General features: G+C 63.8%; 54 protein-coding genes, 3 pseudogenes and 2 other annotated features (1 of these 59 cut by a window edge). Of the genes and pseudogenes, 24 read left to right on the plus strand and 33 right to left on the minus strand.

Annotation, left to right across the window (positions count from 1 at the left end; all coding sequences use genetic code 11):
- From BLW83_RS13940 to BLW83_RS13970, 6 genes are all read left to right on the plus strand, one after another.
- A partial coding sequence (locus BLW83_RS13940) for an integrase core domain-containing protein (protein ID WP_143042858.1) occupies nt 1-316 on the plus strand: 316 nt, incomplete at its 5' end.
- Between the two features lie 388 nt (nt 317-704).
- On the plus strand, nt 705-1,295 hold the full coding sequence (locus BLW83_RS13950) for a hypothetical protein (protein ID WP_090848860.1): 591 nt from the start codon (nt 705-707) through the stop codon (nt 1,293-1,295).
- A 3-nt stretch (nt 1,296-1,298) separates the two neighbouring features.
- Nucleotides 1,299-4,703: a UvrD-helicase domain-containing protein gene (locus tag BLW83_RS13955; RefSeq protein WP_090848861.1), complete on the plus strand. Its 3,405-nt coding sequence runs from the start codon at nt 1,299-1,301 to the stop codon at nt 4,701-4,703.
- Between the two features lie 69 nt (nt 4,704-4,772).
- A complete protein-coding gene (locus BLW83_RS13960; protein ID WP_090848862.1) occupies nt 4,773-5,906 on the plus strand; it encodes an anti-phage 6A-MBL system MBL-fold protein in 1,134 nt (377 codons plus the stop codon).
- A gap of 2 nt (nt 5,907-5,908) precedes the next feature.
- Nucleotides 5,909-8,182: an anti-phage 6A-MBL system cap2_3 protein gene (locus BLW83_RS13965; protein ID WP_090848863.1), complete on the plus strand. Its 2,274-nt coding sequence runs from the start codon at nt 5,909-5,911 to the stop codon at nt 8,180-8,182.
- Nucleotides 8,179-9,339 carry a patatin-like phospholipase family protein gene (locus tag BLW83_RS13970; protein WP_090848864.1) on the plus strand — a complete coding sequence of 387 codons (1,161 nt, stop codon included), beginning with the start codon at nt 8,179-8,181 and terminating at the stop codon, nt 9,337-9,339. Before BLW83_RS13965 ends, BLW83_RS13970 begins: the two co-directional genes overlap by 4 nt.
- A gap of 262 nt (nt 9,340-9,601) precedes the next feature.
- Here BLW83_RS13970 and BLW83_RS16120 read toward each other — a convergent pair whose 3' ends face one another.
- Entirely contained in the window at nt 9,602-9,772 is a 171-nt protein-coding gene (locus BLW83_RS16120; RefSeq protein WP_483874355.1) for a hypothetical protein, read from the minus strand.
- Between the two features lie 100 nt (nt 9,773-9,872).
- On the opposite strand from BLW83_RS16120, the gene BLW83_RS13975 reads away from it, so the two are divergent.
- Nucleotides 9,873-10,642 (plus strand): IS5-like element ISPak1 family transposase gene (locus BLW83_RS13975; protein ID WP_240200102.1). Its coding sequence is split into 2 segments (ribosomal slippage): nt 9,873-10,209 and nt 10,209-10,642, totalling 771 coding nucleotides; the frame shifts between segments, so codons are not numbered across the junction.
- 60 nt (nt 10,643-10,702) lie between these two features.
- Here the strand turns inward: BLW83_RS13975 and BLW83_RS13980 are convergent.
- Nucleotides 10,703-10,960: pseudogene (locus BLW83_RS13980) on the minus strand (ATP-binding protein); the annotation flags it as partial.
- 467 nt (nt 10,961-11,427) lie between these two features.
- On the opposite strand from BLW83_RS13980, the gene BLW83_RS13985 reads away from it, so the two are divergent.
- From BLW83_RS13985 to BLW83_RS13995, 3 genes are all read left to right on the plus strand, one after another.
- Nucleotides 11,428-12,423, plus strand: coding sequence for an alpha/beta hydrolase (locus tag BLW83_RS13985; RefSeq protein ID WP_177172581.1), 996 nt, complete (start codon nt 11,428-11,430; stop codon nt 12,421-12,423).
- A gap of 98 nt (nt 12,424-12,521) precedes the next feature.
- Nucleotides 12,522-14,297, plus strand: coding sequence for a PHA/PHB synthase family protein (locus BLW83_RS13990; RefSeq protein ID WP_090848922.1), 1,776 nt, complete (start codon nt 12,522-12,524; stop codon nt 14,295-14,297).
- Between the two features lie 79 nt (nt 14,298-14,376).
- On the plus strand, nt 14,377-14,736 hold the full coding sequence (locus BLW83_RS13995; protein WP_090848866.1) for a hypothetical protein: 360 nt from the start codon (nt 14,377-14,379) through the stop codon (nt 14,734-14,736).
- Nucleotides 14,737-14,837: 101 nt separating this feature from the next.
- Here BLW83_RS13995 and BLW83_RS14000 read toward each other — a convergent pair whose 3' ends face one another.
- The 3 genes from BLW83_RS14000 to BLW83_RS14010 all read right to left on the minus strand — a co-directional run bounded on the left by BLW83_RS14000 (nt 14,838) and on the right by BLW83_RS14010 (nt 16,161).
- Nucleotides 14,838-15,326 carry a cytochrome b gene (locus tag BLW83_RS14000; RefSeq protein ID WP_090848867.1) on the minus strand — a complete coding sequence of 163 codons (489 nt, stop codon included), beginning with the start codon at nt 15,324-15,326 and terminating at the stop codon, nt 14,838-14,840.
- A gap of 122 nt (nt 15,327-15,448) precedes the next feature.
- A complete protein-coding gene (locus tag BLW83_RS14005) occupies nt 15,449-15,835 on the minus strand; it encodes a hypothetical protein (protein WP_090848868.1) in 387 nt (128 codons plus the stop codon).
- 50 nt (nt 15,836-15,885) lie between these two features.
- The gene (locus BLW83_RS14010; RefSeq protein ID WP_143042859.1) at nt 15,886-16,161 is read right to left on the minus strand and encodes a hypothetical protein; all 276 of its coding nucleotides are present in this window, start codon (nt 16,159-16,161) and stop codon (nt 15,886-15,888) included.
- A gap of 301 nt (nt 16,162-16,462) precedes the next feature.
- Here BLW83_RS14010 and BLW83_RS14015 point away from each other — a divergent pair, with 301 nt between their 5' ends.
- The 5 genes from BLW83_RS14015 (at nt 16,463) to BLW83_RS14035 (ending at nt 23,020) form a co-directional block, all read left to right on the plus strand.
- On the plus strand, nt 16,463-17,116 hold the full coding sequence (locus tag BLW83_RS14015; RefSeq protein ID WP_090848870.1) for a TetR/AcrR family transcriptional regulator: 654 nt from the start codon (nt 16,463-16,465) through the stop codon (nt 17,114-17,116).
- Complete coding sequence (locus tag BLW83_RS14020; protein WP_090848871.1) at nt 17,113-18,141, plus strand: HlyD family secretion protein; 1,029 nt, start codon at nt 17,113-17,115, stop codon at nt 18,139-18,141. Before BLW83_RS14015 ends, BLW83_RS14020 begins: the two co-directional genes overlap by 4 nt.
- Entirely contained in the window at nt 18,138-20,867 is a 2,730-nt protein-coding gene (rbbA, locus tag BLW83_RS14025; protein ID WP_090848872.1) for a ribosome-associated ATPase/putative transporter RbbA, read from the plus strand. The genes BLW83_RS14020 and rbbA overlap by 4 nt, the downstream gene beginning before the upstream one ends.
- 1 nt (nt 20,868) lies before the next feature.
- Nucleotides 20,869-21,993, plus strand: coding sequence for an ABC transporter permease (locus BLW83_RS14030; protein WP_090848873.1), 1,125 nt, complete (start codon nt 20,869-20,871; stop codon nt 21,991-21,993).
- A 61-nt stretch (nt 21,994-22,054) separates the two neighbouring features.
- Entirely contained in the window at nt 22,055-23,020 is a 966-nt protein-coding gene (locus BLW83_RS14035) for a LysR family transcriptional regulator (RefSeq protein WP_090848874.1), read from the plus strand.
- On the opposite strand, the gene BLW83_RS14040 is transcribed toward BLW83_RS14035, so the two are convergent.
- From BLW83_RS14040 to trbB, 11 genes are read right to left on the minus strand one after another with little or no spacing between them, the layout of a single operon-like run.
- Complete coding sequence (locus BLW83_RS14040; protein ID WP_090848875.1) at nt 22,935-23,195, minus strand: DUF2274 domain-containing protein; 261 nt, start codon at nt 23,193-23,195, stop codon at nt 22,935-22,937. The genes BLW83_RS14035 and BLW83_RS14040 overlap by 86 nt on opposite strands.
- A 2-nt stretch (nt 23,196-23,197) precedes the next feature.
- Nucleotides 23,198-24,325 carry a TraB/TrbI/VirB10 family type IV secretion system protein gene (locus BLW83_RS14045; protein ID WP_090848876.1) on the minus strand — a complete coding sequence of 376 codons (1,128 nt, stop codon included), beginning with the start codon at nt 24,323-24,325 and terminating at the stop codon, nt 23,198-23,200.
- Nucleotides 24,322-25,299: a P-type conjugative transfer protein TrbG gene (gene trbG / locus BLW83_RS14050; RefSeq protein WP_177172583.1), complete on the minus strand. Its 978-nt coding sequence runs from the start codon at nt 25,297-25,299 to the stop codon at nt 24,322-24,324. Before trbG ends, BLW83_RS14045 begins: the two co-directional genes overlap by 4 nt.
- Before the next feature lie 47 nt (nt 25,300-25,346).
- Nucleotides 25,347-26,036: a conjugal transfer protein TrbF gene (gene trbF, locus BLW83_RS14055; RefSeq protein ID WP_090848878.1), complete on the minus strand. Its 690-nt coding sequence runs from the start codon at nt 26,034-26,036 to the stop codon at nt 25,347-25,349.
- Nucleotides 26,033-27,391 (minus strand): P-type conjugative transfer protein TrbL, encoded by a 1,359-nt coding sequence (gene trbL, locus BLW83_RS14060; protein ID WP_090848879.1) that lies wholly within the window; start codon nt 27,389-27,391, stop codon nt 26,033-26,035. The genes trbF and trbL overlap by 4 nt, the downstream gene beginning before the upstream one ends.
- A gap of 3 nt (nt 27,392-27,394) precedes the next feature.
- Nucleotides 27,395-27,682, minus strand: coding sequence for a putative entry exclusion protein TrbK-alt (gene trbK-alt / locus BLW83_RS14065; RefSeq protein ID WP_090848880.1), 288 nt, complete (start codon nt 27,680-27,682; stop codon nt 27,395-27,397).
- Nucleotides 27,683-27,700: 18 nt separating this feature from the next.
- Nucleotides 27,701-28,483, minus strand: a complete 783-nt coding sequence (gene trbJ / locus BLW83_RS14070) for a P-type conjugative transfer protein TrbJ (RefSeq protein ID WP_090848881.1) — start codon at nt 28,481-28,483, stop codon at nt 27,701-27,703.
- On the minus strand, nt 28,480-30,987 hold the full coding sequence (trbE, locus tag BLW83_RS14075) for a conjugal transfer protein TrbE (RefSeq protein ID WP_090848882.1): 2,508 nt from the start codon (nt 30,985-30,987) through the stop codon (nt 28,480-28,482). The genes trbJ and trbE overlap by 4 nt, the downstream gene beginning before the upstream one ends.
- 10 nt (nt 30,988-30,997) lie before the next feature.
- Entirely contained in the window at nt 30,998-31,279 is a 282-nt protein-coding gene (locus BLW83_RS14080; RefSeq protein WP_058097062.1) for a VirB3 family type IV secretion system protein, read from the minus strand.
- A complete protein-coding gene (locus BLW83_RS14085; RefSeq protein WP_090848883.1) occupies nt 31,279-31,608 on the minus strand; it encodes a TrbC/VirB2 family type IV secretion system protein in 330 nt (109 codons plus the stop codon). Before BLW83_RS14085 ends, BLW83_RS14080 begins: the two co-directional genes overlap by 1 nt.
- Nucleotides 31,605-32,555, minus strand: a complete 951-nt coding sequence (gene trbB / locus BLW83_RS14090; protein WP_425433972.1) for a P-type conjugative transfer ATPase TrbB — start codon at nt 32,553-32,555, stop codon at nt 31,605-31,607. Before trbB ends, BLW83_RS14085 begins: the two co-directional genes overlap by 4 nt.
- Before the next feature lie 607 nt (nt 32,556-33,162).
- Nucleotides 33,163-33,218: a sequence feature (sul1 is cis-regulatory element that is thought to sense ions involved in sulfur or methionine metabolism; They are found in Alphaproteobacteria), on the plus strand.
- A gap of 72 nt (nt 33,219-33,290) precedes the next feature.
- On the opposite strand from trbB, the pseudogene BLW83_RS14095 reads away from it, so the two are divergent.
- A pseudogene (locus BLW83_RS14095) lies at nt 33,291-34,490 on the plus strand (SulP family inorganic anion transporter); the annotation flags it as partial.
- Nucleotides 34,491-34,529: 39 nt separating this feature from the next.
- Here BLW83_RS14095 and BLW83_RS14100 read toward each other — a convergent pair.
- A protein-coding gene (locus BLW83_RS14100) for an IS3 family transposase (RefSeq protein WP_090848924.1) occupies nt 34,530-35,764 on the minus strand; the annotation gives its coding sequence in 2 pieces (ribosomal slippage) (nt 34,530-35,470 and nt 35,470-35,764; 1,236 coding nt in all).
- Nucleotides 35,361-35,477 (minus strand) — a sequence feature (AL1L pseudoknot). (Overlaps the previous gene by 117 nt.)
- Before the next feature lie 52 nt (nt 35,765-35,816).
- Here BLW83_RS14100 and BLW83_RS14105 point away from each other — a divergent pair.
- Both BLW83_RS14105 and BLW83_RS14110 read left to right on the plus strand, forming a co-directional pair.
- Nucleotides 35,817-36,110, plus strand: a pseudogene (locus tag BLW83_RS14105) (STAS domain-containing protein); the annotation flags it as partial.
- Nucleotides 36,111-36,121: 11 nt separating this feature from the next.
- Nucleotides 36,122-36,985: a universal stress protein gene (locus BLW83_RS14110; protein WP_090848885.1), complete on the plus strand. Its 864-nt coding sequence runs from the start codon at nt 36,122-36,124 to the stop codon at nt 36,983-36,985.
- Between the two features lie 283 nt (nt 36,986-37,268).
- On the opposite strand, the gene BLW83_RS14115 is transcribed toward BLW83_RS14110, so the two are convergent.
- From BLW83_RS14115 to BLW83_RS14170, 12 genes are all read right to left on the minus strand, one after another.
- Nucleotides 37,269-37,712 carry a ribbon-helix-helix domain-containing protein gene (locus tag BLW83_RS14115; RefSeq protein WP_090848886.1) on the minus strand — a complete coding sequence of 148 codons (444 nt, stop codon included), beginning with the start codon at nt 37,710-37,712 and terminating at the stop codon, nt 37,269-37,271.
- Nucleotides 37,713-37,716: 4 nt separating this feature from the next.
- Nucleotides 37,717-39,702, minus strand: a complete 1,986-nt coding sequence (locus BLW83_RS14120; RefSeq protein WP_090848887.1) for a conjugal transfer protein TraG — start codon at nt 39,700-39,702, stop codon at nt 37,717-37,719.
- A gap of 25 nt (nt 39,703-39,727) precedes the next feature.
- On the minus strand, nt 39,728-41,482 hold the full coding sequence (locus BLW83_RS14125; protein WP_090848888.1) for a relaxase/mobilization nuclease domain-containing protein: 1,755 nt from the start codon (nt 41,480-41,482) through the stop codon (nt 39,728-39,730).
- A gap of 243 nt (nt 41,483-41,725) precedes the next feature.
- Nucleotides 41,726-42,490, minus strand: a complete 765-nt coding sequence (locus tag BLW83_RS14130) for a lytic transglycosylase domain-containing protein (RefSeq protein ID WP_090848889.1) — start codon at nt 42,488-42,490, stop codon at nt 41,726-41,728.
- Nucleotides 42,491-42,492: 2 nt separating this feature from the next.
- Nucleotides 42,493-42,828, minus strand: a complete 336-nt coding sequence (locus tag BLW83_RS14135; RefSeq protein ID WP_090848890.1) for a DUF736 domain-containing protein — start codon at nt 42,826-42,828, stop codon at nt 42,493-42,495.
- Nucleotides 42,829-42,896: 68 nt separating this feature from the next.
- Nucleotides 42,897-43,442, minus strand: coding sequence for a S26 family signal peptidase (locus BLW83_RS14140; RefSeq protein ID WP_012092632.1), 546 nt, complete (start codon nt 43,440-43,442; stop codon nt 42,897-42,899).
- Complete coding sequence (locus BLW83_RS14145; protein WP_012092631.1) at nt 43,439-43,924, minus strand: DUF2840 domain-containing protein; 486 nt, start codon at nt 43,922-43,924, stop codon at nt 43,439-43,441. Before BLW83_RS14145 ends, BLW83_RS14140 begins: the two co-directional genes overlap by 4 nt.
- Nucleotides 43,921-44,175 (minus strand): hypothetical protein, encoded by a 255-nt coding sequence (locus BLW83_RS14150; RefSeq protein WP_058099080.1) that lies wholly within the window; start codon nt 44,173-44,175, stop codon nt 43,921-43,923. Before BLW83_RS14150 ends, BLW83_RS14145 begins: the two co-directional genes overlap by 4 nt.
- On the minus strand, nt 44,172-44,915 hold the full coding sequence (locus BLW83_RS14155; protein ID WP_090848891.1) for a DNA-methyltransferase: 744 nt from the start codon (nt 44,913-44,915) through the stop codon (nt 44,172-44,174). The genes BLW83_RS14150 and BLW83_RS14155 overlap by 4 nt, the downstream gene beginning before the upstream one ends.
- Nucleotides 44,912-45,565, minus strand: a complete 654-nt coding sequence (gene parA, locus BLW83_RS14160) for a ParA family partition ATPase (RefSeq protein ID WP_090848892.1) — start codon at nt 45,563-45,565, stop codon at nt 44,912-44,914. Before parA ends, BLW83_RS14155 begins: the two co-directional genes overlap by 4 nt.
- Entirely contained in the window at nt 45,562-46,737 is a 1,176-nt protein-coding gene (locus BLW83_RS14165; RefSeq protein ID WP_090848893.1) for a replication initiator protein A, read from the minus strand. Before BLW83_RS14165 ends, parA begins: the two co-directional genes overlap by 4 nt.
- An 18-nt stretch (nt 46,738-46,755) precedes the next feature.
- Nucleotides 46,756-47,037, minus strand: coding sequence for a helix-turn-helix transcriptional regulator (locus BLW83_RS14170; protein ID WP_012092626.1), 282 nt, complete (start codon nt 47,035-47,037; stop codon nt 46,756-46,758).
- A gap of 781 nt (nt 47,038-47,818) precedes the next feature.
- On the opposite strand from BLW83_RS14170, the gene BLW83_RS14175 reads away from it, so the two are divergent.
- The gene (locus tag BLW83_RS14175; protein WP_090848894.1) at nt 47,819-48,223 is read left to right on the plus strand and encodes a DUF2177 family protein; all 405 of its coding nucleotides are present in this window, start codon (nt 47,819-47,821) and stop codon (nt 48,221-48,223) included.
- Nucleotides 48,224-48,227: 4 nt separating this feature from the next.
- Here BLW83_RS14175 and BLW83_RS14180 read toward each other — a convergent pair whose 3' ends face one another.
- The 3 genes from BLW83_RS14180 to BLW83_RS14190 are packed head-to-tail and all read right to left on the minus strand — an operon-like array spanning nt 48,228 to nt 50,256.
- A complete protein-coding gene (locus tag BLW83_RS14180; protein ID WP_245728903.1) occupies nt 48,228-49,049 on the minus strand; it encodes an SDR family NAD(P)-dependent oxidoreductase in 822 nt (273 codons plus the stop codon).
- Nucleotides 48,965-49,597 carry a ChrR family anti-sigma-E factor gene (locus BLW83_RS14185; RefSeq protein ID WP_090848896.1) on the minus strand — a complete coding sequence of 211 codons (633 nt, stop codon included), beginning with the start codon at nt 49,595-49,597 and terminating at the stop codon, nt 48,965-48,967. Before BLW83_RS14185 ends, BLW83_RS14180 begins: the two co-directional genes overlap by 85 nt.
- Nucleotides 49,594-50,256: a sigma-70 family RNA polymerase sigma factor gene (locus BLW83_RS14190; protein WP_245728904.1), complete on the minus strand. Its 663-nt coding sequence runs from the start codon at nt 50,254-50,256 to the stop codon at nt 49,594-49,596. Before BLW83_RS14190 ends, BLW83_RS14185 begins: the two co-directional genes overlap by 4 nt.
- Nucleotides 50,257-50,369: 113 nt before the next feature.
- Between BLW83_RS14190 and BLW83_RS14195 the strand changes: the two genes are divergently transcribed.
- Genes BLW83_RS14195 through BLW83_RS14215 form a run of 5 tightly spaced genes read left to right on the plus strand, consistent with a single transcriptional unit; the run spans nt 50,370 to nt 55,738 of the window.
- Nucleotides 50,370-51,653: an NAD(P)/FAD-dependent oxidoreductase gene (locus BLW83_RS14195; protein WP_090848897.1), complete on the plus strand. Its 1,284-nt coding sequence runs from the start codon at nt 50,370-50,372 to the stop codon at nt 51,651-51,653.
- Entirely contained in the window at nt 51,566-52,429 is an 864-nt protein-coding gene (locus BLW83_RS14200; protein WP_245728905.1) for a DUF1365 domain-containing protein, read from the plus strand. Before BLW83_RS14195 ends, BLW83_RS14200 begins: the two co-directional genes overlap by 88 nt.
- The gene (locus BLW83_RS14205) at nt 52,426-53,592 is read left to right on the plus strand and encodes an SAM-dependent methyltransferase (RefSeq protein ID WP_090848899.1); all 1,167 of its coding nucleotides are present in this window, start codon (nt 52,426-52,428) and stop codon (nt 53,590-53,592) included. Before BLW83_RS14200 ends, BLW83_RS14205 begins: the two co-directional genes overlap by 4 nt.
- Nucleotides 53,593-55,026 carry a cryptochrome/photolyase family protein gene (locus BLW83_RS14210; protein ID WP_090848900.1) on the plus strand — a complete coding sequence of 478 codons (1,434 nt, stop codon included), beginning with the start codon at nt 53,593-53,595 and terminating at the stop codon, nt 55,024-55,026. It abuts the gene before it with no gap.
- A 1-nt stretch (nt 55,027) separates the two neighbouring features.
- Nucleotides 55,028-55,738 carry a tryptophan-rich sensory protein gene (locus tag BLW83_RS14215; protein WP_090848901.1) on the plus strand — a complete coding sequence of 237 codons (711 nt, stop codon included), beginning with the start codon at nt 55,028-55,030 and terminating at the stop codon, nt 55,736-55,738.
- 74 nt (nt 55,739-55,812) lie between these two features.
- Here BLW83_RS14215 and BLW83_RS14220 read toward each other — a convergent pair whose 3' ends face one another.
- Nucleotides 55,813-56,062, minus strand: the 3' portion of a protein-coding gene (locus BLW83_RS14220) for a fasciclin domain-containing protein (RefSeq protein ID WP_090848902.1). Its footprint extends 236 nt past the window's final position; 250 of the gene's 486 nt are visible here — the last part of the coding sequence; its start codon lies beyond the right edge, outside the window; its stop codon occupies nt 55,813-55,815.

Below are 56,062 nucleotides of genomic sequence, written 5' to 3' on the forward strand. Positions count from 1 at the left end.
CATTGAATGGCGCGGCAAACCGCTGGCGATCCGGGTCGATAACGGCCCGGAATACGTCAGTGCCACGCTGACAATCTGGGCCGAGAAGCAGGGCATCGCCCTGACCTACATCCAGCCCGGAAAGCCGCAGCAGAACGCCTATGTCGAGCGCTACAACCGGACGGTCCGGCACGAATGGCTCGACCTCTACATCTTTGAAACCATCGAGGAGGTGCAGCAGATCGCCACCGAATGGCTATGGACCTACAACAACGAACGCCCGAACATGGGCATCGGCGGCGTCACACCCGCCATGAAGCTGAAAATGGCCGCGTGAGTTCTACGGTCGCGCCCCGTTAAAACGGGGAGGATTACCCACAGGGCGAGGAAGCATGCCCTCCGCACCCATCCAATCGAGGCCGATAAGGACACGAACGAACCGTCGCTCACCGTCGAGCGCGCTGTCGGGAGTCTCGATCTCAAGGAAGAGTTGCTTTCCGACGACCCGATTTACCGGTCGCGCGTCGCTGACGCGATAAATACCCTACCAGACAAGCACCGAAGAGTCATCGAGCTGATCATGAGGGACATGCCAATCGATTCGTCCGACGATAGTGTCATGACCATTCGGAAGGTGATCGGCGTCAAATCCGAGAAAACCGTTCGGAATCGGCGCAACGAAGCATATCAACTGATACGCGAGGCTTTGTCGATTGGAGACAACGATGACTGATAATCACGGCGACAGCGACGAAGAAATCCTTCTCGCGTTCGCAGTTGAGCAAGATCACGACAATGCAACCCTTGAGCGATATCTCCAGCAATATCCTCACCTTGCTGACCAACTGATCGACCTGTCCCTCGATCTGAGACTGCAGCAGGCGACCGAAGAGACTACTGCGCCTACCGACGAGGCCTGGGTAGAAGCGTCCCTTGCGGCCTTCTATGCCTCGTCGTCGGTCCAGGCATCCGCACCGGTGGTCGACCCTTTCGCCAACGTCTCCCCGCAGGCACTGGTGGAACTTCGTCGTGCCCTTGATGTGCCCAGCGGCGTGATCCAGGGATTTAGGTCCCGGCTCGTGGACGTTGCTAGCGTACCTGCGTCATTCGTCGACGCTCTTGCGCGCGGCCTCCGCTCCACTGCGGACGATCTGCGCCGCTTCATGGCAGCACCGCCTCGACTTGCGCCTGGTACTAGCTACAAATCCGACGACGCTCCATCTACTCAGCAGGAGAAGATCACCTTCGAGGATCTGCTTAAGCAGTGCAAGGTCTCCGATGAGCGACGACAGCAGCTGTTGGCCTCGAGGGATTGATCCATGGATGCTGTCGAACTCGCACGGCAGCGTGCTGCGGCGCTTCACGACGAGGTGGTCTCAATGGGCGCTGACCCTTGGGACCCCGAGGCGCTCGTCAGAGCTGTCGCATCTAGCTTGGAACTGGACATCGAGCCCGTCGAGCCTGACAGTGCGATTCTCAATGGTGGCCGGGCACAGTTCGATCCCATAAATCGAGCCATTAGGCACGAGGACTCGGGAACGACCTTCTTCAAGGCCTTTCTGGTAGGCCACGAACTCGGTCACGCTACGCTAGGCGACGACAGAGTCGAGCACGTCGCTCACGACGTCAATCCCATGCGGCCGGCGGAAGCAGCCCCTGTCGGCGAGGATCGGGTCGTCGATTACAGCCGCCGACAGCGCCGCGAGGTGCAGATGGACCTGTTTGGTCGCGAGCTCCTGCTACCGCGCAAACGGGCACGAACACTCCACCTTGGGGGCCTGACGGCGTCGGAGATTGCAACGAAGCTGGGGGCGCCCTTCGACGTCGTCGCGCTACAGCTTCTCGACGCGCTGCTGCTTCCGGCAGTCGAGCCGGAACCCCAGGAGGCTGAGGTCAGGCCTCCGAAGGCTCTCAACGACGAGCAGCGCGAGGCCGCGCAGCATCGTGGAGCCCCATACCTTCTCGAGGCTGGACCGGGAACGGGGAAGACGCAGACCCTCGTCGGGCGCGTCGCCGGCCTCGTCGACGAAGGGATCGATCCCCGGTCGATCCTTGTGCTCACCTTCTCGAACAAGGCTGCCGGAGAACTATCTGAGCGCATCGCTGGACTGCGGCCAGAGGCGGCATCGGCGATGTGGATCGGGACATTCCACGCCTTCGGTCTCGATCTGGTGCGGAGATACCATAACCAACTGGGTTTCCCGAGGGAGCCCCGCATGATGGATCGTAGCGAGGCGATCGCGATCATGGAGCGCGAATATCTCGCACTCGACCTCACCCACCATCGGGAGTTCATGAACCCCGATCGTCCACTCAAGGACATGCTTACCGCGATATCCCGAGCCAAGGACGAAGTCGCGGGCGCCGACCGCTACGCCGCGCTCGCTCAGGAGATGCTGGACAAGGCCGCCGACTCAAGCGCCCGCAATGCCGCGGAGCGGTGCGCCGAGGTTGCGCTCGTTTACAAGAAGTACGAGGAATTGAAGCTTGCAGCATGCGCGGTGGACTTTGGCGATCTCGTGTCTCTGCCCGTAAAGCTGCTCGAGTCCGACGCTGAGATAGCCTCGATCCTGCGAGCGACATACAGCCATATCCTTGTCGACGAATATCAAGACGTGAACCGCAGCAGCGTAAGGCTGCTCCAGCGGCTGACAGCTGGCGGCAAAAACCTTTGGGCCGTCGGTGATGCCCGGCAGGCCATCTACAGGTTTCGCGGCGCATCCTCGTTCAACATGTCCCGATTCAAGACCGAAGACTTCCCTGGTGGTGCTGGCGATCGACTGCGCGTGAACTATCGCTCGACGCCCGAGATCGTCGGAGCATTTTCGAGTTTTGGTGCGGGCATGCAGGCTGGTACCGGCGATGCCTCTCTCAAGGCGTATCGACCGTCCAGCGGTGTGCCGCCAGAGCATGTGACCTTCGGCAATAATGACGACGAGGCAGACGCACTCACAGACGAGATCCTGCGCCTCTCTCAAGAAGTAGCCTTCCGCGACCAAGCTGTGCTGTGCCCCGGTAACGACCGGCTCAACCGCATGGGCCGTGAGCTTGAGCGACGCGGAATTCCCGTTCTCTACCTCGGTAATCTCTTTGAACGCCCAGAGGTTAAGGATCTTCTGTCTGTCCTGTCGTTGCTCGTCGATCGACGAGCCATGGGACTGGTGCGCAAACCATCGCTTCAGGGATTGTCGACGGGGTTGAGCCTAACAGGTGCCGCTAAGGTGGTAGAACATCTTCGGCAAACCGACGCCGCACCGCTTTCCTGGGTCGGCTCATCGTCCTCGCCACCAATCCTGGATGCCGCTGACGCTGAGGCCATGCGCCGGGTGACCAGCATTCTGGACGGCTTTAGCACCGATGCGCTTCCCTGGTCCGTGCTTGCGCATATCATGCTCGACCGAACACGCACAGCGGCGCTGATCGCGTCGGCAGACGATATCTCCAGTCGCGCCATGGGAGTGGCGATCTGGCAGCTAATGGGCTTCCTGCGCGCTCAACATCAGGGGCCGGGTCTGCCGATCCAGCGCACACTCGACGGGATCAGGCGGCTTGTTCATCTCGCCGACGAACGGGATCTTCGACAGATTCCGTTGGCCGCGCAAGGCATTAACGCGGTTCGGCTGATGACCATTCACGGTAGTAAGGGGCTCGAGTTCCCCGTGGTACATGTAATGGGTCTGAACAAGGGGAGCATGCCCGGCACTGCACGCAAGCCCGCCTGTCCGGTTCCAGACGGCATGATCGTCGGCGGAGAAGGCGATTCGCTCGCCCTCGCTGCTGCGGATCATGCACTCGAGCAGGAGTGCCTGTTGTATGTCGCCGCCTCCCGCGCGCGGAACCGCCTCCTACTTTACTCAGCGACCCGGATGGCTAACGGCAATCGACGCAATCCCTCGGATTTCATCGCCCGGCTCGGCGTGGCTACTGCACGTGCGGCAACCCCGCACACGAACCGGAAATCGGACCCCGATGATGAGCTGCTCCCGATCGTCTTGGGGCCGGCAATCAAAATCACGACAGCGCAACTGGATCTGTATGATCGGTGCCCACGGCGCTTCTTATACACCCATGTGCTTGGTGTTGGCGGTCGACGCACGCCAACGACCATGTCGGCTATGCACGATCTAGTGCGAGGCGTCGTAACGGAGATCGCCTCCACTGATCCCTCGATCATCTCGCTAGATGATATGGAGAGGCTGCTGGAGCAGAGATGGTCAGAAGGACCACTGGCCGGGAACGAGTATCGTCTGCATCGCGAGGTTGCTACCCTGCTTCTCCAGCGTTTCGTTGCAATGCGGGCAGGCACAACCCGCTCGATACCGCCTTCTCTCCAAACAAGCATTGGAAAGACCACGGTGTCGGCAGATGCCGACGATGTCGTGATGGCGCCTGGTGGTCGGCATATTGTGCGGATGGTCCGGACGGGTCACCGATCCTCCAAGACTGGACAGGGCCTGGCCGACGCCGCTTTCCAGATGGCGGCCGCCGCCTCGCTTCCCGGCTGCACGGTCGAGATCGTCCACCTCGGCGACGACGATCAAACCACGAGGGTTGATTTCGACCATACGGCGCTCGGCAAGAGAACGGAGAAGCTTGGCGAGGTTTTTGCGGCGATCGGGAGTGGAAACTTCACGCCAGAGCGATCCGACCGCACATGCCCCTTCTGCCCTGCTTTCTTCACCTGCGGTCCGGTGGCCGACGGCAGCCTCCATAAAAATCTCTGACTAAAATTACCGGTGGGCCGATACTGGCGAGATTAACCCTTTGAGAGCTGAGGATCACAGGAGATAAATATGACTGCGAAGCTGACTTTCTACCCCCTCGGCAATGCCGACTGCACCCGGATCGATTTTGCCGACGGCAAGAAGATGCTGGTCGACTATGCCGATATGGGGAATGCCGATAACCCCTACGACAAGCGGATCGACCTTCCTGCTGAACTCAAGGCGGACCTGCGGGCCGCCAACAGGGACAACTATGACGTCGTATGCTTTACGCATCTGGACGACGATCACTGCTGCGGGACGGGAGATTTCTTCTGGCTCGACCACGCCGCGAAATACCAAGGCGAAGGCCGCATCAAGATCAAGGAGCTGTGGGTGCCGGCTGCCGCTATCCTGGAGGACGGCTGTGAAGATAGCGCCCGAATTGTCCGGCAGGAAGCACGGCATCGGCTGCGGCAGGGCTACGGCATCCGCGTCTTCTCCCGCCCGAAAAAGCTGGCCGACTGGCTGGCGAAGCAGGGCCTCTCCCATGAGTCCCGGGCGCACCTCATCACCGACGCGGGCCAATACGTTCCCGGTTTCTCCAAGTACGGTACGGAACAGGCCGAATTCTTCATCCACAGCCCCTTCGGCTGGCGTCAGGACGAGAACGGGATCGTTGACCGCAATCAGGACAGCGTCGTCTTCCAGGCCACGTTTCTTGAAGGCGACCGCGAAACCTATGCGCTGTTCATGTCCGACATCCACGCTGATTCCATTGACCAGATGGTCATCACAACCAAGCACCACGGGCGCGAGGACCGCCTGCTGTGGGACATATTCAAGGTCCCGCATCACTGCTCCTACACGGCGATCGGATGGACGAAGGGCGAGGATGAGACCGAGCCCACCGAGCACGTCGAATGGTTGTGCGAGACGCAGGGGCGCGAACGCCACATCATGGTGTCGACGAGCAAGCCGATGCCCCTCAAGGGAACGGCGGAAGACCGTGATGTCCAGCCGCCCCACCGGCAGGCCGGCAACTACTACAAGGCGGTCGCGCGCCGCGCCGACGGGTCGTTCAAGGTGACGATGGAATCGCCCTCGACGATCCGGCCGAAGCCGCTCAGCATTGAGGTGACGAGCCGCGGCGCGCAACTCCTGACCGTCTCGGCTGTGGCCGGCGCGGCCAGCATCATCTCCACACCGGCGCGGGCGGGCTGAGGATGACGGCAGTTCTGCATCCGTGGTGGCCAGCCTTCGGGCAGCCTGTGGCACCGGACGCGGTGACGCCTGATGCCGCACAGGCGGTCGTTACGTATGTCCTTTCCGGCAGCGCGCCGGCCGTCACTCTCGTTGGGACACGGCAAACCGACAACAGCGCCTTGGCCGCGCTTCACCTCGATATCGAGGTGGAGCGGCCACAGGACCTGGCCGTTTCTGTCCGCAGCGTGGAACCCGTGGCCTTGGTCTTCGGGATGAGTGGCGAGCAGCCGACGGTTTTAGCGTTGCGCCCTGACTTCCCCGAAACCATGCACCAGAACTGGACGCCGGACGATATGCCGCGTGCCCTGTGTGTCGACGACCGGCCGTGGGCGGAAGCACGGCTGACGTTCACGCCCGTTGACTTTATCCGCCGTATCCAGCTCTGGCTCGCCAAGGCGGCTCGCGGCGAACTTCATGATACGGCGCAGCCGCTGGAACCCCTTTTCTTTAGCGACCCGGCGACCATAATTCTTCCCGCGGCAGCTCTGACACCGGCCGACCGTCCGGCCGAACTGGTCGGTCATCTCCGCAACGAGCATGAGACGATCATCGTCACCGAGTTTGTGCGGTCGGGCGGGAACAGCCCTGATTCGCAGTTCGTGGTGGTCCCCCTGCGCGCGGCGCCGCAGGGTATGCAGCGCCTGCAGCGCGCTCCGCAGACCCTGGATGCGCTTGCACAGCAGCTGCAGCGCTGCGGCATTGATCTGGGCGCAGAACTTCGCGCCCGCGTCATCGAATGGGCCGGGCTTGACGCCACGGCCGTCCGCCGCCTCCAGGCGCGGATCGCCCTCGTTGTCGCCTTCCCGGTCGCCGGGGACGATGGCCGCCAGGCCGACGACCTACGCGCTTTTATCACCCACGATTCCGCCGGGGATGTCGGTGTCGCCCTCGGCGTGCTCGCGCGCAATGACAGCGATGTGGGCTCGGGCAGCGGCTATGTCAGGATGGTCGGCGTGGCCGCCTGCACGGCCGTGCCCGGCCTTCCCATCTCCCCTGCCGATGTCCATCTGGGATTTGACCGCGCTGTCGGCGCGATGATCAGCGGGCAGGCCCAGCCTGACAGGCGCCGCTGCGTCCTGGTCGGCGCCGGATCACTGGGATCGCAGCTGGCGGTCAACCTCGCGCGCGAGGGCCGGTTTGATTGGACGATGATCGATCATGACAGCCTGCTGCCGCACAACCTTGCCCGCCACGCGCTCTATCCGATCGATGTCGGCAGGCCCAAGGTCGTGGGTCTGGCGCACCGCGTCGGCGCCTTGCTCGGCGAGCCGGTCCGGTTTTTTCAGGCGAGTATCCTCCATCCGCGAGAAGAGCTGGCTGCGGATATCGACGCCGCGCTGGCAGGCGCGGAGATCATCATCGATGCCTCGGCCTCCGTCGCCGTTTCGCGGCATCTTGCCGATCTGCCGCGCCCCGGTGCGCGCCGCCTGTCGGTCTTTTTCAACCCGGCCGGAACGGCGGTCGTGCTTCTGGCCGAAGGCGCCGATCCCGACATCACGCTGCGCGACCTGGAAGCGCAGTATCACCGCCTCGTCCAGACTGATCCACAGCTGGCGGCGCACCTTCAGGCCGAGGCCGGCATCCGGTACAGCGGCTCTTGCCGCGCAGCGACCAACCGCATCCCGGCGGCGCGCGCGGCACTGCTGAGCGCGATTGCTTCCCCGGCGATCACCGACGCTCTGTCCGCCCCGCAGGCGGCCGTCCGCGTCTGGACGCTGGGCGACAATAATACCGTCAGCCTGTCCGCGCAGCCCGGCTCCCCCGTGCGCCGGATCGCCTGCGGCGACTGGACCGTGACCTACGACCAGGAACTCGCCGACCAGATCGCCGCTCTCCGTGCGGCGGGCCTGCCGCGTGAAACCGGCGGAGTTCTTCTCGGGATCACCGATACGAGCCGCCGCACGGTTCACATCGTCTTTGCTTTGCCGGCACCGCAGGACAGCACGGGCAGCGTTACCGCTTTCGAACGCGGCGTGTCGGGGCTGGCGGATTCGGTAACGGCCGCCGCCGAACGGTCGCTGCACCAGGTCCGCTATGTAGGCGAATGGCATTCCCATCCGCGGGGCTCGTCAACCCGCCCCAGCGCCACCGACATCCGGCAATTGTGCTGGTTGACCGAGGAGCTGGAGAGCGAGGGCGTTCCCGCCCTGATGGTGATCGCGGGGGATGACGGAGAGCTGCGTGTTCTGCTCGCGGGCAGGGACTTCCAGTTGCCCGGCGGAGATGCCGCATGAACGATCTCACCTTGGCGCGGGACATCCAGAGCCTGTTCGCGGCCCACGCCGCGCAGGACGATTTCCTGCAGGCCGGCAAGCTGGAAGACACCATCGGCCTCTGCCTTTCCGGCGGGGGCTACCGTGCGATGATTTACCATGTCGGGGCCCTCATTCGCCTCAACGAGCTCGGCTTCCTGCCGCGCCTCGCGGAGGTCGCCAGCGTCTCCGGCGGCTCGATCACCGCCGGCCTGCTGGCGCTGCGCTGGCCCGCCCTGCGCTTCAATGAGGATGGCCGCGCGGTCAATCTCGATGAGCTGTTTGTCTCGCCCCTGCTGCGTTTTGCCGGCAAGGGGATCGATATCCAGGCCGCCCTCCACGGCCTGCTGCCCGGCTGCAGCGCCGGCGACAGCCTTGTCCGCGCCTATGACCGCCATCTTTTCGAGGGGGCGTGCCTGCAGGACATCACCGATTCCCCGCGCTTCACCTTCATGGCCACAAATCTGCAAACCGGCAGCGGCTGGCGCTTCGGAAAGAGCTACGCGGCCGACTACCGCGTGGGCCTGATCGACAGGCCGGTCATTCCGCTGGCGCGCGTCGTTACGGCATCGTCGGCCTTCCCCCCGATCCTGTCGCCGGTGCGTATCGACCTGTCGGGGGAGTCCGTGCGGCCCACGGCCGGCGCCGACCTCCACCGGGCGCCCTTCACCACCACCGCCGTTCTTGCCGATGGCGGCATCTATGACAATCTCGGCCTTGAACGCGTCTGGAAGCGGTGCCGGACCATCCTCGTTAGTAATGCTGGCCGCACGATCCCGGAAGTCGGCCACCCCACCGGGCGTTGGATAGGCCAGATGTTCCGTACCCTCAGCCTGATTCAGCAGCAGGCCGAGCACTCCCGGAGACGAATCCTGTTCGGCATGGCCAACAGAGGCCAACGCGAGGTGGCGTACTGGAGCATCGATGCGGCGGCGGTCCACTATGCGGTGCCGGACGCTTTGCCGCTCACCTCTGAGGAGGCTATGGCTGCCGCTTCCCTGCGGACCCGCCTGAACCCGTTCTCCCTTGACGAACAGCGCCTGCTGCTCAGGGCCGGCTATGCCGGCGCTGACGCTTCTTTGCGCGCCCGCGGCCTGGCGCAGAACCAGCCGGCGGCCAGTTTCGACTTCTTGTCGTAAGACGAACGATCTTGCCCAACGGCTCTGCGGTCAGATTTGCATTGATTACGGTAATCTTAGGCCTGCTTCATCTGGAATCGTCCGCCCCCTCAGTCGACGTAGTCGCACTACCACATCGCGTAATTTCTACCCGCGTGATTGATCTCTCCAAACCGACGTTGCTGCGCGGAGCACTAATGACCGTTCTCGAGACCGCCACCGTGCAACAGTACCAAGCGTTGACCCACGCTATAGGTCGCTATTGTTTTCGCTGTGGCCACATTCATTCGACAACGACACCTATCCGAATACTCAACAACCCCACGGCACCTGCCGCCGCAGCGGGATCATCTCGGTTCGCCAGCAGCCAGCCCTGAACTGAGGCGGGGCTTAATCGTTCGGACCCGATCGCCCGCTCGAAGCTCTGCGAATTCCGACGAAGCCGGCCATGCATTCCGAAACGAAGCCGGCCACTTTGGGGTCTGAACCCTAGGGTCAGGACCCATTGATTTCAGCCGCGCGGCATGATTCAGGCTCCGCAAGGAGGCTGGATCATGAGCAACCTTTTCTGGCTGACGGATGCGCAGATGGCCCGCCTTCAGCCGTTTTTCCCGAAGAGCCACGGCAAGCCGCGCGTCGATGACCGGCGTGTTCTCAGCGGCATTATCTTCATCAATCGCAATGGCTTGCGGTGGTGCGATGCGCCCAAGGAGTATGGTCCACCGAAGACCCTCTATAATCGTTGGAAGCGCTGGGGCGAGAAAGGCGTCTTCGCCCGGATGATGGAAGGCCTGGCCTCCGAGGCGGCCGTTCCGAAGACGGTGATGATAGACGCGACCTATCTGAAGGCGCATCGCACGGCCTCCAGCCTGCGGGCGAAAAAAGGGGGCCCGGCGACCAGAGGGGCCGCCTGATCGGCCGCACCAAAGGCGGCATGAACACCAAACTGCACGCCGTCACCGACGCTGATGGGCGGCCGATCCGGTTCTTCATGACTGCAGGTCAGGTGAGCGACTACAGCGGTGCTGCGGCCCTGTTGGGCAGCTTGCCGGCGGCAGAATGGCTGCTGGGCGACCGTGGCTATGATGCCGATTGGTTCAGAGATGCGTTGAAAGACAAGGGGATTAAGCCCTGCATACCGGGACGGAAGTCCCGTGGAAAACCCGTCAAGTATGACAAGCGCCGCTACAAACGCCGCAACCGGATCGAGATCATGTTCGGGCGGCTGAAGGACTGGCGACGGGTCGCAACCCGTTACGACAGATGCCCGAAGGTCTTCCTCTCAGCCATCGCCCTCGCCGCAACCGTCATGTTCTGGCTATGAATCGAGAACGAGTCCTGACCCTAGGTCAATGCGGATGTTTGGTTCGAGTTCTGTCTGTGGTCAAGCCTGAGGTTGTATTTCGGTCTTGGTGGCTCGATTTTTGCGCATGCTCTCACCGGTCAGTTCGATGCGATAGGCATTGTGCACGAGACGGTCGAGAATGGCGTCGGCGATGGTTGGATTGCCGATAATTTCGTACCATTGGCCGACGGGACCCTGGCTGGTGACGATAGTCGAGCGCCGCTCATAGCGGTCCTCGATGATTTCGAGGACATCGCGGCGCTGATCGTCATTGAGCTTTTCGGGTCCTCGCCTATCTCGGTGGCCTGTCGGGCGATGTCCGCGAAGCTGCGGAGATCTACGTGCGGCGAACGCCAGCGGCCATCCGGACCGCCTATCGTGGCGAGATAGAGCGTGTCTTCGGCTGGACACCGCCTGCTGACGCGTAGCGAGCGTTGTCAGGCGTCCCAAGCGATTTCTGCTGCGGGATAATCGGACCGAGCTGTGGCCGCCTGATCGCGGCCTGACCGGATGCTTGCCTGCGAAGACTGAAACGCCTTGGAGAACCGGGGATGAGGTAGCCTGCGGGATTGATATTAGTAAGTAATTACTTCTATTATACACCTGTACGGTTTCCGATCTCTCGAAAGGCTCCCTGATACATCATGCGCGTTCGGGCCATCCTAGTGGTGCTTCTCGTGATACCGTGGCTGGCGGCGGGTTGCGCATCTCGACCAGGTGACCGCGTCCTTGTTCCGGGACCAAATCTGCCGGAAGCAGATGTCGTGACCCTGTATGCAGCAACCAATCGGATGCGACATGAAGGATCCCCCGACGATCCGACACCCGGTTTCAGTAATGCGCGCGCCACGACCTTGTCGGCGGCGCGCTTTTCCATCTCAGTCCCACCAGCGCACAGTGCCGGCAACATCGAATGGCCGGGGCCAGATCCGGATCCACTGGTCGATATGACTGTCACCGCCAGACAGGACATGCCGCTGTCTGCCCTTATTGATGACGTTGCATCCGAGCCAGAACGTGCAGACGTACGAGTCTTCGTGCATGGCTACAATACAAGCTTTCAGGAGGGCCTGTTTCGCCTGGCGCAGGTCACCCATGACAGCGGCGGAGAAGGTGCGGCGATACTGTTCTCCTGGCCATCAAATGCGACCATGATGGCATATGCCGCTGATCGCGAGGCCGTAACCTACTCGCGCGACCATCTGGCGGAGTTGTTGGCAACACTGGCTCGGGACAGGCGGATCGGCCAGATTACAGTGCTGGGCCACTCGATGGGCGGGTGGTTGGTGATGGAGACACTGCGCCAGTTGCGGTTGACCGGGGATGACCCCACCCTTCGCCGACTACAGGTCGTTCTGGCCGCGCCGGATATTGATGTAGACGTATTCCGGGCTCAGCTCGGTGTTATAGGGCCGCTGAACCCACCCTTGACGGTGCTGGTTGCCCCAGATGATCGGGCACTACGAATCTCGGCGCGGCTGAACGCCGGACAGACGCGGGTTGGGGCGTTGAATGTAGCGGACCCGCAGATTACGGCTGCCGCTGAAGCTTATAGCGTAGCCCTGATTGATGTTGGCGATATCCGATCCCCGGACGTGCAAGGTCACAGCCGGTACGCAATGCTTGCTGCGCTCTATTCAAGCATGCGTCAGCGACCGGGTCAGGCAATATCGGATGCCGGCGCATTTGTGCTGGAACGGACTGGCGCGGCGGCCGCGAGCCCCTTCATCCTCATCGCCGGCGGATTGGCGGACAACTGACGGTGTGAGCAGCCGGTCGGTTAAGCGGCTCACTTGTGATGGTTGCGTTCACCGTACAAAGCAAGTAATAACTTACTTGTATGAAGGTGGATGCGACCATGAGTGATTCTCCCGCAACCGGCGCTCCTGCAACCGCAAGCGAAAGTGAACTGCGGGTCGCCGACCCGCTCGATCAACTGGCACATACGACACTTGCCCGCGCCACACGCGGACTATCGCCTGCGGCTGCGCAGCTTGCGTGGCATGACTGGGCGCTTCATCTGGCGATCTCGCCGGGCAAGCGGCGAAGATTGCTATACGAGGCATTCGACGAGCAGCGGCGGCTTCTGAACTACGCATTGCGTGCGGCTGCCTGCCCCGACTGCTCCAACTGCGTTGAGCCTTTGGAACAGGACCGCCGCTTCGAGGGCGAAGCGTGGCAAAAGTGGCCCTTCAACGTCATCCATCAGGGCTTCCTGCTGCAACAGGAATGGTGGCAATCCGCCACAACCGGGGTGCGCGGCGTCTCGCGCCAGCATGAGGATCTGGTGTCCTTTGCTGGCCGGCAATGGCTGGACATGTGGTCGCCGGTTAATTTCTTCTGGACCAATCCCGAAGTGCTGCGAAAGACCGCCGAGACCGGTGGCGCCAACCTGTTGCAGGGCGCAATGAACTGGCTGGAGGACCTGCAGGGGCTGGTTGCCGGCGATCCGCCCATCGGCAGCGAGGATTTCATTGTCGGCAAGGATGTCGGGCTAACGCCGGGCAAGGTCGTATTCCGAAACGATATGATCGAACTGATCCAGTATGCGCCAGCAACCCCCAAGGTACATGCTGCGCCCGTGCTGATCGTGCCGTCATGGATCATGAAATACTATATCCTCGACCTCTCACCGCATAACTCGATGGTGCGCTGGCTGGTCGATCAAGGTCACACGGTGTTCATGATCTCGTGGCGCAATCCCGGTTCGGATGACCGCGATCTGGGACTGGAGGATTATCGCCAGCTTGGGGTGATGGCCGCACTGGCTGTTGTGGGCACCATCATGCCAGAACGCCGGGTGAATGCAGTCGGCTATTGCCTTGGCGGTACGCTGCTGGCAATCGCTGCGGCTGCCATGGCACATGACGGAGATGAACGGCTGCGCAGCATGACCCTGCTGGCGGCCGAGATCGACTTTCGCGAACCGGGCGAACTGTCGTTGTTCATCGGGGAAAGCCAGCTTGCCTTTTTGGAATCGATCATGGCCGACAAGGGCTATCTAGATGGCAGGCAGATGGCCGGGGCGTTCCAGTTGCTCAACTCGCAGGATCTGATCTGGTCGCGGCGCATGAAGGCATATCTGCTGGGCGAACGGCAAGAGTTGTTCGACCTGATGGCTTGGAACACCGACACCACCCGTATGCCGGCGCGGATGCACAGCGAGTATCTGCGTAAGCTTTATCTCGACAATGACTTTGCCGAGGGGCGCTATCTGGTCGATGATCGCCCGGCGGTGCCCAGCGACATCCGACTGCCGGTCTTTGCCGTCGGCACGGTGCGCGACCATGTGGCGCCGTGGAAGACCGTTTATAAGGTCCACCGCCTTATCGGCGGCGCCGATGTCACCTTTGCCCTGACCAGCGGCGGCCACAATGCCGGCGTGGTTAGTGAACCGGGCCGCAAGAACCGAAGCTTCCAGATCGCCACCCGCATTCATGGCCAGCGGTTCACCGACCCCGACAAATGGCGCGAGGAAACGCCGGTGCAGCAGGGCTCTTGGTGGCCGGCATGGGGCGATTGGCTGGCAGCGCAGTCGCCCGAAGAACAGGTCGCCCCGCCGGTCATGGGCGCGGCAAAGGTGGGTCTTGCGCCGCTTGCCGACGCGCCCGGCACCTATGTGCTGGAGAGATAATCGCAGCGATCAAACGACGCGGCAGCCCAAAGCGCATCAAAGGACAGAAACGACCGTACCCTGCTACAAGGAGTTTGCAATGAATATCGAGATGCTCCCCCTTAGCCTGTACAGGGCGAACTCAGAGTTGATGCTTCGCATACTGAACCTGTCACAGGATTACCGTCATCGCGGACTCGAGATAGCATGCCGCTACCATGAGGATATTATCGTCAAAACCAGGGCAGAACTTTCCCGGCTCTCACAGCAAACCGCACCTGAGATGTCTTTCAGCTTGCCGGCCGAAATCTTTATGCAATTGACTGGCGCCAGCATGAGCGGGGCGCTTGCCACGGGAACACCGCTGATCGCGGCGCAGACTACCCTCATCCAGGGACTGCAAGAGGCGGTTCAAGACTGGCAAACGGCGGTCGGGCAACGCGCGTTGCCCGATTCCTGAGCCGTCACGTCGATGTTGGAACATGGCGGGCGGTGGGGCGCCTTCGATGCCGGACCCGGCGCCCTGCCTCCATTCGGCGAGCGTGACTGCTGAAGTGCGCATTAGCCTTGTGCGCGTTTCATGCGGTCCATGACGCCATCCCGAAGGAAGAACTGGTGATAGAGTGCGCCGATGATGTGCAGCACAATCAGCGCCAGAAGCGCAATCTTCGGAACATTATGGATGTCGGCAGCCGCCTGCACACCGCCGAACCATGCCAAGGCTCCGCTAATCGGCATAAGGATCATTAGCCCATAAAGCGCCAGATGCGTCAACCACGCCACCCTATTCAGCAGGCCATTGTCACCAACCATCGCTGGGCTTCTGCGTCTTGCCTCGATGCACAACCGCCATATAGAGGCAATGAGGATCGCCGCGCCGACCAGGACATGCGCCAGAATCGGCGGACTGAACGCAGGCTGAAGACCTTCTCCGATTGCACCCCAAGCCCTCGTCATGGCGTCATTGAACAGAAATCGCCACAGGATCAGCAGGGCCATGATCCAGTGCAGTGCGATTTGTAGGCGGGAGTATCCGGCGGGCGTGTGCATTTCAGACCTCGCGGCATGGGGGTTTGTGAAGATTGTGAATTGCGCCGGCCGGATTTCGGCATGTCGCTTCTGTCATTGGGGGAGAGCTGGTCTCGTCCGCCAACTTCAATGTCGTGATCGGGTCAGATCTTTCGAGGTGTTTCCGCCCGTGGCCGGACCAGCAAGGCGGCAGCGATCCAGAAGCCAAGGCGCAGGATCATTGCGCCCAGCGTTCGCATCTCCCATGCGCCGCCCAATAGGATATGCACGACAAAATAGCCAAACAGCATCAGCAACACTGCGGCCAATGCACGGGCGAGGATCGGCCCGCTGCGCCATGCCATGAGGATGGCTCCTCCGGCGAGAGTATAGAAAAATCCCGACAGAAAATTGACCCACAGCACGAGCGGCACGAAGTCGCCGGCGGCTGCACGTGCAGGGCTGCGACCGAACAGGACGCTGCCGCCCTCCGCGACGGTGGCGAGTCCGAAGGCGATGGCGATGGCGCCGATAATCCAGTTGCGCATCATGTTTCATATCCTTCTGCCCGGTAGCTTTCCTCCGCGATCCGGCTACGCGTTCAGTTTCGCACCTGCAGCACCATGCCGGCAGAGTTGCGAAACCGCCCGCCGCCGAGATCCTCGAAACTATGGCATGAGGTTCCGGGATTTGGTCCGCCCGTCACGGTCATGCACAGCCGGTCGCCATCGCGTTGCCAACTGCCCGTTCCGGAAAAGAATGGGGCGCGGATTGTGACCGCGCCGCTGATATCATAGCGCAATTGGACCCTCATCCCCATGCGCCGCCCGACAAGCTCTTTGCCGACGATCCGCTCAGTGATCTCGGTGGCACTCATGACGTCGGCCAGTGCGGGGTGTGCCACAACCGACAGGCTTAGAGCGGCGACCACAATGAGGGCGCGTGGTGTGGCGTGATGCTATGAGGATTCCGATTCGACCGCACCCTCGCACTTGGCCCTTCTAGGCATGTTTCACCCCACTCCGAGAATCAAGTATGCAATTACTTCTTATTCTGTATCATGCAATTTCCTAGCAGGAAAGGTTCAGTATATAGGCATTTTCCATTGACCACACGCTGACGTATCCATAGGAAGTAATCACATACTTGAATCAGCATCGCTTGCCGAAGGAAACACCATGCGCGCAAAGTATCTGCCCACCGAGCAGCGCCGCGCCGAGGCGGTCGAGGCGGTTGTGGAACTGGCAGCGCACGCCAATCCGGAAACCATCACCACCACCGAGGTCGCCGCGCATATGCGCCTGACGCAAGGGGCGCTGTTCAAGCATTTCCCGAACAAGGACGCGCTATGGTTGGGGGTGATGGAGTGGGTGGCCGACCGACTGCTCGCGCGCATCGATCGACTGGCGGGTGCGCAGGCCGAGCCTGTGGCCGCGCTCAAGGCGATGTTTCTGGGGCATATCGACTTCATCGCCGAACATCCCGGCGTGCCGCGGATGATCTTCGCTCAGCTCCAGCGCGAGAGTGATACCGCACCGAAAAAAATGGCACGCGTGCTGCTCGAAAATTATGCCACGCGGCTACATCGGATCCTGTCGGCAGGCGTGGCCGAGGACGCGCTGAGCCGGGATCTGGATGTCGAGGCCGCAGCCACGCTTTATCTGGGCATGATCCAGGGCCTTGTCGTGCAGCTTTTGCTGCATGGCGATGTGGCCAGGATGCGCGCTGATGCCTCGCGAGTTTTCGCCATCTATTGCACGGGCGTACTAGGCGGCCCGGAACCGGCCCCGCCCCCCGGTGACGCGGGGGACCATAAGGAGGTGAGGTCATGACCCGCCGCGTTTCCATGGCCATCCTTGCCCTTGTGCTGGCCGGACTGATGGGCTTTGGCGCTTGGACGGTGCTTCTCAAGCCCTCGGACCTGCCGCCGGACGGGTTTTCGCGCGGCAATGGCCGCATCGAGGCCGACCTGATCGACATTTCGCCGCGACTGGCGGGGCGGATCGCGGAAATCCGCGTGCGCGAGGGCGACCGGGTGAACAGAGGCGACGTGCTGGCGGTGATGGATACGGCAGAACTGCGCGCACAACTGGCCCGTGCAGAGGCGGCTGTGGAAAGCGCGCAGGCCGCCGTCAGCGTGGCAGCAGCCCAAGCTGACGAGGCTGAGGCGCGTCTCGCGCTGGCGGAAAGCGAACTGACTCGTACAGAGTTGCTTGCGGGCCGTGATATTACCTCACAAGCCAATCTGGACATCAAGCGCACCGAGGTCAGTGTCGCCGAAGCCGGGCTTGCGGCGGCACGGGCAACGCTTCAGGCGAGGGAGCGCGGGGTTGATGCCGAGGCCGCCGCCCGCGACGAGATCGCGACCCGGATCGCCGATGCCACGCTGCATGCCGAGGCTGCGGGACGGGTGCTTTACCGGCTGGCTCACCCGGGCGAGATCATCGGCTCCGGCGGCAAGATCCTCACGCTCGCCAGTCTCGAAGATGTCTATATGGAGTTTTTCCTGCCTGCCTCTGACGCACCACGGGTGGTGATCGGTGACGAGGCGCGGATCGTGGCCGATATCATGCCGGATCGCGCGATGCCGGCTCAGGTGATGTTCGTCTCGCCGCAAGCCCAGTTTACCCCCAAGCAGGTCGAGACCCTGACCGAACGCGAAAGCCTAATGTTCCGTATCCGGGTGCGCGTACCGCCGGAATTGGTCGAGGCGCGCATGGATCAAGTCAAGACCGGCGTGCGCGGCGTGGTCTGGGTGCGGATGGCGGATGCGGATGGTCGTCTGCCTGACTGGCCCGTGGGCTTGACACCGCCGTTGATCGACCTGCCCGCTTCAACCGGTGCAGATACGCCATGACCACGCCCGAACCCGTTGCGCGGCTGGAGGGTGTCACGCATCGCTATGGCAAGGTGCTGGCACTTGAGGATGTCTCTCTTGACCTGCCCGCCGGGCGAATGGTCGGACTGATCGGCCCCGACGGGGTCGGCAAATCGACGCTGATGGGGCTGGTTGCCGGTGCCAAGCGCATGCAGGCGGGCGGCATCACCTGCCTTGGCGGTAACATGGGCAGCGCGCGCCATCGCAACGCGGTCGGCAGCCGGCTGGCCTTCATGCCGCAGGGGTTGGGCAAGAACCTTTACCATGATCTGTCGGTGCGCGAGAATCTGGAGTTTTTCGGCAAGCTGTTCGGCCTGGGCCGGGCCGATCGGGCGGCAAGGATCGCACGTCTGACGCGGGCGACCGGGCTGTTTCCATTTCTCGACCGTCCTGCCGGAAAGCTTTCGGGGGGGATGAAGCAGAAGACCGGGCTGTGCGCAGCACTGATCCATGACCCCGATTTCCTGCTGCTGGACGAGCCGACAACGGGCGTCGACCCGCTGTCGCGCCGCCAGTTCTGGGATCTGATCGACACCATCCGCAAGGACCGTCCGCATATGAGTGTGCTGGTCTCGACCGCCTATATGGAGGAGGCGGCGCTGTTCGATCACCTGGTGGCGATGAACGACGGCCATGTGCTGGCCGAAGGCTCGCCGCGGGCACTGATGGAACGGACCGGAACCGGGTCTGTGGGGGATGCCTATGTCAACCTGCTGCGGGGCACGGGCGGGGAGGATGGCGGCGGCGCAGATGCGCCCGTAATCCCGTCCGCGGCGCCCTCCCCCTCAACGGATGGCGACATCGCCATCAAGGCTCGGGGCCTGACCCGGCGTTTCGGCGATTTCACCGCTGTCGATAGTGTCAGCTTCGACATTCCGCGCGGCGAGATATTCGGCTTTCTCGGCTCGAACGGCTGCGGCAAGACCACGACCATGAAGATGCTGACCGGCCTGCTGCCCCCCAGCGAGGGCGAGGCATGGATATTCGGCCGCCCCATCGCCGAGCAGGGCATGGACGCCCGCGCCCGCGTCGGTTTCATGACGCAGGCGTTTTCGCTTTATGGCGAACTCAGCGTGCGCGAGAATCTGGTCCTGCATGCGCGGCTGTTCCACCTGCCCCGCGATCTGGCGCGCACCCGCATCGATGATCTGGTCGCGCGCTTCGGCCTGGCGGATTACCTCGACCAGCCGGCGGGCGGCTTGCCGTTGGGTTTGCGGCAACGGCTGTCGCTGGCGGTTGCCGTCATCCATTCGCCGGAAATCCTGATCCTGGACGAGCCGACCTCGGGTGTTGACCCGCAGGCCCGCGACGATTTCTGGCAATTGCTGATGGAACTGTCGCGCAAAGACCGGGTGACGATCTTCATCTCGACGCATTTCATGGACGAGGCGCAGCGCTGCGATCGCATGTCCCTGATGCACGCCGGCCGTGTCCTGATCACCGACACACCGCAAGGCATCGTCGCGCAAAGCGGCGCCGCCGATCTCGAACAGGCCTTCATCCACTATATTTCCACGGCCATCCCGCCCGAGGCGCCGGTGGCCGAGGGGCTGGCAAGCGAGTCGGCCCCGCATGTCGACGCCACCGGCTTCAGCCTCAGCCGGATGCTGGCCTATACCGCGCGTGAGGCAATGCAGGTGCGCCGCGACCCGGTGCGGCTGGTCTTTGCCTTCCTGGGCAGCGCGGTGCTGCTGTTGATCATGTCCTTCGGCATCTCGCAGGACGTGCGAGACATCCCCTTCGCGGTACTGGACCATGACCGCAGTCCTGAGAGCCGTGCGTGGATATCCGCCTTCGAGGACTCGGGCTGGTTCGTCCGCCATGCCGATCTGCAGGACGTTGACGCGCTGCGCGATCGCCTTGCCAGCGGCGAGCTGACACTGGCGGTCGAGATACCGCCCGACTTCGGTGCTGACCTTCGCGCAGGTCATGGGGCAAGCATTGCTGCCACCATCGACGGCACCGACACCAGCCGTGCAGGCACCGTGGAAAGCTATGTGACCGGGGCCAATCGGTTGGCGGCAGCGGCATTGCCGACGGACCCGGCATCCGGGACGACAGCCGTGCAGATGGAGCCGCGCTTTCGCTATAACCCGGCGATGGAGAGCCTGCCGGCCATCGGCCCGACCATACCGCCGATGCTGCTGTTGCTGTTTCCGGCGATCCTGATGGCGGTCAGCGTGGCACGGGAAAAGGAAATCGGCACCATCACGAATTTCTACGTCACGCCGACCGGCAGGGCCGAGTTCCTGATCGGCAAGCAACTGGTCTATGTCGCCATCACGCTGATGAACTTCGCCATCCTGACCGCGCTTGTGGTGCTGGTGCTGGGGGTGCCCCTGAAAGGCAGTCCAATGGTGCTGGTATTGGCCACACTGGTCTATGCGCTGGCGGCGACGGGTTGGGGGCTGATGATCTCTATGATCGCGGGCACACAGGTGACGGCGGCCTTTGCTGCCGCCGTGCTGTCGGTGATGCCGACGATGCAGTTCTCGGGCATGATGGTGCCAGTCTCCTCGCTTGAAGGGCCGGCACAGACCATCGGATATCTGTGGCCGACCACATGGTACATGATGGTGAGTGTCGGCAGCTTCACCAAGGGCATGGGTCTTGCCGACCTTGGCGACGCACTGTGGCGGCTGTCGCTGTTCGGGCCGGCATTTACCGCCATCGCCATCCTTTTGCTGCGCAAGCAGGAGCGGTGAGATGCGCGCCATCCTCAATATCTTCTGGCTGATCGGCAAGGAAATCAAAAGCACCCTCGGCGATCCGGTGATGGTGGTGCTGATCCTGTGGTCGTTCTTTTTCGCGGTGATGATGGAGGCCCGCGGCGCGGGCGACACCGTGCACAATGCCTCGATCGCCATCGTTGATGAGGACAACTCGCCCCTGAGCCGCCAGATTGCCGATGCCCTGATGCCGCCCTGGTTCCAGACCCCCCTCTATATGACAGCCGATCAGGCGGCGGCGGCGATGGACCGGGGCGACGTGATGTTTGCGCTGAACTTCCCGCCTGATTTCGGTGCGGATGCCATTGCGGGACGCGCACCGGTGGCGCAGTTGCTGGCCGACGCCACCGCTGTATCACAGGCCCAGCTTGGCAGCGATTACCTTCGCAATATCGTGGCTGACGAATCGCGCGTCTTTCTTACCGGCCAATCTGACCCGCCGACGCCTGAACTGGATCTTGAACTACGTCGCGCCTTCAACCCCAACGGCAATCCGGTCTGGTTCAAGACGCTGTCCTCGCTGCTCAATCAGCTGTCATTGCTGACCATTGTGCTGACCGGTGCCGCCATGCTGCGCGAGCGCGAACACGGGACCATCGAGCATCTGATGGTGATGCCGCTCTCACCCGTCGAGGTAGCGCTCTCCAAGGTGCTGGCGGTGATGTTGATCGTTCTCGTGGCCTTTGTCGGCTCGCTTCTGGTTGTGGTGCAGGGCATCCTGGGCGTGCCGGTAGCGGGGTCGATGCCGCTGCTGGTGATGGGGGCCGCAGTCTATCTGTGGGCGGCGGCGGCGATCGGGATGCTGCTTGGCACGTTGGCGCGCTCGATGGCGCAATTCGCGCTGCTGATCGTGATGACCATCATCCCGATCATCATGCTGTCGGGCGGCTTCAGCGCCATCGAAAGCCAGCCTGACGCCGTGCAACGTCTGACCATGCTGCTGCCATCGCGCCATTTCCTCGCTTTCGCCAAGGCGGTGGCCTTCCGCGGCGCAGGGTTGGCAGCGGTCTGGATGCAGCTTGCGCTGATGATCGGCCTTGGCACCGCCTTCTTCGCCGCCAGCCTGGTGCTGTTTCGCCGCTCGATGAACGTAACGGGGTGAGTTTGATATCCTTTAGCCGCATCGCCAGCCTCGACGTTCTTGGGAATGGTAAGGCGGCAGCATGACGGAAGAGGTGGTCAGGCAGCGTGATGTCATCGAGCTTCGCCATCTCCGCTATTTCGTGGCCGCGGCTGAGCATGGCAGCTTCCGCAAGGCGGGGGCGGCTCTGGGCCTCTCGCAGTCGGCTATCAGCCGATGTATCGCCAAGCTTGAGGATCAGATCGGCGCCTCGCTGTTTCACCGCCATACATGGGGTGTCTCGCAAACCTTTGCCGGACAGCGCTTCCTTGCCATGGCCCGCAAAACAATCAGGATCGTCGGGGAAGGCACCAATGACGTCGCGGTCACAGGTCGTGGCGAAAACGGCTGCGTGAGGATCGGGATCTATTCCTCCATCGCCTCGGGCTTTCTCACGAAGCTGCTGCAGAGCTACGGCGAGCGTCACCGCAAAGTGCGGATCGAACTCCTCGACGGGAATGCCGACGAGCATGTTGCCGCCATCCGCCAGATGCGTCTTGATGTCGCCTTCCTGGCCGAAGCGCGGGAGTGGCCCGGCTGCGAGCGCACGCCGTTGTGGTCCGAGCGGATCTTCGTGGCCGTGCCGGATCGTCACCCGCTTGCGCGCCTCGACGCGTTGACTTGGCGCGAGTTAGCTGGCGAACCCTTCGTCGTCAGCGAAGTCGCACCGGGACAGGAGATCCACGCCTATCTGGTACGCGAGTTCGCCGGACTCGGCGAACGTCCCGATATCCAGGTGCAGGCGGTCGGGCTAGACAATCTCCTGCCGCTGGTGGCGCTTGGCCGACGGCTGACACTGGTGTGCGAGGCGATGACCGTCGCGCGGTTTCCGGGTGTCACCTACCGCCCGATCCTCGGCGAGGTTCTCTCCTTCTCGGCGGTCTGGTCAACCAGCAACGACAATCCCGCCTTCCGACGGCTTCTCAGTCTGGCGAAGGCGATGACGTTCCCCCCTGCGCCTTCGGTGCCTGACCTGAGCGACGGGCTTTCGCAAAGCCGCGATCCGTAGCGATGAACCGCTCCAGCATGGGAACGATCAATTGTATCGGATCGACTGGCGGGCCTCCGGGTTCGCCCAACAGACGCCCGTAGTCGACGAGGCTTCGATGCAGTTCTGCGGGGATTTCCACCGTCATCTTTACGGGCTTGCTGTCAGCGAGCGGGCCGAGTTTCAGCTTTGTCATGGTCAACCTCCTGCCGGCTCGAATACCAGATCGCGGGTCACGATTATCCTGACCGGGTAGCCAGGACGGATCGTCAGTGTCGGTGCGACCTGCAACTGGCGCTGGACGATCTGCTGACCCGCCTGGTTGATGGTATCTTGCGCGCCATCGCGGATGGCGCGGATCAGTCGGTCCTCGTCGCTGCTGGCCAATTCCACACCGACCGCAAGCAAGGTCGAGAGGCCAGCGGCGCGCATCAGATCCCACCAGTGGTAATCCACGCCATCCTCAAGCCCGGCGTAACCGGAAGCGTCCGCACCCGGCAGGCGCTCCAACACGATGGACCGTCCGCCCGGAAGGATCAGGCGATTCCAGACCAGCAGGACGCGGCGCTGGCCGAAGGTCACACCGTCATCATACTGGCCGATGATGCGTGTGCCCTGCGGGATCAGCAACAAGCTGCCGGTCGGACTGTCATAGACGTTTTCCGTCACCTGTGCGGTGATCTGGCCGGGCAGATCGGAACGGATGCCGGTTATCAACGCGGCGGGGATCACGGCCCCGGCCTGAAGAATATAGGGCGATGCCGGCGGCGTGACACGATCCGGGGCGACGGTCTGCCGGTCCACGGATCCATTGAGGAACGCCGCGTGGCGATCCTGTGTCGCGGGCTGCCCGCTGAGGCCAAAGCCAGCGGGGCCGGGCATGGCCGTTCCCGACGGGGTTGCCGTGCGCGGGCCGGCCTGGAAGAACACACCGCTCAAGCGCGCGGCTTCTTCCTCGGCGAGACGACGCTGTTCCTCGGGATCAACGGCGGGCGTCGTGATGGTCGGTGGCGCGACCGGTTGTCCCCGCCTCTCGGCCTCAAGTATCGGGCGACCGAGATCGCCCGGCAACGCCGGTCCCAGGACTGGGCCGGTATAGTCGCGCGGCAGGCCGGCAAGCCCATCTGCTGTGGGGCGGTTCTCGGTCGAATAGAGTTCGCCGCCGCCCGGCCCGGCATCGCGGGTCTGGAGAGCGTAGATCAGTGCCCCACCAATGCCGAGAAGGGCAACGGCTCCGGCGCCTGCCAGCACCTTGCGGGACAATCGCGTGACGCGGGGCGGCTCGGCGCGCAACCGCATGGGGGCTGCAGTGTCGGTGCCACTCATGAGGGTGATCCTCCGGTGGCCGCTCCGGCTGGCTGGGCTGCGGCCTGCGTCTGCTCGACGCGGACGATCCCGACGACCTGCTGGCGGTCGCCGCTGCCGAGGCGAAGTTCCGCTGCGCCGAACAGGCGGTCCACGATCAGGACGTTCTGATGGATCCGGCTGTTGACGATCTGGGGTTCGCCGTCCGCGCCGAGCACGAATATCGGCGGCATCTCTCCCTGCACGATGCCACGCGGGAAGACGACATAGACGCGCCTGCCGTCGTCGAAGACGGAGACCGGCCTCCATGGCGGGCTGCTGCCCGGCACTTGCAATCCGTAGCGATAGTTTCGTGCCGCCTCGGCAGGGATGATCGGCGCCGCAGGCACGGTCTGCCGCTGGCCGGGCGGCGGCGCGGGATAGGCCCAGGCAACGGCAGGCATGTAAAGCGCCTCGCGGGCGCGCAGCTCGATCATGTAGATGCGCAGGTCGGTGGTGATGACGAGATTGGTCGAGATGTCCGGCCGGGTCGGTTTCACCAGCACATGCACACGTCGGTTTGCACCCGATCCGCTCTCGGTGTCGCCGATAATCCACCTTGCGGTGTCACCGGCCGCGATCGGCCCGGCGCCGGTCAGGCTCTCGCCTGGTTCCAGCGCTATGGTGGTGATCTGCCCGACAGATGCGTAAACCTGATAGAGTGCGCCTTCCGACCAAGGATAGACTTGGATGGCATTGTAATAGCCTTCCCGGCGCGGCTCGACGCGGGCAGCGGCATTGGCGTTTTCGACACGGGCGATCGCGGTGCCCGCCGCCTCGCCGCCCCGCGCCACGGTCCAGGCGGGCGGGACATGCAGGGGCCGGGGCCGATCATCCGCTGTGGCCGTCTGCACAGCGGGCAGCGGTGGCACGTTTTCATCGTAGCTGAACTGCGGCGTCCTGTTGGTCGCACAGCCGGCCAGCAATGTCGCGGAAAGCAGCAAAGCCAGGAGCATGGGTTTGCGAGAAGCCGTAAACGCGGGTTTGCTCAAAGACTTGCGGATCACTGGCTCATCTCCCGTGACCATGAAAGGGCGTTGACATAGATGCCGAGCGGATTTGCGCGCAGGCGCTCGGCATTGCGCGGCGTCTGGATCACGATGGTCAGGATCGCTGTCCATCGCTCGGTGGTGGAGAGTTGACCGTTCTCGTAGTGGCGCTCGGTCCAGGCAATACGGAAGGAATCCGGCGATGCCCGGATGACGCTCGACACCTCGACGGCGATCTGCTGGCGGCCGACACGGGTGAACGGGTCGTTGGCCCGCGCATGGTCGTTGAGCGCCGCCGCGCCGCGATCCGTGGTGAATTCATAGGCCCTGAGCCAGTTCTGGCGGACAATGATCGGGTCAGCGGGAAGCGAGCGGACCTGCTCGATGAAGCGGCCAAGATGGAACGCGATCTGCGGATCTGTCGGCCGATAGTCGACCGTCGCCGGGGCGACGGTCTGGGCCTGGCCGAGATTGTCCACCTGCACCACCCAGGGCACGACGGTTCCGCGCGCGGATTGCCAGACAAGCGCGCCAGCAAAACCGACCGAGAGGATCAGCGAGCCGAACGCCATATAGCGCCAGTTCCTCGCCTGCACGCGAGCCGAGCCGATGCGTTCGTCCCAGACCTGCGCGGCGCGCTGATACGGCGTTTCCGGTGCCGGCACCTTGCCGTAATGGGTCGTCGGTCGCTTGAAGATGTTCATGTGCGGTCACTTTCGGATAGGCTGATCGAGGAGCCGCCGCCACGGCTGTCACCGGATCGGACGGCATGGGCTGCGGCCCTGACGCCCTGGCTCATCGCGCGGCTACGCTGCATTTGCTGCGCCCAGGCCGGCGGACCATTTGCGGCTGAAGGGGTTGATGGTGCAGACGATGGGGCTCCGCCGACCGTTCCCATGGAGGAACTGCCGCCGGACGCCGCGAACCCGGCTCTGGCGCCGTCGGAATAGCTGGATTTCATGCTGTCGGCGGAGCGTGATGCGGCGCGCTTGAGGGGCGAGATGGCTGCGGATGCACCAGTGCGCGCCACGCCGCCAAGGCCGGAAGCGACACCGGATGCGCCGGACCCGCCCATGGAACTGAGCGTATAGGCCGATGACGCCGCACCGGCGGCCGAGGCCCCGCCGCGGGCAAGTGCCGCGCCACCAGAGAGTGCGGCACCGCCACCGCGCGCCGCAAGCATGGTCGCGCCGCCGGCTGCCACAGCAGCACCGCCGACCGCGAGGCCGGTTCCAACCGCCGCCCCTGCACTGAGTTGCGGGCCGCCCGAGACGAGGCCCGCAGCGATGCCGGGGCCGAAGATGCCGAGACCGAGAAGAGAAAGGGCGGCCAGCACGATCGCCATGGCGTCGTCGATGGTCGGGGTCGCACCGCCGAAGCCTGCGGTGAACTGGCCGAAGAGTGTCGAGCCGATGCCGATGATGACGGTCAACACCAGCACCTTGATGCCGGATGAGACGACATTGCCCAGGACCCTTTCAGCCATGAAGGCCGTCTTGCCGAAGAGACCGAAGGGGATCAGCACGAAGCCTGCGAGTGTCGTCAGCTTGAACTCGATGAGGGTGACGAAGAGCTGGATCGCTAGGATGAAGAAGGCGAGGATGACCAGCGCCCAGGCGAAGAACAGACAAAGGATCTGCACGAGGTTTTCAAAGACGGCGATCCAGCCCATGAGGTCGGAGATGGATTCGAGCAGTGGACGCCCGGCATCAAGGCCAATCTGGGCGACGCGGCCGGGTCGCAGGAGATCGGCGGCGGAAAACCCGGTGCCCGAGGCCATCAGGCCGAGACCGGCGAAGCTCTCGAAGACGATCCGGGCGAGGTTGTTCCAGTTGGAGATGATATAGGCGAAGACGCCGACGAAGATCGTCTTCTTCACCAGGCGCGCGATGATGTCGTCGTCGGCGCCCCAGGCCCAGAACAGGGCGGCGAGCGTCACGTCGATGACGATGAGCGTCGTGGCGATAAAGGCAACCTCGCCGCCGAGCAGGCCGAAGCCGGAGTCGATGTAGCTGGTGAAGATGCCAAGGAAATTGTCGATGACCCCCGTGCCGCCCATTGCTCATCGCTCCCCATTCGGGCCGGGGTTAGTCCGGGCGGGCGTTCGACCGAGGAAACGGTCACGGGTCTCAGCCCAGATGCCCAGGCATTCCGCATCATTGGCGGCGGACTCACCCATTTCCTGACAGCGGCGCTGACCTTCGCGGAGAGGATCGGTCGACGGCAGGAGTGCCGGAGCGGAAGGCACCGGGGCAGAGACGTCTTCACGGGTCATCTCGATGATCGCCGCCGTGATGGCGACGGCAATGAGCACGATGGCCGCGATCCTGGCCAGCACCTTCCCTTCCATGATCTCCCTCTCCCGGCCTCAGTTGAACATCTGCGCGTTGCCGGGCTGGTAGCCCGAGCCCGGCGTCAGGAAGCGTTCGCGCTGGATGCGGCCCTGTTCGGCTGCCGTCGCGCGCTCGGCCTCTGTGAGGGCCCCCGCCCGGCCATTGGCCGAGATGACCGCGATCAGGTCGGAAAGCTGCTGGCTTTGCAGGGCGAGAAGTTGGTTGCCGGCCTGGGTGGCTTGCAGCGCGCCCGTCGCCCCCTGGCTTTCTCCGACGAGGGCGGACATTTCGGCGCGGTTGGTGTCGATATTGCCGACGACGCCGGCCTGCACCCGCATAGCGTCCTGAAGACCCCCGACGGTATTCTCCCAGCGAGAGCGTGCATCGGTGACGAGCTGCTGATCGGTGGCCGTGAGGGATAGGTTGCCATAGTCCTGCTGGAACATCTGGTCGATGTTCTGGACGTCGAAGGCGATGTTCTGCGCTTGGCCGAGAAGCTGCTGGGTCCGCTGGACATTCTGCTGAAGCTGCTGGAGCGACGAGTGCGGCAGGCTCGCGAGATTGCGGGCCTGGTTGATCAGCATCTGCGCCTCGTTCTGGAGCGAGGTGATCTGATTGTTGATCTGTTCCAGCGTGCGTGCGGCGGTCAGCAGGTTTTCGGCATGGTTGGTCGGGTCATAGACGATCCGGCCGAACCCGCCGAAGAAGGCAAGGGCCGGTGTCGTGAACACTGGCGCCAGTGCCAGCGGCGCGGCGAGCGCAAGGGTCAGCGCCGAGGTGCTGATCATGCGGGCGAACCGGGGCAATTTGCCGGTCATAGTGAAATCTCCTTTTCTTCCAGGATGATGCCGAACTCGTCCTTATCGACGACGGGCGACAGGTTCTCGCTTTCCTTCGCGAGATTGGTGAGGTCCGGGATCAGGTCGGCGGCCCATTCGACGCCGCGTGCGCGCAGCCAGGCGGCGAGGAACCCGTCGCGGCCGTGTTCAGCGAGGATTTTAGTGATCAGGCCCTGATCTGACTTGGCAGACGCGGCGCAGAGCGCGAGGCCGACGTCGCTGAGGCCCAGCTCGAACAGCCGGTTGCCCCTGCGGCTTTGGCAATAGTAGTCCCGCTTGGGCGTGGCCCGCGCCAGGATCTCGATCTGGCGATCATTGAGGCCGAACCGGCGATAGATCGCGGTGATCTGCGGCTCAATGGCCCGCTCGTTCGGCAGCAGGAGCCGCGTTGGACAGCTTTCGATGATGGCCGGGGCGATATTGCTGCCGTCGATGTCGCTGAGGCTCTGCGTGGCGAAGATGACGCTGGCGTTCTTCTTGCGCAGCGTTTTGAGCCACTCGCGGAGCTGGCCAGCGAACCCTTCGTCGTCGAGCGCCAGCCAGCCCTCGTCGATGATCAGCAGCGTCGGGCGACCGTCCAGCCGGTCGCCAATACGATGAAACAGATAGGAGAGGACGGCGGGCGCGGCGCCGGTGCCGACCAGGCCCTCGATCTCGAACACCTGCACGTCGGCCGAGCCGAGATGCTCGGCCTCGGCATCAAGAAGGCGTCCATAGGGGCCGCCGACACAATAGGAGCGCAGCGCCTGTTTCAGGTCATTGGATTGCAGCAGCACGGCAAGGCCAGTGATGGTGCGTTCGCCGACCGGCGCGGAGGCGAGCGAGGTCAGGGCCGTCCAGAGATGTTCCTTCACCTCGGGCGTGATCTGGATATTCTCGCGCACCAGGATCGCGACGATCCAGTCGGCGGCCCAGGCGCGCTCAGTGGTCTCGTGGATGCGGGACAGCGGTTGCAGCGAAACGGAAGCCTCGGCCGCGTCGGTCAGTTCACCGCCGAGATCGTGCCAGTCACCCCGCATGGCAAGAGCGGAGGCGCGGATCGACCCGCCGAAATCGAAGGCGAAGACCTGCGATCCGACATAGCGGCGGAACTGCAAGGCCATCAGCGCCAGCAGCACCGACTTGCCCGCGCCGGTCGGCCCGACAACGAGGGTATGGCCCACGTCACCGACATGGAGGGAGAACCGGAACGGGGTTGAACCTTCGGTCCTGCCATAAAGCAGCGGGGGTGCGCCGAAGTGATCGTCCCGCTCCGGCCCCGCCCACACGGCGCTTGAGGGAACCATGTGGGCAAGGTTGAGCGTCGAGACCGGCGGCTGGCGGACATTCGCATAGGCGTGTCCGGGCAGGCTGCCGAGCCAGGCGTCGACGGCATTGACCGTCTCGACCATGACGCTGAAATCGCGGGACTGGATGATCTTCTCGACCAGCCGCAGCTTTTCATCGGCGCGGCGGGCGTCCGCGTCCCAGACGGTGACCGTCGCGGTGACATAGGCCATGCCGGCCATATCGGCGCCAAGTTCCTGCAACGCCATGTCCGCGTCCGCCGCCTTGTTCGCGGCATCCGTGTCCACGAGCGCGGATTGCTCGTTGGTCATCACCTCCTTGAGGATCGCCGCGATGCTCTTGCGCTTGGCAAACCATTGCCGCCTGATCTTGGTCAGCAGCCGGGTCGCGTCGGTTTTGTCCATCAGGATGGCGCGGGTGGACCATCGGTAAGGAAAGGCCAACCGGTTCATCTCATCAAGCAGGCCGGGCGTGGTCGTGCCCGGAAATCCGGTGATCGTCAGTACCCGGAGATGCTGATTGCCCAGGCGCGGCTCCAGCCCGCCGGTCAGCGGCTGGTCGGGCAGCAGCGCATCGAGATAGGCCGGGGTTTCGGGGACGCCGACGCGATGTCGGTTGGTCGAGATCGTCGAGTGCAGATAGGTCAGTGTGCCGGCGTCATCGAGCCAGCGGCACTCCGGCATGAATCCGTCGAGCAGCCCCAGCACGCGGTCGGTGCGGTCGATAAAGCCGCGCACCAGTTCCCAGGGGTTCACGCCCGAAGTCTCGCGGCCTTCGTAAAGCCAGGACTCCGAGCGTGCCGCGTCTTCGGCGGGCGGTAGCCAAAGGAAGGTCAGGAAATAGCCGGAGACGAAATGGCTGCCTTCCTCCTCGAAATCGGCCTTGCGCTCGGCATCGACCAGCGCCGAGGCCGGATCGGGGAAGCGGCTTGCAGGATAGGTCGCGGCTTCCGACCGCTGCGCCTCGACGAAGATCGCCCAGCCGGAGCCGAGGCGGCGGAAGGCGTTGTTCAGCCGTCCGGCGACGGCGACAAGTTCGGCCGCGACGGCGGAATCCAGATCCGGCCCACGAAACTTCGCGGTCCTTTGGAGCGAGCCGTCTTTGTTCAGCACTACGCCCTCACCGACCAGCGCCACCCAAGGCAAGTAGTCGGCCAAGCGGCTGCTGCGATTGCGGTATTCCGAGAGATTCATCATGGATCAAACCTCAAACCGAAAGATGGCCGGGGATGCGGAGATGGCGGCGCGCAACCTCGACGAAAAGCGGATCGCGTTTCGCGGCCCAGACAGCCGCGATATGGCCGACGGCCCAGATCAGGATGCCGGCGAGCCAGAGCTGGAGGCCGAGCCCGACCGCCCCGGCCAGGGTGCCGTTCAGGATGGCGACGGATCGCGGCGCGCCGCCGAGCAGGATCGGCTCGGTCAGGGCGCGATGGACCGAAACGGAAAAGCCGGGCACCGTGTCGAGCGTCTCGAAACTCACGACCATCAGACCAGCGCCCCGCCGCCGAAGGAGAAGAAGCTGAGGAAGAAGGAACTGGCCGCGAAAGCGATCGAGATGCCGAAGACGATCTGGATCAGGCGACGGAAGCCGCCGCCGGTGTCGCCGAAGGCGAGCGTCAACCCGGTGACGATGATGATGATCACCGCCACGATCTTGGCCACTGGTCCTTCGACGGAATCGAGGATGGATTGCAGCGGCGCTTCCCAGGGCATGGAAGAGCCCGAGGCAAAGGCCGGGGACGTCATCAGGCTTACCCAGGCGAAGCTCGAGGCGATCGCCAGATGATGGCGGATACGGAAGGCGCAACGGATCATGCAGGTTCTCCTGAAACGTGAGTGGTGTCGGGTTCTGAAAAGGCGGGGGAAATCCGGTAGTCGCCGTCCGCGCCGAGCCCTTCGACGCGGGCGAGTTCGGCAAGGCGGCGATTGGTGCCGCGCCCGGCGAGGACAGCCACGAGGTCGATGGTTTCCGCGATCATGGCGCGGGGGACGGTGACAACAGCTTCCTGGATGAGCTGTTCGAGGCGGCGCAGCGCACCGATGCCGGAACCGGCGTGAATGGTGCCGATGCCGCCCGGATGCCCGGTTCCCCAGGCTTTGAGGAGATCGAGCGCCTCGGCGCCGCGCACCTCGCCGATCGGAATACGGTCGGGACGCAGGCGCAGCGACGACCGCACCAGTTCCGACAAGGTGGCCACGCCATCCTTGGTCCGCATGGCGACGAGGTTGGGTGCTGCGCATTGCAGCTCGCGGGTGTCCTCGATGATGACGACACGATCCTGCGTCTTAGCCACTTCGGCCAGCAGCGCGTTGGTCAAGGTGGTCTTGCCGGTCGAGGTGCCTCCCGCTACCAGGATATTGGCGCGGGACGCGACGGCCTCGCGTAGTGTTGCGGCATGGTCGGCGGACATGATTCCGGCCGCCACATAGTCGTCGAGCGTGAACACCGCGACGGCGGGCTTGCGGATGGCGAAGGCGGGTGCGGCTACGACCGGCGGCAGCAGGCCCTCGAAGCGCTCGCCGGTCTCCGGCAGTTCGGCCGAGACGCGGGGGCTGCGGGCATGCACCTCCACACCGACATGGTGGGCAACCAGCCGGACGATACGCTCCCCGTCGGCGGCGGACAACATCTCGCCCGTATCGGCCAGCCCTTCGGACAGCCGGTCCACCCAGATCCGGCCATCGGGGTTCAGCATGACCTCGACCACAGACGGATCTTGCAGCAGGGTTGAGATGGCAGGCCCGAGCGCCGTTCGGAGCATGCGCGCGCCGCGGTCCACCGTTGCCTGTTTGTGGTTGATGCCTGCCATCTCGTCCCCGTTCCACCGGGGAGGCGAGAGTGGATCCCCGGATGGGGATCACTAAAAGAGAAGCAAAGCAGGCCGTTTCAACAAGTTTCGAGCGTCGTAGTAGCGTGGCGTGCAAATACAGGAGAACGGCGGTGGCGCCACTCAGCGCCAAGGCGGAGTGGCGTGGGGAGCCGTTCAACATGAGCGGAATGATCCTATGAACATGACGGCTTTGCGGACGAAGCTGCCATTCGCCGCAGATGCATCCTTGCGAGCATTTCAGCACGAAACTCAACGATGCGCAGGAAGCTGCCTGATGGCAGTGTAACATCGCAGTCGCGGCAGGATCGCGAAGCCGCCGCTCGCGCGACAAGCAGCGACAGCCGAGATAGCAGCGCGCATCGGATCCTCCTGCTGACGACGCATCTGACATATTGCGAGCACAGCAGTTGCCCTGCTGAGGATGATCGCTTCTTCCTCGCTGTAGATTAGAATCCGGACGTGTTGCCTTGTGTATTCTCTGGCACCCCGGTTCCGGGTTGCAAATGCAGCCTGTTTGCGCCTAACAGCGCATGAAACGCATGGACCTGGTGAGAACCCGGGTGGCTCTTCCGGCCGCTGATCCGCCGGACAACCCGAACCTATGCCAAAGAACGAACATCGACATGCGGCCCATTCCGGCCCCTGATCGGTCAGGAACGGATTTACATGATTTCACTCGATGCCTACCGAACCCAATGGTTCGGCAATATCCGGGGCGACCTGCTGGCCGGGTTGGTTGTGGCGCTGGCGCTGATCCCCGAAGCCATCGCCTTTTCCATCATCGCAGGCGTTGACCCCAAGGTGGGACTTTACGCCAGCTTCTCGATTGCCGTGCTGATCGCCTTTACCGGTGGGCGGCCCGGTATGATCTCGGCGGCCACTGCCGCCACGGCGGTGCTGATGGTCACGCTGGTGCGCGACCACGGGCTGCAATATCTGATGGCCGCCACCGTGCTGGCCGGTTTGATCCAGATCGGCGCCGGACTGCTGCGTCTGGGCTTTGTGATGCGCTATATATCGAAATCTGTGATGACCGGCTTCGTCAATGCGCTGGCCATCCTGATCTTCCTCGCGCAGCTGCCAGAACTGGACCCTTCCATGGTCACCTGGCTGACCTATGTACTGGTCGCCGCTGGGCTTGCCATCATCTATCTCTTCCCATTGTTGACCAAGGCGATCCCGTCGCCGCTGGTCACCATCGTCGTGCTGACGGCATTGACAATGGCCTTCGGCTGGGAGATGCGCACGGTGGGCGACATGGGCGAACTGCCCGACACGTTGCCGGTCTTCCTGATTCCGCAGATCCCGCTGACGCTGGAGACGCTGCTGATCGTCCTGCCCTATTCGCTGGCCATCGCGGTAGTCGGCCTGCTGGAAAGCCTGATGACGCAGACCATCGTCGATGACCTGACCGATACCAGATCGGACCGCGATCAGGAATGCGTCGGCCAGGGTATCGCCAATACCGCCACCGGCTTTATCGGTGGCATGGCGGGCTGCGCCATGATCGGCCAGTCGATCATCAACGTGAAATCCGGCGGACGCGGGCGGCTTTCGACCTTTACCGCCGGTTTCGTGCTGCTGATCCTCGTTGTCTTTCTGGGGGATTGGGTGGCCCGGATCCCGATGCCCGCGCTGGTGGCGATCATGATCATGGTGTCGATCGGCACCTTCTCGTGGTCGTCGCTGAAGAACCTGCGGACCCACCCGCGCTCGTCCTCGGTAGTGATGCTCGCGACCGTGGCGATCGTGGTCTGGACCCACAACCTCGCCATCGGCGTGCTGGTCGGTGTGCTTCTGTCGGGCATCTTCTTTGCCGGCAAGATCGCGCAGCTGTTCAAGGTCAGCTCTTCGGCCACAGCTGACTGAATCGCCCCGGGTCCGTCGGAGACCTAAAGCTTCATTTCATGCGACCATATCGAGCACGTCGCCCTGTGCATAGAAGTTCTCTTCGGCCTCGGCTGGCGGGATATTTCCGATGGGACCAAGCAGGCGGCGGTTGTTGAACCAATCGACCCATCCGAGGGTAGCCATTTCCAGATCCTGCATGTTGCGCCACGGCCCTTGGCGATGGACCAGTTCGGTTTTGTAGAGGCCGTTGATCGTCTCAGCGAGGGCGTTGTCATACGAGTCGCCGACACTGCCGACCGACGGCTCGATCCCGGCTTCAGTCAAGCGCTCGGTGTATCGAATGGACAAATATTGCCCGCCGCGGTCCGAATGGTGGATCAAGCCGGCTTTCTGAACGGGCCGTCGATCATGCAGGGCTTGCTCCAAAGCATCGAGGACAAAGTCTGTCTTGGCAGACCGCGAGACCCGCCAGCCGACGATGCGGTCGGCAAACGTATCGATCACAAAGGCTACGTAAACAAAGCCTTGCCACGTGGACACATAGGTAAAATCGCTGACCCATAGCAGATTCGGTGCTGGGGCCCGGAACACGCGGTTCACCTTGTCGCGCGGACAGGGCGCTGACGTGTCAGGGATCGTTGTCTTGACTACCTTTCCACGCACGGCACCACGGATGCCGATCTGTTTCATCAAGCGCTCCACCGTGCAGCGCGCCAGATCAAAGCCCTCGCGCTTGAGCTGATGCCACGCCTTGCGGACGCCATAGACCTGGTAATTCTCATCCCAGACCCGTTTGATTTCAGGGCGTAGCTCCGTATCCCGCTGATGGCGCAGCGACGCTTTGGAAGGATCAGCGAGGCACGCCAGGCGGTGGTAATATGTCGACGGCGCGATCGGCAAAACCCTGCAGATCGACTCGACGCCGTAGACAAAGCGCTGATCATCAATGAACGTGATCATCGCTTCAGTGGGCGGTCGAGTTCCGCCTGCGCAAAATAAGCTGATGCCTTGCGGAGGATCTCGTTCGCCTGACGCAGCTCACGGTTCTCCCGCTCAAGCGCCTTGATGCGATCCCGCTCCTCGGTCGTCACACCGTCGCGCATCCCGCTGTCTTTCTCGGCCTGCTTGACCCAATCGCGCAAGGTCTGCGGAATACAGCCGATCTTCGGTGCAATGGCCGCAATCGCGCCCGCCTGCGTTTCGTAAGAGCCTTGATGCTCGAACACCATCCGGACCGCACGAGCGCGGACCTCAGGCGAGTAGCGATTTGCCATTTTGCTTTTCGTCATAACCATCATCCTTACTTAAGTTGATGGTCTCCGACAGACCCGGGGCGATTCAGACGGCCGGGTGCGCACCTATGTGATCGAGGGGCAGCTGTTCTATGGCTCGGTTGAGGATTTCATGGATGCCTTCGACTTCAAGGAAGCCCTGGAGAAGGTGATCATCGACGTCAGCCGCGCCCATATCTGGGACATTTCTTCGGTGCAGGCGCTGGATATGGCTATCCTGAAGTTCCGCCGCGACGGGGCCGAGGTCGAGCTCGTCGGCATGAACGAGGCGTCGGAAACCATCGTCGACAAGCTTGCCATCCACGACAAACCCGGCGCGATGGACAAGCTGACAGCGCATTGACGGAGTACGACATGACGGAACAACCGCAGAAGATCGTCGCACTTGTCGATGGCTCGACCTATTCGACCAGCGTCTGCGACCATGCCGCCTGGTTGTCGGGCCGCACCGGCGCGCCGGTCGAGCTAATCCATGTGCTGGGGCGCCGCGAGGCACCGGAAAATCAAGATCTGTCCGGTGCCATCGCACTCGGCGCCCGCACCGCCCTTCTTGAAGAGCTGGCCGAACTGGACGCGCAGCGCGCGATGCTGGTCAGCCACCGGGGCCGCGCCATCCTGGAAGATGCCCACGCCATCCTCGACAAGGCGGGCGTAACCGAAATTACAACTCGCCTGCGCCATGGTGACCTGATCGAGGCGGTGACCGAGGTCGAGCTTGATGCCCGCGTGATCATGATCGGTAAGCGTGGCGAGGCGGCGGATTTCGCCAAGGGGCATCTGGGGTCGAACCTCGAACGTGTCGTGCGGGCCAGCCACAAGCCGGTTTTCGTGGCCTCGCGGACCTTCAAGCCGATTTCCAAGGTCCTAGTCGCCTATGACGGCGGGGTTTCGGCGACGAAAGCAGTAGATCACATCGCCCGCAATCCACTGTTCCGAGAACTGGAAATCCATCTGGTCACGGTCGGCAGCGCCATGCCCAAAGCGCAGACGGGCCTGGCGGATGCGAAAGTTTCGCTGAAGGCTGCCGGGATCGAGGCCGAAACCTCAATCCTGCCGGGTCAGCCGGAAACCGCGCTCGGCAAACTGGTGGAAGAGGCGCGGTTCGACATGCTGGTGATGGGTGCCTATGGCCACTCACGCATCCGCAGCCTGATCATCGGATCCACCACCACGGCGATGATCCGGTCCTGCAAGGTGCCAGTGGTCCTGATCCGTTGACCAAATCGCACCCCTGTTTCTTCTTGTGTCGATGGGGGAGATCATGGCTTTTTTAACAACCGGGATGCGGCACTAGCCAACAGAAAATTGACCCGGCACCGCCCATCCTTTCCTGCATCGTTCCGCCGGGTTCAGTGCCCATGACCGCTTCCGAGATCTCCGCGCTGCAGCAATTGGTAAGGACAACCGTCCGAAATCGGTCATGTCTCATACTGTGTCCGAAAAAACTGGCTTCGCTGCGGATGATCTGAATGTCGGTGATGGGCTCGAGGCGGCACACCAATCAGTGCGCCCCTGTTCCCTCATCTGATCCGCCCACGTCCTCGGAAATCTCCTGCCGAAGCTTCGGCCCCTGCGCGAGACGCCGGCCAAGTGCGGTGATGAACGCCTCATATCGTTCCGCCGACTTCGCCTTCGCGGCCTTCGCAGCTGGCTCAGGCAGCGCCGGCGTTGTCGTGACCCAGAAGCGGATGAACACGGCGAGGCTCTCGACGGCGATGCCGACATCACGTTCCAGCCGCGTCATGCGGCGGTCGAGCTGGTCGAGGCGCTTGGCGACAACCGCTTCCCGTCGCTCGGCATCGTCCGGCGACAGGAACGACGCGATGGCTGCTTCGGCGATCATGGATTGCGAGCGATCCCGGCGCGCGGCGAAGTCCGCCAGCGCCGCCTCAATGTCGGGGTCCAGATAGATCGTGGTCTTTTTCTTCTTTCGGCGATTGGTCATGGCGCTACAGCTCCATGCCGTCGTTCGGGTCCATGGCGACCTGCCGGGCAATCCCCTGCACCTGGCGGATCATGCGTCGGTTCCGGGCAATATCTTCGTCCACGTCATCGGACAGATCGGGCTCGAACTCGTTCTCGATGGGCTTTTTCTTCTCCACCGGCTTCACGCGGCTGAGTTCGGGCTGCAACCGGCGCTCCGACTCGGTCGGATCTTCATCATCTGCGATGTGGTCCTCGTCATCCTCGGCAGGCCCGGGTCGCGCGGGGATCGGTAGCGTGGTCCAGTCGTCGGGGCGCGTTCCCTCGGGGCGCTTCAATTCGGGCGGGGAAAGAACCCGCTCCCGGAATCGGGCATCCTCAAAGTAGCGCGCCTTCGTCGCCCGGATCGGCGGGATGCCCGCCACCATGACGATCTCTTCGTGCGGCGGAAGCTGCATGATCTCGCCTGGCGTCAGCAATTGCCGCGCGGTTTCCGAACGCGACACCATGAGATGCCCGAGCCAGGGGGACAGCCGGTGCCCGGCATAGTTCTTCATCGCCTTCATCTCGGTGGCGGTCCCCAGCGCGTCGGAAACACGCTTGGCGGTGCGCTCGTCGTTCGTGGCGAAACTCACCCGCACATGGCAGTTGTCGAGGATCGAGTTGTTCGGTCCATAGGCTTTCTCGATCTGGTTCAGCGACTGGGCGATCAAGAAGGATTTCAAGCCGTACCCCGCCATGAAGGCCAACGCGGTCTCGAAAAAGTCAAGCCTGCCCAACGCCGGAAACTCGTCGAGCATCAAGAGCAGCCGATGCCTTCCGGCATTCGCTTGCAGATCCTCGGTGAGGCGACGGCCAACCTGATTGAGCAGCAATCGCATCAGGGGTTTGGTGCGGTTGATGTCGGAAGGTGGCACGACAAGGTAGAGCGTGGTTGGCTGATCACCGGCCACAATATCGCTGATCCGCCAGTCGGAGCGGCGCGTGACCTCGGCCACGACGGGATCGCGATAGAGGCCCAGAAACGACATCGCCGTCGACAACACGCCCGATCGCTCGTTCTCGGACTTGTTGCGCAGCTCGCGCGCCGCACTGGCCACGACCGGATGCGGACCCGCCTCACCCAGATGCGCGGTTGTCATCATGGCGCGCAGGGTGGAGTCCACCGGACGCTTGGGATCCGACAGGAACCTGGCCACGCCAGCCAGCGTCTTGTCGGGTTCGGAATAGAGAACATGCAGGATCGCGCCGACAAGGAGTGAATGGGAGGTCTTTTCCCAATGGTTGCGCTTGTCGAGGCTGCCTTCGGGATCGACGAGGATATCGGCGATGTTCTGCACGTCCCGCACTTCCCACTCTCCGCGACGCACCTCAAGCAGGGGATTATAGGCCGAGGATTTCGGGTTGGTCGGATCGAAGAGCAGCACCCGGCCGTGGTGTGAACGAAACCCCGCAGTAAGTTGCCAGTTCTCGCCCTTGATGTCGTGGACGATGGCGGACCCCGGCCAGGTCAACAGCGTCGGCACCACCAGGCCGACGCCCTTGCCCGAACGGGTCGGCGCGAAACACAGCACATGCTCGGGACCGTCGTGCCGCAGATACTCGCGGTCATATCGGCCGAGGACCACACCATCGGGATCGAGCAGGCCCGCAGCCTTCACCTCGGGCTTTGAGGCCCATCGCGCCGAGCCATAGGTGGCGACGCCCTTCGCCTCGCGCGCCCGCCAGACCGACATGCCTATGGCGACCGCGATGGCGATGAAGCCGCCCGAGGCCGCGATGATCCCGCCCTTGGCAAAGATCGGCGGCGCATAGGCTTCGTAGAAATACCACCACCAGAAGATCGCGGGCGGATAATAGACCGGCACGCCGAACAGCTCGAACCAGGGCGGCCCGAGTTGCGCCTGATAGCCGAGGCTCCAGGCAACATATTGCGTCGCGCCCCAGGTGGTGGCGAGGATGATCAGGAAGACGATGGATATCTGTCCCCAGAGGATTTTGGTGGCGGACATGGGCGGAGATCCTTTCCGGTTGAGGTCAGAGGCCGAGGCTGCGCTTTCGCCCGAAGTCCCAATCGACACCGCCATCGTCGCGGGCAACGCCGGAGACGTGACGGCCGATCTGCTTTTCCAAAGAGGGCGACCAGGGCACGAGCTGGAAGCCGAGGCCTCCGTCGGGTCCGGGACCCTCGATCATGGCAAAACGGCCGGAGGCGAGCGCGAAGCGCTGGCGATAAGAACCGGCGACATATTCGCCGCTGGCGGCACGCTCGAAGGACATGCCGGTCTCACCTGCGAGCTTCTCGGCAAGGCTGTCGAGTTCGCGCCTGCGCAGCGTGCTGAGCAGCCGGCGCGCAAAGACCACGCGTCCGCCCTGTCGTTCGGCATAGCCCTCGCCGATCAGATGTTCCGCGCGGTCATCCAGAGCCTGACGGACCTCGGCGCCGAAGCCGCTGTCGGAAAGCGCAATCGGATCTCGGGCGATGGCCTGCCGGTCGAGCCAGGTCGCACCCGACGCGCCGACCTGAGCGCCGAGATCGAGATCGGAGCGGACGGCAAGCGCGACACGGCGCGCACCTTGCGCATCCTCATAAGCGCGCAGCTCGACAATCGAGCCGGGTGGGCTGTCGCCGGCGGCATCCAGATGCGGCAGCTTGATATGATGGCTGCGGCCGTCAACACCATCGACCACGGCATAGGCGGTGCCCTTCAACTCGTCATCAAGGCCGCGCTCGACCAGACGGCCGATGACCGGAACGTCGAGGCTTTCACCGGCGAGGACATAGCTGGCCGAGCCGCGCTCGATGCCGCGTTCGGTCAGGGCGCGGTGCATACGCTTGATGATGTCGCCGCGCTCACCAATCTCGCGCAGGACTGTCTCGGCCTCGGGCCTGATCACCCATTGCGCCGGGCCGATCTGATCAGCGACCCCGAGGACTTCGAGGGTGCGGAGCCTGCCAACCTTCAACGTATGGAACTCGTCCTGCGGTCGGTCGGCATGGGGTGCGAGATCCACGACACCGGACTTGCCGGCATCACGGAAAAGCTGGCGGTCGATCTGTGTCCAGCGCTCGGCCTCGACCTGGGCCTCAAGGCTGCGGCGGATGTCGAGATCGGTGCGCGGCCCCAGCTCCAGGGTGATGAGATCGCGCGCCCGGTCCCGCATCCCCTCCTTGATGTAGGCGCGGGAAATCACGAGATCCTGCCCGTCGTCGCGGGTGCCGCGCACGATCAGATGGACATGCGGATGCGCCGTGTTCCAGTGAGCGACCGCCACCCAATCGAGGCGCGTGCCGAGATCCTTTTCCATCTGGCCGACAAGATCGTCGGTGAAGGATCGGAGGTCGGACATATCCAGCGCGTCGTCAGGCGAGACGATGAACCGGAAATGATGCCGGTCATCACCGCAGCGCTCCGCGAAAGCGCGACCATCGGCATCCTCCGTTCCCGGCCCGAACAGCCTTGCCTTCTCTCCGTCTCGGGTCACGCCGTCACGGCGCAGGTAATCAAGATGCGCCCCAAGCGGCGCCGACGACGCCATGTGGCGAACGACGCGTGCCTTGACGACGGCCCCGCGTGTACGGGAGGTGATGAGGCGGTTGGCCTGTACGCTGGCGCGCTGGCCGCGCCCGAAGCGGGAACGATTGCCGGATGTGACGCGGCCGGATCGCGAGACGCCACCTCCGGCCTTTTTCGCGGCGGCAAGCGCCTGTGCGATGAAAGGACGGGTTTGCTGCGCACGAGTTGATCGGATGCGCCCCGGACGGATGCGGAACTCGTGCTCATCGGACATGGCACATCCCCGCACGGTGCAAAACTGAGAAGAAAATCAGGAAGATGGACGCGAAGCACACGGTGCGCGATAACGCGGCACGGTGCGAAACGCGCCAGAAACATGAGCAAAAACAACCGCCCGCCTGAGCCGCACCGTGCGCGCTTTTATCCTGCCATCTTTCGGTCGTGGTGCCTGCCGCCACCCTCTGCGCCCTCCATGACACGCCAGCGCCCGATGGGATGCGAATTGCGGTGCCGCTGCTCATGGCCGGTCCTCACCGGCATCGCGGGCGACGAACAGCCCCTCCGACTGCAAGGCGGTGAGTGCGTCCGGTGCCGCCGGGACGAGCGAAGGGGCATCGTCCGGCGTGCGGTCGGGGGACGCGGGATCGGCAGCGGAAGCGCCTATTTCACGCGCGACGAAGAGCGCCGCCTCGCGCCAGTCGGGCGGCGGAGCGACCGTCGAGCCGCTGCCGGAAGGCCGCTCGCCGAGCAGGATCGGCGTCAAAGCAGCGACATAGGCGCGCGTCTCGGCAGGCAGCGGACGAGCCGTCGCGCGGTATTCATCGTAGCGACCGGGACCGGCATTGTAGGCCGCGAGCATCGCGGCGACATTGCCGTAGCGATCCCACATCTCGCGTAGGTAGGCGGTGCCCGCGAGGATGTTGTCGCGCGGCTCGAAGGGGTCGCGGCCGAGAGCATGGCGGATGCGCAGCTCCGCCCAAGTCGAGGGCATGACCTGCATCAGCCCCATCGCGCCGGCAGACGATATGGCGTGCATATTGCCCGCGCTTTCGACCTGCATCACGGCGATGATCCATGCCGCCGGGATGCCGAACCGCTGCGAAGCCTCTTCGATATGGGCGCCGTGCGGATGCACGGCGACGGCACGACCCATCACGGCGATCTGCGCCAGGCCGGGCAGCGGGGCAATGGCTGTGACGAACAGGCCGGAAAGAAGAAGGAGGAGGATGCGGCGGCGGGCGCCACATCTCCCCGAGGCGGGACGGATGCAGGACGTGACCATGATCACTCCTGCTCGTCGCGCTTCTTTTGGCGGGTCCAGTGCAAGCCCCAGTCGCGGCCGTCTTCGTCCGACTGGAACAGGCGGGCGCGGATCGGCTGCTGGAAAACTGGATCGTCGAGAAGCACGGAGACGAACGGTCCCGCGCGCTCGCCGGAATGTTTCCAGCCTGCGCCGACTTCCGGCCCATACTCATCGCCGAGATGGATGCGATAGGCAGGCGCCTTGTCGGCGTCCGCATTTTCCGACGGCGTGAAGGTCAGCTCGACGTCCAGCGAGAGCGTGCGGAGTCGCCCGGAATAGCCGGACGGGGTGCGGATAAACTGGCCGATCTGTGCCATGGAAGGCTCCTTTCCTATGCGGTGGAGAAGACGCGGGACGGCTCAACGGCCCCGCTCTGGACGCGCTGTCACCGCATCGGCGCGCGCCAGACAAAGCGGCCCTCGCCGTCTTCGTCGGTGAAAAGCGGGATCGCGTGGCCGATCACCGCCGAGGCGGGGAACGGGCCGAAATAGCGGCCGTCGAGGCTGTCGCCGACGTCCGGGTTCATCAGGAACACTTCGCCCTCGGCGATGACGCGACAGCCCTGCCAGACCGGCAGGTCTCGGCCGAAGCTGTCGTGGTCGCGCGCCTCGCCGAGCGGAACGCCGTCGACGATAATGGCGCGGCCATCGCGGCACAGGCGCTGTCCGGGCAGGCCGAGAACGTGCTTCAGAAGCGGCACGTCGCGTGCGACGTAGCCGCGCTCGACCATAAACGAGGCGAAGGGTTCGGGTGGGATGACGGCGACCAGATCGGGCACCGCGATCCGGTCGTCGGGTGCGACAGTATAGAACCCGATCGGCACGCTGGCCGATGCGTTCCAGACCAGCCTTGGCGCAGTCGGAACGAATCCGGCAAAGGCGATCCCGAGCGTGGCAACCGTCGTCACCATGACATAGCGAAAGCGCGTCATGGGGCGATCTCCCGCCGCCAGAGCCATGCCTGATGACGCTCCGCGGTGTAGGGACGCGGCGCTTCGCCTGCGTTTATCCAGTGGGAGACGTGCCGCCAATGATCGGGATCGACTTGGGCCGGATCGACACCTATGGCCTCGATCCCGTCGACATGGCGAAGGACAGCCTCGACCTTCGGCCAGCCTTCGATCTTCAGCAGGATTTCGCCGCCTGGACGGACGAAGGGCAGCGTCTGATAGGACTGGCCCGGCGCAACCGCGCGCAGGATGTCGAGGCGCGAAATGATCGTGCCGTGGTCGTTCGCCGCCCAGCGGACGAACGCAAACACCGTGCCGGGATGGAAGAATACAACACGCCGGTTGCGATCGAGGATCTGCTCACCAGTCGCATGGCCGAATCTGATCCAGTATTCGGTCTTGCCTTCCACCCAGGTCAGTTCCGCGCGGGTCAGATCGCCGTCATGGGCGTCGATGCCGATCATGGGCGGTCTCCCCCTATGTCGGGAAACTCGCGCGCCAGCAGGTCGCGCAGCATGTCGGCGACGGTGATGCCGCGCTGGAAGGCCGCGATCTTGATGCGGCCGCGCAGCGCCGGCGTGATGTCCACGGTCAGCCGCGCCGAATAGGCGTCGGCGGTATCCGTGCGCGGCGGCGGCGCGTCGCCGGCCTTGATCCAGCTATCGGGATCGGCCGGGCGCGTAGCGAAGCTGCGCTTCTCGGTGCGCGCCGTCATGACGAAATTCCGTCATGGAATGGCAGCACGGTGGCGATGCGCGCCCGCGCGCACTCGGCCATGTCGGGGTCGATCTCGCAGCCGAGATAGCGCCGGCCGGAAAGCCGGCAGGCTTCCCCGGCCGCGCCGGAACCGGCGAACCAGTCGCCGACCAGGCCGCCTTCGGGGCAGCTCGTGCGGATCAGGATCTCCAGGAGCGCCGACGGCTTTTCGGTCGGATGGATGGCGCGGCCGTGGCAGTTGCGCAGGTAAATGACCGAGCGCATGAGGCGCGGCCCGCCGTCATGGCTGACATAATGGCCGGCGTCGATCTGGCCGGTATGGGGCGGGCGCGGCTTGCGCCGCACCGTGCGGGCCGTCGCGTCGGGCGTGGTCTGGACGTCGTTGTAGATGTCACGCCAAGCGGTCTCGGCGGGATAGAACTGGACGGCCAGTTCATGCACCCGCTTGAAGCGGTCGGCATGGAAGCCGCTGCCGTTCTGCTTCTCCCAGACTATCTCCTGCGCGATCCGCAGGCCCGCATCGGCGAAGCAGTCGGCGGTCGCCATGAAGCTGCGCAACGAACCGAAGACCCAGAGTGAGCCGGTAGGCGCAAGCGCGGCGCGCGCCAGCGCGACCCAGTCCTCGACACGCCGGTCCCAGGCGAGCGAGGTGTCGCCATAGGGCGGATCGGCGAGGATCATGTCGTAGGGTGCGTGCCAGGGCATCTGTTCGCGGCAGTCGCCGGTGAGGAGCGTCATGCCGATGCCCTCCCGATGCCCAGCCGTCCGACCTCGGCGGCCAGTGCGGCGATCTCGCGCGCCGCAGGTGATCGGGCGGCGATCTCGCTGGCGAGCCGCCCGGTTTGCGCGGCGTCAGCGAAGACGACGCGCTGGCCGATGACGCTGGCGAGCAGCGGCGGATCGTAGTCAGCCAGCGTCTCGGCCGTCTCGCGGGCGATGACGGTGCGCGCGCCGCAACGGTTGAGCACGAAGCGGGCGACGAGCTGGGGTCGGTAGATGCGCGCCTCCGCAAGGAGGGCGAGCATCTCGGCCGAGGCCCAGCCGTCGAACGGCGATGGCTGCACCGGGATCAGCACAAGATCGGCGGCGAGCAGCGCGGAGCGCATGAGACCGGCGACGCGCGGTGGCCCGTCGATGACGATATGATCGGCATCGCGGGCAAGCTCTGGTGCCTCACGATGCAGCGTGTCACGCGCCAGGCCGAGTGTGCCGAAGGCACGCGGCAGGCCCTCACGCGCGCGTTGCTGCGACCAGTCGAGGGCCGAGCCCTGCGGATCGGCGTCGATCAGGGTGACGCGCTTGCCACCCTGAGCCAGTTCACCGGCAAGATGCAGCGCCAGCGTCGTCTTGCCGACACCGCCCTTCTGGTTGAGGAGCGCGATGATCATCGGCCACCCCCCGGCAGATCGAGAGGCAGGCGCGGCGTGTCGGCAGATTCAGGAGCTTCGGTTGCGCTTCGATCAGATGCCGGTCGAGGCGATGTCGGGGCGCCGGATGCCCTCTTCTTCGCGGCTATGCTGAGGCTTCTGGCGGTGTCGCGGATGAGGTTTTCCACATCGCGCGCGCGCTCTTCAAAGTTAGACTCTTCGTTAGACTCTAAGTTAAGGGCGCGATTTCCTGAATGAGTTCCAAGCGTTAAGCCCGGTTTCGGTTCCTGATAGCACGAGCCTCCGGTTCCCGATAGCACGATAGTCCGGGTTCCTGATAGCACGAGGCCATCCACAGGTTTTCCACAGGGCGCGACTGGCTCGAAGGCCAGCAGCATCCGCCCGCCAACCTCGGCCTCAACGAAGAGCGAATAGCCGGGCAGCGGCTGACGCCGGATGATGTCGCGCAGCTCGAAAGCAAAGCGCTTGAACGGCGACAGGCTGCCGGATTTCTGATGGAGATGGCGGAAGTCGAACCGCCAACCATCACGCTGACGGCCGCCGTGCTTGCGCACCAGGCGATAGAGCCAGCGGTCAAGGCCGCCGGTCAGGTCGAAATAGGTCCGGTCGATGGTCAGCACGAGCGCATCATCGAGAACGGCCTGGTAGAACCAGTCCGGCACGATCATTTCGATACCATCGGGCCGACCGCTACGGTCGGTGCGCTCCTGCCACTCGTTGATCCACGAGAAGCGATGCCGACGGCCTTCGACCGGCTGGCGGATCGAGGTGGAAATCGTGGTCGATTGCAGCCGGTCGAGCGCCGCCTTCAGGCGCTGATAATCGCGCAAGCCGGTGCCGCGCCCGACATAGGTGAGGATCTCATAGGGCGTGGCGGCCATCAGCCGAGAGGTGCGAAGGCCACTGTCGCGGGCTTCGACGATCTGACTGGCCGCCCAGATCAGGATATCGGCGTCCCAGATCGTGGCCATGCCGTGATCGGGAACAGCCTCGACCCGGATGGAGACATTGCCGGCTGCGAAGTCGATCGGCGCGATGCGCTTCGACTTGGCGAGGGAGAAGAAGGGATAGGCCATGAGATCCTGTGCGTCTCGTGGCGCGAAATCGCCGGGGAGCGCCCTGAACAGATCCAGTTGCCCACGCTCGGAAAGGGATCGACGTCGCACCGTCATGAAGGAAACCGCGAGAGATCAGCGGGCGTAACGACCGGCCTGCGGGCCGGACGGAAACGCATGACGCTTGGCGGGCAGCACGGAGCCGCGCGGATCGGAGGTCGAGGTCACCGCGCCGCGTTCGGTCCAGGCTTCGAGATCGTCGATGGCATAGACGACGCGGCCGCCGAGCTTGCGATAGGCTGGCCCGGTTCCATAGGTGCGGTGTTTTTCGAGCGTCCGGGCCGAGAGGCTCAGAAAGGTCGCGGCCTCCTTGGTCCGTAGAAAACGCGGCGGCAGGACGACGGGTTCATGTGGCATGATCGGGCCTCCGTGGTGTTGCAAACGGCCACTGCGGATCAGCGGCGGGCAATGACCACGGTGGCGAAGGAAGACCGGCGAGGTGCAGGGCGAAGTTGGGGGGTATCGAAATCGCCCACCATCAGGGGCGAAAGATACCCCTTCCGTATCCGCGACGAGAGCAGCACGGAACTATTCTGAGGGCGATAGCTCGATTTATTCTCCCCCTCACGAACGCCACCGGCATCGAAGTATTCGGGCCGGCGATCCCGAAAAGCCGAAAAGCACACAATTTCAGCTTGCTGTAAGAAATTCACCAACCGGCACAGTCATCAGGTCAGGAGAATATCGGCCCCGAGAGACCGATTTCGGGCATCTTGGAACTGGGGGCAGTGCTCAGCCGCTCCCGCATAACCCTCGAAGACAACGGGAAGATCCCGCCGCAGCCGGATCGGGAGACACGTTTCGCGAAGGCAAGTGGCGGAGGGGATGGGTCTGCCGTCGAGCCTTCTCCAGTTTCAAGTTTTTGATTGTATTATATTTTTTGATGAAGCTGCCTCCTTCAGCTGATGCTTAGGCATCACGAGTTTGGCACATTCGATGCCGTTAGGGGAGATTGACATCCACCCGAGGAATGCGCGCGGCACTGCTGTTTATGAGGATGGGGCGAGTAGTCTGCCTTTCTTCACGGAGAAATTGATCTGCTGCAAGGTTGCGTGCGTAGAGCAAGTCAAAGGCTGATATGACAGAAGGCCTCCGCCTATCTGCGGCGGTTGGACGGAAACTGGGAAGAGGACTTCTCATGCTTCAAGCTACCTTCCTCTATGCTGCAACCGCCGGGGTGTTCCTCGCTCTGGATGTGCTGGGGATCCGGTTTCTGATCCGGCCGGTATTTGAGCGCAATGTCGGCCACCTTCTTGCCGAGCCGTTGCGGCTTGGTCCGGCTGCGCTGTTCTATCTGGGATATGTCGCCGGGCTTGTGTGGCTGGTTTCCTGGCCCGCGCTGAAAGCGAATGATCCCGTTCACGCGCTGATCGGAGGCCTGATCATTGGGCTGATGTGTTATGGCACCTATGAGATGACAAATTATGCCACGCTTGCCGACTGGTCGTGGGAGCAGGTCATTATCGACGGGTTGTGGGGCACGCTCCTGACCGGGTTTTCAGCCTGGGCCGGCGTGGTTCTGCTGTCGGGGCGATTCAACTGAACGATCAGCGCAAGCGCCGTATCAGTCGCAGCGACAGCGCATAAGGCAGGGCCCGTATCAGCTTCATCGCAAGGGTGAAGCGGCGTGGGAAATGGATCTCAAATCCCCGCCGTTGCATCCCGCGCAGCACGGACTCTGCCGCCTGTTCGGCGGTGATGATTGCAGGCATGGCGAAGGTGTTTCGGGCGGTCAGTCTGGTCTGGACGAAGCCTGGACAGACCAGCCGCACGTCCACACGCGGGGCCAGTTCGATCGCAAGCGTTTCGGCAAGGTTGTTGACCGCCGCCTTGGTTGCCGAATATGGCTGCCCCCCCGGCAGGCCGATGTAACCGGCAACCGAGCCGAACAGCACCAGCTGACCGCCATCGCGCAGCAGCGGCGGGCAAAGGCGGGCGACCTCAAGCATGCCCAGTATGTTCACGCGCACCATCGCCTCGGCCCGCATGGGATCGATATCCGCCACGCGACCGGGATCATAAAGCGCGGCGGTGCAGATGATCGCGTCCAGCGGTGCCTCAAGCGTAAGCTGTGCCACCACTGCCCCCAGCGTTTCAGGCTGGGCCAGATCCAGCGGCCTGGCCTGCGCGCCGCCGCACTCCGCCGCCAGCGCCTCCAGCGCGTCGCCATCGCGGGCGGACAAGATCAGTTGCGCCCCTTGCCCGGCCAACGCACGGGCAAGGGCTGCGCCAATCCCGGCGCTGGCGCCAATGATCCAGATGCGGCGGCTCGCATAGTTCATCTTCAGATCCGGAAGATCGGCTGCAACAGCCGCGGAATCAGCGCGTGAAAGCGCAAGGGCGCATCGGTGGCCGCCAGGCAGATGCATGGCTCGTCCCGGCCGGCAACGGGTTGGTGGTGGATGTCGGCATGCGCCACTTCGACGTCGCCGCGATGAAAGTTGCCTCCGCTGTCGGAAAAGCTGCCTTGAAGAACAAGTGTCAGTTCGTGCCCCCGATGCCCGTGTTCGGGGACTGCCTTTCCCGGCGGAATGTACAACAGGCGCAATGAGCCTTCGCGATCGGCGGTCAGGATCTGCTGGCGGATGCCGCCGCCCAGCATGCGCCAGCGCGGCGGCCTTCCGCCCAATTCGTGCATCACGGCAGACGGAAACGGCCCAGATGCGCGCAGAGGCGGCGGCGGGGGCGGTGCGTCTAGTGCAGTCATCATCCGGTCACGCGCGTCGGGTCGCAGGGTTGCGCCTTCTGCATGCTGCAAAAGCGCACCGCCGATCATGTCGCCCGCCTCCTGGCCGGCACGGCATTGATCGCAAAGCGACAGGTGCGCGGCCACGACCACACCAAAGGCATGTGGCAAGGTGCCTGCGCGATACGCGTCAAGCATGTCGTCGGGAATATGGTGGTGGATGCTGATCATGGTGCGATTGTCCTCAGCTCATGCCTGAGACGTTCAAGGCCAAGGCGGATGCGGGACTTGATGGTGCCAAGCGGCAAGCCCGTCATTTCGCTGATGCGGCTGTGTGGAATGTCGTCGAAATAGGCAGCGCGCAGCGCCTCGGCCTGTTCCGGTGCGAGGCGCGCAAGTGCGTCTGCCAAGTGGCGCGCTTCCTGCTGCAGCGCAATGATCTGGGCGGCGTCGGGTTCCAGGCTCTCGATCTCGGGCATCTCGTCGGGCTGGGCCAGCGGACGGCGGCGGGCCATGTCGATGCGCCGGTTCCGGGCAATGCCATAGATCCAGCCGGCTGCATCCGCGCGGTGGGGGTCGAACTGTCCGGCTTTGTGCCAGACCGCCAGCATCACATCCTGCACCACGTCCTCGGCAGTGCCGTCGCGCAACCCGCCGCGGAGCATCATCGCCTTAAGCCGTGGCGCGAAATGGTCAAAAAGCCTCCCGAACGCCGCGCGGTCGCGGCTGTCGCGGACGGCGATCAGATCGCGACTCAACTCGGAAAGATCGTCCATCGGTTGCTGATCTTCCCCCCTGAAACCCAAAGCACCTTCATCGACCAACGGCAGGACCGTGGATCTTAGCATTTCATAGGACCTTGGCCCAACAGGCGCAAATGCGGCGTTCATGCGGCACTTACGGGGGACAGTGCGTTTCAGATCATTTTGACAGAAATTTTTTTGCTGATTGATCCGAAGCCGATCTGCGCGCGTAAGGATGGCGAAGAACCAGTGGAGGCCAGATGCCTTTTGACTTGACCAGAGGCTCTCCGCAGCGGATCGCTATCATCGGCGGCGGCATTTCAGGCCTGGCTAGTGCTTGGCTGCTGTCACGCCACCATCAGGTGACGCTGTTTGAGGAAGCGCCCAGGCTTGGCGGCCACGCGCGGACGGTTCTTGCCGGCAAGCGGAGCGATCAGCCGGTGGATACCGGCTTCATCGTGTTCAATCATGTGAATTACCCGCATCTGACGGCGATGTTCCGCGACCTCGATGTGCCCATCGTCAAAAGCGACATGAGCTTCGGTGTCTCGTTGGACGGCGGGCGGGTGGAATATGCGCTGCGGTCCGGCGACGCGCTGTTCGGCCAGCGCCGCAATATTGTGGACCCGCGCTTTCACCTGATGCTCCGCGACATCCTGCGCTTCAACGCTGGGGCCGAGTCCGAGGTTGCGGCAACTCCTGACCTGACCATCGGCGCGCTGATCGACCGGATGCGTCTGGGTGCCCGGTTCCGCGCTCATTACCTCTACCCCTTTTGCGGGGCGATCTGGTCCACGCCCGATCACGACATCGGCAAATTCCCGGCCCGTGCGCTTGTCCGGTTCATGCGCAACCACGGGCTTCTTGCGCGGGGCGAGCATCACCAGTGGTGGACGGTGGACGGCGGCTCGATCCGCTATGTCGAGCGGCTGACGGCGGCGCTGGTGCGGGCCGGGGTTGATCTGCGCACCGGAACCGCCGTTCGGGCGGTCACGCGAACGGGCGGGATTGTCACCCTGAGCGCGGAGGGGGCGCAAGCTGAGGTATTCGACCACGTCATCCTTGCCGCCCATGCCGACCAGACGCTCGCGATGCTCACAGATGCCAACGCCACCGAACGCGCGGCCCTTTCGTCGATCCGGTTCCAGCCCAATCACGCCGTTCTGCACGCCGACCCATCCGTGATGCCGCACCGCCGCCGCTGCTGGAGTTCGTGGGTCAGCCGTGGCGATACAGGGCTTGCGTCTGTGGGCGTGACATACTGGATGAACAGGCTTCAGAATATCCCCGACGACGATCCGCTTTTTGTCACGCTGAATCAGCGTGACGGCATCGACCCGCGACTGATCTACGATCAGGTGACGTTCCGCCATCCGGTCTTTGACCTGGCGGCGCTGGACGCGCAGGCGCGGATTGCAGAGATGCAGGGTAATCGCAACACCTGGTTTGCCGGCGCTTGGCTGCGCAACGGCTTTCACGAGGACGGCTTTGCCAGCGCCATGCGCATCGCGCGTCGTTTACTGCCTGCTTCGGTGCTGCCATGACTCTCGCGGCGCGTCTTCAGGCAGGCGAAGTGCTGGCAATGCCGGCGCTGGTGACACATGCCCGGCGCGGCGACTTGCGCCACAGCTTCCGCACCCACGCCGATCATGTGTTGCTGGCGCCCGAGCACGTTCGCCCGCCCCGGTTGATGAGGCATAACCGATTCGGGTTGATTTCGTTTCACGATAGTGACCATGGCGGGCTGCGCGGCTCGGGCACCGGCGCCCCCTGGGCCTTGGCACAGCTTGCCGCTGCCGGGCTTGCGCCGCGCCGGGGTATGGTGCTGGCGCTGCTGACGCAGCCGCGGTTTCTTGGCTACTGGTTCAACCCGGTCAGCTTCTGGATGCTGATCGAAGATGATGCGCTTATCGCGGTGATTGCAGAGGTCAACAACACATTCGGCCAGCGCCACAGCTACCTGCTGGCCCAGCCCGACCTTGCGCCGATCAACGCCGAATCGGCATTGACGGCGCGCAAGGTCTTTCACGTCTCGCCCTTTCAGGATGTGGCGGGTAAATACCAGTTCCGGTTCGCCCTGCATCCTGACCGCATCGCCATCCGCATCGACCAAATGGATGGCACGGGTGGCATCAACACCGCCATGACCGGGCCGCTGATCCCGCTGACCAACCGCGCAGTGCTTGCGACGGTTTTTAGTCGGCCTGGCGGCGCGTTGCGCGTGATTGCACAAATCTATTGGCATGCGCTGCGGCTGAAGCTGAAAGGTGCCGCCTATCGCCGCCGCCCAGAGCCTCCGGACCAGGAAATCACCCGATGAGCCTTGAGACACACTCCCTGAAAACCCGCTTTCTTTCGGCCCTCGAAGAGATCGGCGACGGCATCGTGACCCTGACCACGCCCGAGGGCACGCGCCACCGATTTGGCACCGCCGGCCCCGAGGCCGACTTGCAGATCCGCAACTGGCGGCTGCTGCCGCGTCTGGCGCTGCGCGGAGATGTGGGGCTGGGCGAAGGTTGGATCGCAGGCGACTGGCACAGCGAGACACTGGAGGACACCCTGTCGCTGGCCCTGCGCAACCTTGGCCTTCGGACTGCGTGGGGAGAGCCGGGGCGGTTTCAGGCCATGCGGATGCGGCTGGTTGACCGGCTGGTGCGGCTGAACAGCCTTCGCGGCTCGTGGCGCAACATTCGCGCCCATTACGATGTCGGCAACGAGTTCTATCAGCTCTGGCTCGACCCCGGCATGACCTATTCCTCTGCACTGTTTGGCGAAGGCGATGATCTGCACCGCGCGCAGGCGCGCAAGAACCGGCGGATTCTGTCCCAACTGGCACCGGGCGAAAGCCTGCTGGAAATCGGCTGCGGCTGGGGCGGGTTCGCCGAAGCTGCAGCCGGGCGGGGTCACAACGTGACCGCGATCACGCTTTCTCCTTCGCAAAAGGGCTATGCCGACGCCCGGCTGGATGGCCGTGCCGAGGTGCGGCTTCAGGACTACCGTCAGGTGACGGGCCAGTTTGACAACATCGTGTCGATCGAGATGATCGAGGCGGTGGGCGAACGCTATTGGCCAACGTATTTCGCCGCCCTCAAGACGCGACTGGCGCAGGGTGGACGGGCAGTCTTGCAGGCTATCACTGTCCCGGATGCCGAGTTTTCCGTCTATCGCCGCCGCTCCGACTTCATCCGTCAGCATGTGTTTCCCGGCGGCATGCTGCCCTGTTCCGCCATTATCGCCCATGAGGCGGCAAAAGTCGGGCTGCGCGTGCGTGACAGCCACGCTTTTGGCCAGGACTATGCCCGCACATGCCGAATCTGGTGCGAGACGATGATGCAGCAGCGCCCCCGTATCCAGCGGCTGGGTTATGATGACACCTTCCTTCGCGGATGGCAGTTCTATTTGGAGGGCTGCGCCGCTGCCTTCGCCACCGCGCGCTGCGATGTGGTGCAGGTGACGCTTGGTCACGCGGATGAGGCGGCTTGAATGACGGCGCCGGGCATTCTTTGGCTGACCCGCGATTTCAGGCTGCGCGATAACCCCGCGCTTCTGGCGGCGATTGCCGACGGGCCGCTGCTGACGGTGTTTTTCATCGACCGGCTGACCATGGCGCAGGGCGCGGCCAGCCGCTGGCGGCTTGAGCGCGCACTCCGCATCTTTGATGCGGCACTTCGGGTCCGCACCGGCGGAAAGGGCATCGTCGTGCTGCGCGGCGAGGCGCATGAAATCCTGCCGGCGCTGATGAAGCGGCTGAGCGTGCGTCAGCTGCACCAGTCGGACTGGCCCACGGTGGAAATGCAGGCGCTGCAAGACCGTATGCGCGCGGCGCTGCGGCCCCTGGGCGCCGGGCTGATCCTGCATCCGGGGCATCTTCTCGTCCATCCCGGCGCGGTCCGCAGCGGAAATGGCGGGGCTTACCGCGTCTATTCCCCCTTTGCGCGGGCGGTACGGCAGCGCGGCCCCGACCGGCCCGCCGCCGATGCCCCGCCGGGCATTGAACCCTGCACGGAACCGCTCGGCGGGCTTGACCTGAGCACCCTCGATCTGGCGCCGGACCTGCACCGCGGCCGCGCCGCGCTGGAGCGATTTGCCGCGCCTGCGGGCGAAGAGGCCGCGCTTGCCGGGCTGGATGATTTTCTCGACCGCGCCTGCGCTTATCCCCGCGAGCGGGATCGCCCCGATCTCGACGCGACCTCGCGCCTGTCCGATCATCTGGCGGTAGGCGAGATCAGCCCTCGAACGATCTGGGCAAGGGCCATGCTCAGGGCGGAGATATCGCCAGAACATGCTGCCGGCATCGACAAATTTCTGTCCGAGGTGCTTTGGCGCGAATTTTCCTGGCACCTGCTGATCGGCTTCCCGGAAATGCCGGTCGCCTGCTGGCGTTCCGAATGGGAGGGCTTTCCTTGGCAAAAGGACGGCGCAAGCCTGATCCGCTGGCAGCGGGCTGAAACCGGAGTGGCGCTGGTCGATGCCGGGCTGCGCGAGATGTGGTTGACCGGACAGATGCACAACCGCGTGCGCATGGTGGTCGCAAGCTGGCTGACCAAGCATCTGCTCATCGACTGGCGGGCGGGACTGGCACATTTCGCCGATTGCCTGACCGACTGGGATCCGGCGTCCAATGCGATGAACTGGCAATGGGTGGCGGGCTGCGGCCCCGATGCCGCGCCATATTTCCGCATCTTCAACCCCGAAAGGCAGGCGGAGCAATATGACCCTCGTGGCGACTATCGTCGGCGCTGGCTTGCCGGGTTCGACCGTGCCGCCGGCCCCGAGGCTGCGGCATGGATCGAAAGCACCCCGCGCGACTGGCATACCGGACCATGGCGCGCGGGCCCCTCTGCCATGCTGGCGGAGGGGCGTAAGGCCGCGTTGGCGGCACTGGCACATTTCCGCGCCAACACATCGGAGACCTGACATGACTGATCGCGTCGCAAGGATTGCCGTCCTTCTGCTGGCTGTGGCCTTTGCCGTTTCGCCCTTCCTGTCGAACGGCTTCGGTGGTTTCTACCGCGAAAGCTTCCCCGTGCAGGCAGACCGCTGGCCCGCCCAGCCGGTCGGATGGGCATTTTCCATCTGGGGATTGATCTATCTGGGACTGATCCTCGCCGCCGCATGGGCTCTATGGCGCCCGGCAACCATGCCGCAATGGCCCCGCGCCGCCAGTCCCCTTGGCATCAGCCTGTTCATCGGCGTCTTCTGGATCGAGGCCGCCATGCGGTCCCCACCGATCGCCACGGTGATGATCCTTGTAATGGCGGCTGCGGCCATCATTGCGATGTTGCGTGCCGGTGACAGCTGGCGCGAATGGGCGCCGGTCGGTCTCTATGCCGGCTGGCTAACGGCCGCAACGGGCGTGGCCGTTTCGGTGGTGGCGACCGGATACGGCATCCTGTCGCCGCGTACAGCCGCCATCGCACTGATCATTTGCGTCCTGATTGCGGCTGTTGCGGTCGCATCCGCCCGCCCGCGCCTCTGGACCTATCGCGCCGGGGTGATCTGGGCGCTGTTCGGCGTGATCGTTGCGAACGTGGGCGCGGGCGACTGGCTCATCGCCACGATTTGCGGCGCGGGGATCCTGATGCTTGCGCTGTTCGATCGCTTCATCCCCGGATCCAGCCTTCGCTGATCCGTATAAATCAAAACCCCGGCCGCAATGGCCGGGGTCATCTGGTTCATGCACGACCAACAGTGCCATTTGCCTCAGTTGGCGGGCGGCATGATGACCGTGTCGATGACATGGACCACCCCGTTCGAGGCCGCGATATCCGCCGCGGTGATATTCGCGTCATTGACCTTGGCACCGCCATCGAGCGTGAAAGTCACGTCGCCGCCCTGGACGGTAGCTGCCGTCATCCCCTCGGTCAGGTCCGAGGACATCACGGCACCGGGAACCACATGATACGTCAGGATCGACACGAGCTGATCCCTGTTTTCGGGCATCAACAGCGTA

The sequence above is a fragment of the Paracoccus alkenifer genome, assembly GCF_900108405.1.
In the GTDB taxonomy this organism is placed as follows: domain Bacteria; phylum Pseudomonadota; class Alphaproteobacteria; order Rhodobacterales; family Rhodobacteraceae; genus Paracoccus; species Paracoccus alkenifer.

Coding starts and splice junctions, on each gene's coding strand:
- BLW83_RS13950 (WP_090848860.1), top strand. CDS start 705: ATGACTGATAATCACGGCGACAGCGACGAAGAAATCCTTCTCGCGTTC.
- BLW83_RS13955 (WP_090848861.1), top strand. CDS start 1,299: ATGGATGCTGTCGAACTCGCACGGCAGCGTGCTGCGGCGCTTCACGAC.
- BLW83_RS13960 (WP_090848862.1), top strand. CDS start 4,773: ATGACTGCGAAGCTGACTTTCTACCCCCTCGGCAATGCCGACTGCACC.
- BLW83_RS13965 (WP_090848863.1), top strand. CDS start 5,909: ATGACGGCAGTTCTGCATCCGTGGTGGCCAGCCTTCGGGCAGCCTGTG.
- BLW83_RS13970 (WP_090848864.1), top strand. CDS start 8,179: ATGAACGATCTCACCTTGGCGCGGGACATCCAGAGCCTGTTCGCGGCC.
- BLW83_RS16120 (WP_483874355.1), bottom strand. CDS start 9,772: ATGCATGGCCGGCTTCGTCGGAATTCGCAGAGCTTCGAGCGGGCGATC.
- BLW83_RS13990 (WP_090848922.1), top strand. CDS start 12,522: ATGAGTGATTCTCCCGCAACCGGCGCTCCTGCAACCGCAAGCGAAAGT.
- BLW83_RS13995 (WP_090848866.1), top strand. CDS start 14,377: ATGAATATCGAGATGCTCCCCCTTAGCCTGTACAGGGCGAACTCAGAG.
- BLW83_RS14000 (WP_090848867.1), bottom strand. CDS start 15,326: ATGCACACGCCCGCCGGATACTCCCGCCTACAAATCGCACTGCACTGG.
- BLW83_RS14005 (WP_090848868.1), bottom strand. CDS start 15,835: ATGATGCGCAACTGGATTATCGGCGCCATCGCCATCGCCTTCGGACTC.
- BLW83_RS14010 (WP_143042859.1), bottom strand. CDS start 16,161: ATGAGTGCCACCGAGATCACTGAGCGGATCGTCGGCAAAGAGCTTGTC.
- BLW83_RS14015 (WP_090848870.1), top strand. CDS start 16,463: ATGCGCGCAAAGTATCTGCCCACCGAGCAGCGCCGCGCCGAGGCGGTC.
- BLW83_RS14020 (WP_090848871.1), top strand. CDS start 17,113: ATGACCCGCCGCGTTTCCATGGCCATCCTTGCCCTTGTGCTGGCCGGA.
- rbbA (WP_090848872.1), top strand. CDS start 18,138: ATGACCACGCCCGAACCCGTTGCGCGGCTGGAGGGTGTCACGCATCGC.
- BLW83_RS14030 (WP_090848873.1), top strand. CDS start 20,869: ATGCGCGCCATCCTCAATATCTTCTGGCTGATCGGCAAGGAAATCAAA.
- BLW83_RS14035 (WP_090848874.1), top strand. CDS start 22,055: ATGACGGAAGAGGTGGTCAGGCAGCGTGATGTCATCGAGCTTCGCCAT.
- BLW83_RS14040 (WP_090848875.1), bottom strand. CDS start 23,195: ATGACAAAGCTGAAACTCGGCCCGCTCGCTGACAGCAAGCCCGTAAAG.
- BLW83_RS14045 (WP_090848876.1), bottom strand. CDS start 24,325: ATGAGTGGCACCGACACTGCAGCCCCCATGCGGTTGCGCGCCGAGCCG.
- trbG (WP_177172583.1), bottom strand. CDS start 25,299: ATGCTCCTGGCTTTGCTGCTTTCCGCGACATTGCTGGCCGGCTGTGCG.
- trbF (WP_090848878.1), bottom strand. CDS start 26,036: ATGAACATCTTCAAGCGACCGACGACCCATTACGGCAAGGTGCCGGCA.
- trbL (WP_090848879.1), bottom strand. CDS start 27,391: ATGGGCGGCACGGGGGTCATCGACAATTTCCTTGGCATCTTCACCAGC.
- trbK-alt (WP_090848880.1), bottom strand. CDS start 27,682: ATGGAAGGGAAGGTGCTGGCCAGGATCGCGGCCATCGTGCTCATTGCC.
- trbJ (WP_090848881.1), bottom strand. CDS start 28,483: ATGACCGGCAAATTGCCCCGGTTCGCCCGCATGATCAGCACCTCGGCG.
- trbE (WP_090848882.1), bottom strand. CDS start 30,987: ATGATGAATCTCTCGGAATACCGCAATCGCAGCAGCCGCTTGGCCGAC.
- BLW83_RS14080 (WP_058097062.1), bottom strand. CDS start 31,279: ATGGTCGTGAGTTTCGAGACGCTCGACACGGTGCCCGGCTTTTCCGTT.
- BLW83_RS14085 (WP_090848883.1), bottom strand. CDS start 31,608: ATGATCCGTTGCGCCTTCCGTATCCGCCATCATCTGGCGATCGCCTCG.
- trbB (WP_425433972.1), bottom strand. CDS start 32,555: ATGCTCCGAACGGCGCTCGGGCCTGCCATCTCAACCCTGCTGCAAGAT.
- BLW83_RS14110 (WP_090848885.1), top strand. CDS start 36,122: ATGACGGAACAACCGCAGAAGATCGTCGCACTTGTCGATGGCTCGACC.
- BLW83_RS14115 (WP_090848886.1), bottom strand. CDS start 37,712: ATGACCAATCGCCGAAAGAAGAAAAAGACCACGATCTATCTGGACCCC.
- BLW83_RS14120 (WP_090848887.1), bottom strand. CDS start 39,702: ATGTCCGCCACCAAAATCCTCTGGGGACAGATATCCATCGTCTTCCTG.
- BLW83_RS14125 (WP_090848888.1), bottom strand. CDS start 41,482: ATGTCCGATGAGCACGAGTTCCGCATCCGTCCGGGGCGCATCCGATCA.
- BLW83_RS14130 (WP_090848889.1), bottom strand. CDS start 42,490: ATGGTCACGTCCTGCATCCGTCCCGCCTCGGGGAGATGTGGCGCCCGC.
- BLW83_RS14135 (WP_090848890.1), bottom strand. CDS start 42,828: ATGGCACAGATCGGCCAGTTTATCCGCACCCCGTCCGGCTATTCCGGG.
- BLW83_RS14140 (WP_012092632.1), bottom strand. CDS start 43,442: ATGACGCGCTTTCGCTATGTCATGGTGACGACGGTTGCCACGCTCGGG.
- BLW83_RS14145 (WP_012092631.1), bottom strand. CDS start 43,924: ATGATCGGCATCGACGCCCATGACGGCGATCTGACCCGCGCGGAACTG.
- BLW83_RS14150 (WP_058099080.1), bottom strand. CDS start 44,175: ATGACGGCGCGCACCGAGAAGCGCAGCTTCGCTACGCGCCCGGCCGAT.
- BLW83_RS14155 (WP_090848891.1), bottom strand. CDS start 44,915: ATGACGCTCCTCACCGGCGACTGCCGCGAACAGATGCCCTGGCACGCA.
- parA (WP_090848892.1), bottom strand. CDS start 45,565: ATGATCATCGCGCTCCTCAACCAGAAGGGCGGTGTCGGCAAGACGACG.
- BLW83_RS14165 (WP_090848893.1), bottom strand. CDS start 46,737: ATGACGGTGCGACGTCGATCCCTTTCCGAGCGTGGGCAACTGGATCTG.
- BLW83_RS14170 (WP_012092626.1), bottom strand. CDS start 47,037: ATGCCACATGAACCCGTCGTCCTGCCGCCGCGTTTTCTACGGACCAAG.
- BLW83_RS14175 (WP_090848894.1), top strand. CDS start 47,819: ATGCTTCAAGCTACCTTCCTCTATGCTGCAACCGCCGGGGTGTTCCTC.
- BLW83_RS14180 (WP_245728903.1), bottom strand. CDS start 49,049: ATGCATCTGCCTGGCGGCCACCGATGCGCCCTTGCGCTTTCACGCGCT.
- BLW83_RS14185 (WP_090848896.1), bottom strand. CDS start 49,597: ATGATCAGCATCCACCACCATATTCCCGACGACATGCTTGACGCGTAT.
- BLW83_RS14190 (WP_245728904.1), bottom strand. CDS start 50,256: ATGAACGCCGCATTTGCGCCTGTTGGGCCAAGGTCCTATGAAATGCTA.
- BLW83_RS14195 (WP_090848897.1), top strand. CDS start 50,370: ATGCCTTTTGACTTGACCAGAGGCTCTCCGCAGCGGATCGCTATCATC.
- BLW83_RS14205 (WP_090848899.1), top strand. CDS start 52,426: ATGAGCCTTGAGACACACTCCCTGAAAACCCGCTTTCTTTCGGCCCTC.
- BLW83_RS14210 (WP_090848900.1), top strand. CDS start 53,593: ATGACGGCGCCGGGCATTCTTTGGCTGACCCGCGATTTCAGGCTGCGC.
- BLW83_RS14215 (WP_090848901.1), top strand. CDS start 55,028: ATGACTGATCGCGTCGCAAGGATTGCCGTCCTTCTGCTGGCTGTGGCC.